The following is a 56,933-nucleotide window of genomic DNA, read 5'->3' as shown; positions in this document are numbered from 1 at the left end:
CGATCGGCGCCGACCCTCGAACGCACCCCTACGGCACGTCGGTCAACGACGGCGGCCCGACCCGGGGCGGCCGAAGCAATAACTGCCTCGACTGTTCCCTATCAGCGTTGTCGTCGTTCTACGGCGTTCCTCAGGTCTCGGCGCCACGGTGGCCCGACCCTCTGCCGAACGGCTCCCGCGACAACCGCAGTGGCGAACGATTCGGCACCGCACGAGCGGAAAATTGGCTCGGCCGGAGTTTGAGCCATTTCCCTGGACTACCGATCCAGGATCAGTTCCGCGAACTGCACAATCATGTCGCCGGCCTCGGTCCAGGCTCGGCTGCGCTGGTCATCAACTGCTGGCATGCACGCGACAGCAATGGAAACCCTCGATTCAACGCCGACGGTTCCCCTCTGATCCTTGCCTCGCACGCAACAGTCATTGTCTATCCGCCCGGCGCAGCAGGGCCCGTATGGTGGGATCCGCAGTCGGGCGCCACCTCCGATGTCCCACCCCCAGACATGGTCGCCCGGTCGGCCGCGCTGGACTTCATTCCCATCGACGCACACGGAGGTATCCAGAATGCCGGAGCCAATTCACACGGCGGAACAGGCCAACCAGCTGCTGACCAAAGTGTTCGGGCCGAACCGGAAGTTCCAAACGATGGAGACCAGACACGGCTGGGTAGCCCAAGCGATTCTCTCCCAGGAGGAATTGGATCAGGGCATGGGATTGGGACTGGGGAACTACGTCCTGAACAAGCAAACGGGAGTCGTGACAGCTCACCGGAGCCTGCCACCGGACATGATCGGGGAGGAATTCGACCAGGCGATCGAAACGGGCCAGCCGATCCAGGGCGGCCAGGTGTATCCCCCACTCCATCGAATCCACCTGCTGAAAACCTTCGAGGACCCACAGACAGTCCAGTACCAAGTCCACGTGACCGACCTGGATCAATCGAACAACCCGGGAACCACCGAACTGATCACGATCAACAAGGAAACCCTGTACTTCCATCCGAGCGGGGGCCCGCTCTCGGAAGCGACAGCATGGGCCGAGATGCTCAGCCGGACAACGGGATCGTGGCCGATGGAGGAAACGATCGAACGGTAGCGAGCGACGCAGACACCACCCCGTCGCCCAGAGCGTCACAGTCAGCGCTGCTACAGCAACAGGTCGACAACGCCGAGCGGGCAAGGAGCGCCCGCGAGCAGCTGCGTGCGGACGTCACAGCGACCGGCGAAGCTACGCGAGTTGGAAATCGGAACAGCGGCAGGTCATTTCAAGCCCGTCGCGTTGACTTCAACGGACAACCACTCACTGTTCTCCAAATCGCTGTGCACATCAACGCCAGTGCGTCCGTAAACCCAGACGCTGTCGGCGAACTGAGTGAACGAGCCCAGCTTGCAACTGACCTTGCTTTCAACGGCGGGAATCAGTTCGCCAATGGCGAATGGGTAATGGTCGACCTCGTCCCGGTGGACAATCCGGCCGACGCCGACATGCAGGTCCAGGTGGACGACACAGGGCAACCCGGCACCACACACCCGAACTCGGACGTCAAGGCCCTGACATCACAGTTGCGCGATCAGCTCGGGTTAGCCCCGAGTACCGCCGATGCACTCTCGCCGAGCGACCTTCAACAGCTCAGCAGCGAGATCGACCGTGCCACACTCGCACCGCGCTCACTCCCGCCATGGCTTACCTCAGATTCCTCACAGTCGTCCTCGACCCACGACGCCCCGGCCACCGACTACCGGTCGAGCCCCGACTCCGACAGTGCGTCGGTCGCAGGCCACGACAGCAGCGATCATTCCTTGCCGGCCACCGACTACTTCCGACCCGACGGGCGACCAGTACCTACCGACGAGCTCGTCCATCCGGAAATGGACGAGACCGAACTTCAACGACTACAGGCCCTCGACAGCCAGCTGTCGGCGATCGCGCGGGATCACCGCAGCAGGACCGGCGCATTTCCCGATCCACCGCCGGGCGTCGGCCGCGGCAATCCAGCTGTGGACGCGCTGCTGCCCAACGGCTGGGACCCGTTTCACGGAGTCGGCCGCGACGCCTGGATGCGGTCAATCGCTGGACCGAACGGCGATCCCGCATGGGCAGACGGCAATCTGTATCCGCAAGGTTTCTCCAGCTCGACCGACCGTCATCCAGCCATGCTCCAACCGGGCGAGGTCATCGACCGGTTCGGTGGACCCTCTGGCAGGTTTACATCGCCCGCTGGCGTTCCGTATCCGCAGCGAGCGCTGCCACCAACCAATCTCGATGGCGAGTCGTATCACCAATACGAAGTCCTACGGCCATTGCCTATGTGGCGGGGCGGCATTGCTCCCCAGATGGGAGAACCCGGCCTCGGTTCCCAGCACTATCTTCCGGTCAGTGTGCAGGCACTCATCGATGCTGGGTACCTCAGAGAAGTAGATCCTCTTCCTCATGCACCTGCTTCCGGCGCCGACGTCGATGCGCCGACGGCTGATGGCCTGGAAGAACGTGGCAACCCCGCAGCGTCTCCCACAACGTATCCGTTCACGGATGCCCGCCCGGGGTTCTCGATCATGTCCGCGACGGATCGCTTCTACCAGGATGTACAAAGCGTTTCGCCACTTGCGGGGCACTACGATGTCGTTGCGCATGGACAGCCGAACAGCGTGAACATGGACTCGACCGGAGGAGGAGCGATGTCGGCGCGCGAGCTGGCCAATTTGATCCGCCATCGACCGGACTATGTACCCGGCACCCCCATCCGGTTGTTGTCCTGCAACACCGGACGGCTCGACGGCAACTTCGCACGAAGTCTTGCCCAAGCGCTCGGCACGCCGGTAGTAGCGCCGGATGGATACCTCTACACGTCCAGAGGCAGACTCGGCGTTGATGCCAGACTGCGGAGCATCAGTCCATGGCAAGTACCGCGACTGCCTGACACCTGCCACCGATTCCACCCCGATGGAAGAGTCGAGGAATTGGACCGTTCCGAGTGGGAAGGCTGAACAGTGAAACTACTGCCCAATTTTTCGGAGGACCCCCGCGAGGGAATCGAAGGCTGGCCAGAAGTCAGCTTGGCGGACCTTGTCGGGCGCCTCGACGAGGAACTCCGCGAACCCCTTTCGCACTACCTGCTGGAGTGTCAGTCGCTTGTCTCGACCCAGTCGATGGCCGACCCACTCGACCCGGCACGAGACCACGGCGTACCAACTGGGATGTCGAGCGACGGCACCTGGGTGTGGTCAACATATTGGGGATACTTCGTGCGGGAGTACGCGATCGAGGTTCCCGCCGAGTTCATCGACCATGCCCGGTCGCGCGATTTTCAGCCGGTGACACTCGACAACGCCGAGCAGGAACGAATCGACAGCGAACTCGAAGCAACGTTCTCCGACTGAGCTAGAAGAGGTTTCATCGTGAACATCGACGAACTCACCAAGATCTTGCGGGGTCTTGGTGTTCCCGACTCAGTTGCCTCGGTCGGCAGACTCCGCGACGACCATTACTGTTTGGTGCCGGGCCGAGATGGCTCGTTCGAAGCATTCTGGTACGAACGCGGCGGCCCACATGACCTCTGCGAATACGACAACGAAGCCGCTGCCTGTTTCGGGTTCCTCGGGTTGATCGGCGGAGCGCTCGATGGATCGCAGCCGCTGGAACCGGGTCGTGGTACCGCCGGGTCGGTCGGCGGCGTGCCGATCAGCAGTCCGGCGGTTCAGTCGATTCTCGATGACGGTGATCTGTTCGGCGGCATGCGTGAAGCGCAGTGGGCGCGGGAGTTCGTGGTACCCGAAGACGTCGGAGCTTCAGCCGGCCGGAGGTTGCTCCGCTGGCCCGATCCGATACTCCATCCAGACGGCTTCGCGACCCCCACCGGCCGGAAACCGGCACGGCTCGAACCTGGTCGGATCATGGACTCGTTCGGCACCACATTCACCCGACTGCTCTACGACATCGGGACGCCGTTCGGCGCACGTTCACTGCCGATCGACTACGCCGAATCCGGATACCGACGATGGAAGGTCCTGACGCCGACACCGGTGTGGTCCGGCCCCGTCGCACCGTGGTTCGCCAGACCAGGTGGCGGAAACCAGTACTTCACCGTGATGCCGGTCGTCGATCTGGTCGGCTCCGGATTCATCGAGGAGATGGCGATATGACCCCGAACGACGGCGTGTTCTCCCAGAATCCGATCAGCCAGCTCGCCTGGTTCTCCCACGTCGGCGCGCCCGCAGCCCTTGTCTCGGAAGGTGAACTGCGCGAACAGGCTTGGTGCCTGATTCAAGCCGAAGACGGCTGGTGGGATGTCTTCTACTACGAGCGAGGTTCCCGAACCACCAACATCGGCCGCGCCAAAACCCGTCTCGCCGCCCTCCGGCTACTCGGCGGGCGCCTTCTCTACACCGACATCCTCAATCGAGCTACTTCCTGAGAACCGCTATGCCACTTGCCCCGACCCTCACCAAGCAGACGCGCAGGAATTGCTGGCGGACGCATTTCCGTCACAGACGTTCTCACTTACCTGCTGGCGGCACGTGACCGACCGCCTCGGGATATTCGGTGGCAAGGAGTTGGGAAACCGCGGCTTCGACTGTCGGTAGGTCGACTTCGGCGACCTCACGCACGATCTCCCAGTCGAGACTGAAATAGGCGTGTACCGCGTGGTTGCGGAATCCCCGCATCTGTCGCCAGGGCAGGTCGGGAAGCTTGTTCCGCGTCTCATCCGTGAGATGCGATGCGGCCTCACCGATGACAAGTAGCTGTCGAAGCACCGCGTTCTGCAGAATTTCGTCGGTGCTCCAGCCGTCGCCGCGCTGGTCGAGCCACCGGATCACGGTGCGGGCCGCGATGACGATGTCTGCGAGGTAGAGCGAGTTGGTGCGTTCCTCACGCGGCGGCATACAGGACCTCGGCGTCGGCGAGTACTTCGTCACGGATCAGTCGGTTGAGGCCACTCTTGGGGACCAGATCGACGTGGATGCCCAATAGCTTCTCGAGCTCCTCCTCCAGTCCGAAGAAGGCCAGGCCGCGCACTGCGTGTGGTCCGCGCACGTAGAGGAGATCGACGTCGCTGTCCTCACGGTCATCGCCGCGGGCGACCGAGCCGAAGAGCGCTAGCTCCGTGACGCCGTATTCGGCACAGAGCTGGGTAATCGCGGGAAGGAACTCGATGAGCTCGTCTCGTCTCACTCCACCATCATGGCAGCTCAGATGGGTGGGAAACAGGGGCCGCGGGGTTCGAGGTTCGAGGTTCGGAGCTCGCTTCGGTTGTTGGGGACCGGTAGTTCCCGGCGACGGTCCGGGTTGAGTAGGGTCGGGGGCGCAGGTTGGAGGGCTGTCGACAGGTCGGTGGAACCGAATGGGGTCGGGGTGCGTCTAATCGAGTAGTGGCGGGTTGCTGCCGTGTCCGACCAGGTAGGAGTGCTGTGCGAAGCGTTGTGGTGATGCGGGCTGTGGTCTGTGGTGTGGTCGGGGCGGCTGTGCTGGCGGGGTGTGGGGGGACTGAGGAGGGGTCGGCTGGGCCTACGACTACGGTGCGGGATCCGGACACTATCGAGGTGTTCAATCCGTGTCGGGGGGCGTTGTCGGATGAGGTGCTAACGAGCGTCGGCCTCGACCCGGCGACTCTGCACGTGACCGTCGATCCCCCGACCGGCGTCTCGGCATGGCGCGTGTGCAGTTGGCGGCCGCTCGACGACCGCTACGGGTCCGGCAAGCGCGACATCGGAATCTTCTCGACCAGCCATACGCTCGCGGATGCCCGGAAGAAGGAGGGGGTGACCGTCATCCGCGACACCACGATCAACGCCCGTCCAGGGCTGGTTTCGAAGGAAAACAGCACACCTGACATCTGCTACGTTTCCTTCGAGGCAGAGCAAGGAATGTTCGAAATCACTGCCGCTTGGCTGAGCACCGAAGGACCGCGGGGCGGGGACTTGTGCGGAATAGCCGAGCAATACGCGACAGCGTTCGAGCCGCACCTGCCGAAGTAGACGGGGGAGCAAGATGACACAGGATCACGCCACATACTGGCGAAACATGAAACAGCAAGCCATCAACGGGGAGTTCAAGCTCGACGAGGACCTCGGGCAAGCCCTCGCCGGGGTTGTCGAGCAGTACATCACGGACCTCGAAGTGCAGAAGCTCGACGCTGGCAAACTCAATCGCCTGACAGGCTGGGGCGGACTCCCCTCAGCTGACACGATCCGTGCCAAGTACGAGGCAAAAGCAGTCGCCGGAGGCGCCGGAGGCCCCGACGACTCCGCAGTGAAACGCCTGGAACAGCACATCACCATCGCCCGCGACCAGCGCGACACCTTCCTCGCCGCCATCGGCAAACTACAAGCCGTCGACCAGCAGACCGCAGGTGCCCTCGGCGCTACGGGGGCGAGTATCTGATGGGGTTCTGGGATATCCCCGAAACGATCGGCATGACCGTCTTCCACGTGGGCACTCTCGGTGGCTTCAAGATCTGGGACAACCACGACCAGTCCGGCAACGCTGACGACGAGCGCAGCAAGCTCGACAACGACGGTAAGCAGGCGTGGGAGGGCGATCGCAGCATCATCGGCGACGAATGGTCGAGGCTGCGGGCCGGCAGTGATGTGACGATGGAGGGGGCGAAGGTAACCCCCGAGCCGTTCAGTACGTGGACACATCAGCAGATCTGGGATGCGTTGCGTGGCAAGGACGGTCAGCCCGGCGTCGACGCCGGCCAGATCAATGCGACTGCGGACGGTTGGCGGCGCCTGACAACGGGAACCGAGACCGCGGTCAACAACTACCGAACGAGCTTCGAGCGGGTGCTTTCCGAGAAGTGGTCGGGCGCGTCCGGAACATCGGCGATCGACGGGGTGAAGAGCTACACCACCGAAGCCGCGAAGCTGCCCACCACATTCCAGATGGTCGCCAACGGCATCGACTACATGGAAGGTGTTCTCGGACAGGCGAAGATCGCCATTCCGAAGCCGGAGGAAGTATCCACGTTCGACGAGTTCATCGGCCACATCCCCGGCAACGGCGTGGTCAAAGCGGCCAAACATCGTGCCAATGAGGCCGAGGAAGATGCCCGGCTCTTCATGATCGGCACCTACCAGCCAGGCTCGATCACCGTCGACAAACAGACACCTATCCTGCCCGTCCCCCACAACAACGTCGGCGACCCAGGCGACGTCCCCGTCACCGGGCGCAACGGCGACGACGGGAACTCGAACGACAACACCAACGGCAACAACGGCAACAACCCGTCTACGGAACCCGCTGGCACACAAGAGGATCCGGCAACGACTGAGCCGCAGTCGACTAATTCTGACGACGATCAGAACGACGACGGAACCGACGACGATTCCACCACCCCCAGCGCGACCGACCCGTCCGCCACCACACCCGCCTCAACGACGCCTGCCGGAACCGGCACCCCGACCACACCGGGCGGAGGGTCGCCTGGTTCCGGTTCGCCCGGTTCGGGTTCACCCGGATCCGGTGTGCCGAGCGGAGGCACACCAGGTGCCGCCGTGCCAGGCACTCCCGGCGGCGCCGGCGCGGCTGCAGGGGCGTCAGGTAACCGCGCGGGAACTACCAGCGGCGCAGGCGGTCGAGGCATGAGCGGCATGCCCGGCATGATGGGCGGCGGACGTGGCGGCGGCAAAGGCGAGGACGACAGCGAGCACGCCATTCCCGACTACCTCATCCAGGATCGGGAAGACGAACTCATCGGGCTGCTTCCGCCGACCCTTCCGCCAGGTGGAGTGATCGGCGCGTGAGCTGGAACAATGACACCCACACTGAACCGCGCGTAACAGGTCGCTGGCAACTCGACCCACACGCGTTCGCGGTCGGACTCGAAGGCCATGGTCGTGACCGCCTGCCCTACCCGCTGACCTTCCGGCCCGAGTTCGCCGAAACCCACGAGATCCACCAGGAGCGGCGCGAGGCCGCCTTCGCCAGGCTGCAACAGGTCTATGACGACGGCCTGCACAAGGTGTTCCGCGCTCTGCTCGAACCAGAGGTCCGCGTCGAGATCGAGGGTTTGCATGGGCAAGGTCAGTCGGAGGTCGCCCGCGTGTATGCCGGAATCATCGAGGACCACGCGGCGTTGGCGGTCCAAGAATCAGGACCCACCCGCGAACAAGGCGGGGATATCGCCTTGAGCATTGTGCCGCTGGCCGACTTGGCCGCCGCGATCGTCGCGAAACTGCCTCACGCACAAGGTGGTTCGACACCCCGCTTGGAGGGACGCCGCAGCGACCTCGACACCGCCACCTACGCCCGCCACCCCACGCGCCTATCCCCCGTCGAACAAACGCAACGATTCTTCCGCCGCCCCCGAACCAGTACCGGCGAAATCACCGTCTACCCCGGCTACCAGGTGGACTCACGCCCCACCACCGACGGCAAAGCCTTTCTCTGGCTGGACTATCCGAACGACGGCCGCTACCTCATCCAGCACCACGACGCCGACAACTTCACCGTCATCCCCGGCCCACCCACCGAACTCCAGCACCGCCTGTCCAAGCACATCGCGATGTTCACCGAACGAAGGCGCGTGTAGCATCGGCCAGAACAGGTATCAGCGGTGTTACTAACATCAGTGATACCGAGTTCTGAGCAGCATCGGCGCGGCACCGAGGGCGACGTCGGCACTCGCGCTACTTGCGCAGGCCAACGTCGCGATGCCGCTATACGTCGACGATCAGTACGCGATCTCCGCAGAGTCGCTCCCAATCATCACGATCGGATGCGAGAACGACTGGCGGTCCAGGACTGCGCAGCGCCATCGCCGCCACCAACGAGTCGATCGCGTACTTGTGTCCGTGTAACCCGCCTGCCTCACGCAGCAGACCCACCGCATCGAGCGAATCGGCTTGGGTTACTTCCTCGACTCGCAGCCGCGAAAGCAACCAGCTCAGCCTGCCCATATCGGTCTTTCCAAGAACGGCTTCGACAATAGTCAGCACCGATACCCGTACAGGAATGCTGTTCCGCCTGGCTGCTTCGATGCGGGCGGTGAGCGCTCTGTCATGTCGCAGCAGCAGTGACAGAGCCTCGGAATCAAGGACTACCGACCGAACATTCCGTTCCGTCACGCGACTCCCCGGTCGGAGCCCTGCGCGCCGTGGCCGAAAAGCTCCTCAGCTGCGGCTTGCACCTCCGCGTCGGTGAGCGGCTCGTGGCTCGACTCGAAGTCCGAGACGATCTCCCCGAGACCGTCCATCTCGAGTTGGTGCCGCACCGCTTCGGCAACGTACGCCGAGAGGCCGCGCTTACCCGTCCGGTCGCGGACCGCTGACAGGAGATCCGACGGCATCGACACCGAGACGTTGGTGGTGGCGCCGGGACGAGCGGTAGTCATAGCCAAATTGTACTACATGGACTATTACACCCCTGCCGTCGCGTCGACGGTGAACGAAGGCGCGGATAACGCCCGCAAGAGAACGTATCATCGATGTTACTATCATCAATGATACTAAGAGGTGCGATGGACTTCGTCGGGCGATGGCATGAACTGCACACCCTGGACGCCGCCTTGTCCGGCGTCGGGGCCGCGATCGATACGGCGAAGCCGGGGCGTTGCCTCATTCTTCGTGGCCGCCGCCGCATCGGTAAGTCTGCACTGATCGAGGAGTTCACCCAGCGCAGCGGTGTGCCAAATGTCTTCTACACCAGCGAGATCGGGCTCGGAAACGACCCGCTGCGCGAGTTCTCCGATACGGTCGCGCATTCCTCGCTGCCCGATGCCGAGATCTTCGAAGAGGCGCTTCCAGCCAACTGGACCGCAGCCCTGCGACAGCTCGCCGGCATTCTGCCCGACAATGAGCCGAGCATCGTCGTTCTCGACGAGTTGCCATACCTGATGGATGAGTCAGGCGCTTTCGAGAGTGTCTTGCAACGCGCGTGGGACCGCGAACTGTGCCGCAAACCGGTTCTGTTGATCCTGATCGGTTCCGATCTCGCCATGATGGCTGCGCTCACGTCGTATGGTCGCCCGTTTCATCAGCGCGGCACCGAGATGCGACTGGGCCCACTCAATCCCGCCGATGTCGCCGCCATGACCGGCTCCGACCCCGCGGCGGCCTTCGATGCCACCCTCATCACCGGTGGATTGCCCATGATCTGCGCACGATGGCGCGCAGGCGAGGACGTGTGGGAGTTCTTGACGAGAGAACTCGCCGACCCGGTCAGCCCGCTGATCGTCTCCGCGCAATTGTCCCTGGCGGCCGAGTTTCCCGATCAGACCTTGGCGCGCCAGGTCTTGTCCGCGATCGGCAGCGGCGAACGAACGTTCACCAATATCGCCCGTGCCGCCGGTGGTCTAGCCAGCACGAGTCTTTCGCGCGCACTGAACCTGTTGGTGGACAAGGGAATCGTGGCCGCGGAACTACCGATCAGCCTGGCCCCATCGAAAGAACGCCGTTACCGGATCACCGACTCATACCTACGGTTCTGGCTCACCTTCCTCGGCCCCTACTTGCCTGAGCTGGATCGCCTGCGCGGTGACCTGACTCTGGATCGGATCCGCCGTGGCTGGACGAGTTGGCGCGGCCGCGCGGTGGAACCCCTGATCCGTGACTCGCTCGCCCGGCTTCTCCCAGCCCAAGGCATCCCCGCGGTCCCCGCCATCGGCGGGTTCTGGACACGCACCAATGACGTAGAGATCGACATCGTGGGCGCCGACCGGGAACCCGTCGCCAAGGAGCTGGCCTTTCTCGGGTCGATCAAGTGGCTGGAGAACTCACCCTTCGACACCCACGACCTCGTCGCCCTGCAAAACCACCGCTTCCGGCTGACCGATGACCCCGTCCCCTTGATCGCTGTCAGCCGCTCCGGCGTCTCAACCGACCACCTCGCCGCCACCTTCACTCCCACCGACCTGATCGCGGCGTGGCGACCGCCAACCATCTGACCTGCACCGATGCCGGTGACAGATTGTGCCGCTCAACACAAAGGCCGGCCCAGCTACATCGGTGTCACCTGCATCCGGTCGGCGTCGAAGGTCGTGGTTGTGGGTTCTGTGTCGCCGTTCTTGCGTATGGCGATAGTGGTGTCGTTGGAGAAGAACACTTGCGTCGGGCAATTGCCTTCATGCAGATGCCACACCAGCGCCCGTCGACTGAAAAGCCCCCCGCGCTCCAGCAGCCACACGCGGCAGGCAGGGTCGATTAAATTCATGTACTTCTCGGTGGCCAGTTCAACGCGACCGTCGGGACTCACCGCGACCGTGCGGACAACGCTGCGATCGTCGAACGCCTCGAGAAACGTCGTGATCGCCCACAGGAACATTGTCGCCAGCACCAGCATCACCGCGAACACGATCCGCAACCAGCGGCGAGGCCTGCTGCGACTGAACCAGACGTAGCAGAGATAGACGGCGGTTGCGGCCGTCCAGCACAGCGGCATCGCGAAGAGCGGGGGGTCGCCGAAGCGATAGAAGCGGTCCGCCGCCGCCGCTACCATCCATACGGCCACTCCCGCCGCGAGTAACGCGACAACAGCGAGCACCCACACGATCTGCTGCCGGCGCGACATCGGACCGGCCCCTCCTCGGTCCAAATCGGATGTCCCATATCGCCGGCGGATACGTTCCGACGTAGCGTTGTTGTCTGTCATCCCAACTCCTCGGGTCGCAATAGTTGCTCAGGCGGGCACTGGTTCGGTTCCGTCGAAGGGTGGGTAGGTGTCGCTGGTTGTGCGTTCGGCGGCGGCGATGTAGACGGCGAGGGCGTCTCGGGATCGGGCGAGGCGGTCGATTTGGTCGTCGAGGCGGTGGAGTCGAGTTCGCATGTTGGACACGAGTTCTGGGCATGCGGGCAAGGTGGGGGTTTCGCCTTCCGCGCAGGGTAGGAGGTAGGCGATGTCGTCGGAGGACAGGCCTGCGCCGAGTAGGTGGCGGATCTGTTGCACGCGCAGCAAGGCGGTTTCGTCGTATTCGCGGTAGCCGTTCGGGCTGCGGTCCGCGGTCATCAGCCCCTGGGCCTCGTAGTAGCGCAGTTGGTGGGCGTTGACGCCCGTGCGGGTACTCAGTTCGCCGATTCGCATCGCAACCTCACTTGACCTTCATACCGGTATCAACGTTGATGATGCTGCCATGAACAACGCAACCGAAACATCTGTGACCGTCATCGGACTCGGGCTCATGGGCCAGTCGCTCGCCGGCGCGTTCCTCGCCGCCGGACATCCCACCACCGTATGGAATCGGACGCCCGCCAAGGCCGACAGGCTGATTGCCGAGGGTGCGCGGCTCGCGCCGACCATCGGCGACGCGCTGCGGGCGGGCTCGATCACGATCATCTGCGTCACCGACTACCCGGCCGTGCGTGAACTGTTGGGCACGAACGATATCGACGGTACGACCTTCCTCAACCTGACCTCGGGCGACTCGGCCCAGGCCCGCGAAACCGCCCGCTGGTTCGAGCAGCGCGGCGCCCACTACCTGGACGGCGCGATCATGGCCATCCCGCAGGCGATCGGAACCTCCGACGCCGTGATTCTGCACAGCGGTCCACAGGCGGACTTCGACGCGCACGAGAAGACACTCGAGGCACTGGGCACCGTCACCTACCTCGGCGCCGACCACGGCCTCGCCTCCCTGTACGACGTGGCCGGCCTGACCATGATGTGGAGCGTCCTCAACGCCTGGCTCCAGGGCACCGCGATGCTCAGAACCGCCGGTGTCGACGCCGCGACGTTCGCACCGTTCGCGCAGATGATGGCTACCGGGGTGGCCACCTGGCTGCCCGGTTATGCCGAGCAGATCGACAGCGGATCCTTTCCCGCCGAGGTGGCGGCCCTGGAGACCGATGCGCGAACGATGGCCCACCTGATCGAGGAGTGTGAGGCGCTCGGCGTCAACGCCGAGCTCCCGAAGCTGATCAAGGCAATGGCAGACCGCTCGATCGCCGCAGGTCACGGCGGGGAGCAGTATCCCGTGCTGATCGAAGAGTTCGCCAAGCCCCACAGCGACTGACATCACCGCGTGCCCAACGAGCAGGCAAACTAGCGGTCCAGCACCTCGGCGAGGGTGGTGAGCGCCAGCTCCCAGAGTTCGGCGAAGCGGGCTGCCTCGGCTTCCGTGAATAGAGCGGTGCTCCAGCGGAAGTTCGTGGTGAGGGCGGCGCCTTCGGGGGTGGTTCCGATGCCTGCGATGACGTCTACCGCGTAGCGCAGGGGTAGGTCTGGTTCCGGGTCGAGTGGGAGTGCGGTGTCGTGTTCACCGACGAGCAGCGACCAGGGGTCGGTGTCGTTGCCGCTCAGGTCGATTCGGCCGAGATAGTTGAATTCGACCTGCGGTTCGGCGGCGGTGCGAAGTTCGGCGGCGCGGTTGACGTAGCGGAGCAAGCCGTAATCGAGGCCCTGGTTCGGGATTTCGCGCAGGTGAGTCGCGACCGAGTCGAGCAGGGTTCGGGCGGCGGACGGATCTGCTTGTGCGCGTAGGACATCCACCGCGTTGTCGCCGACGCCGAGGCGGACGGGGAAGACGCTGGTGAACCAGCCGAGGGTGTTGGCTGTGTCGGTGCCGAGGGTGGTGTCGGCGCGGCCATGGCCTTCCATGGCGATCAACGCGCCTGCGGCCGGATCGTTTCCGTTCTCGGCGTGGAGCGAGGCCATGGTCATGGTGAGGGCGGTGAGCAGGAATTCGCGGACGCCCTCGTCCTTGCCGACGCGGTTGAGCAGGCGCTCGGTGACCGCGACCGGAGTCGCTACCGTGCTGACGCGCAGGCTGGACCAGGTGTCGGTGGCCGGTGCGGGGTGCCGGGAGCCGAGCGCTGCGTCGGGCTCGCGGACCTGCGCGGTCCAGTAGTCGCGCTGGGCGAGGACTTCCGGTTCGGACGCGCGCTGCCACATGGCCTCGGACCACTGCCGGTACGAGGTGAACTCGGGCAACATCTTCGGCGTCACGCCTGCTTGGATCTGCTGCCAGGCGGCAGCCAGCGCGTCGAGCATGATGTGCCAGGACACGACGTCGACCGCGAGGTGGTGCACGGCGAGCAGCAGAATGTCGCCGGTTCCGCGACCGGCAGCCTCGCTCGCCACCGCACCGGCGGAATCCGAGCCGAGGTACACATCGGCATCCGTGGCCGGGAACCACACCGCGCGCACCATGTCGCCGGTGCGGGGGTCGATCGCATCGTTGGCGATCCGCGCGAATTCGGTGATGGCCGAGTCGAGTTCGTCACCGGCGAGATTCCGGGGTGCTTCGATCACCAGGTCGGTGGCGTTCACCGCGCCGGGTGCCCGGGTGACCATGCGCGGGCCGTCCGTCGTGTCGGTGAGCACCGCGCGCAGGGTGTCGTGCGCATCGAGCAGCGATTGCAGCGTGGATTCCAGTGCCGCCCGGTCGATTCCGGCGGGCAGGCGCAGCAGCGCGGTCTGGGTGAAGCGGCGGTAGTTGCCGTATTCGTACATCCAGGAGACCACCGGCAGCGGCGGAACCACACCGTAGGCGTCGGCGCCGGACTGCGCGGCGGCGGCCGGAGCGTCATCGACGGCCGCGGCGAGTTCACGAATGGTCGGGCAGGCCAGCACCATTCGCGGATTGAGGGCCAGGCCGCGGCGGCGGGCCTTGTTGACGAGGGAAATCGCGACGATGCTGTCGACGCCGAGTTCGTAGAAGTCGGCGTCGATGCCGGGGGCGCGGCCGTCGAAGAGTTCGGCGAACAGCTCGCTGAGCGCGATCTCCGTGGGCGTCTCGGCAGCGGCGTTGCTATCGGCGACCGAAAGCGACTGCTCGGCGAGCTCGTTCAGCGCGTGGCTGTCGAGCTTGCCGTTGACGTTCACCGGCAGTTGCTCCATCACCACGATGCGCGCGGGAATCATGTACGCGGGCAGGCGTTGTGCCAGGTCAGCACGCACCCGGCTGACGATCACGGCGCGACCGGCCTTGCCGACGACGAAGCCGACCAGCGACGCGCCACCGGCGCGGCGCACCACAGTCACCGCGGCGGTGTCGATATCGGCGGAGCGCCGCAGCGCGGTCTCGATCTCGCCGACCTCGATGCGATAGCCGCGCACCTTCACCTGGGCGTCGGCGCGGCCGAGGTAGCCGAATCGACCACCGGGCAGCCTGCGGACGAGGTCACCGGTGCGGTACATGCGCTCGCCGGGGCGCGTCGGGTCGGCGACGAAACGGTCCGCGGTGATGGCGGGTTTGCCGAGGTAGCCGCGGGCCAGCTGCACGCCGGACAGGTAGAGCTCGCCGACGATGCCGCGCGGAACCGGTCGCAGCCGGGAGTCGAGCACGTAGCCGACCATGCCGCCGTTGGCGGTGCCGATCGTCGGGATTTCCGAGGTGGCGACGGGTGCGACCACGGCTTCGACGGTCGTTTCGGTGGGCCCGTAGCAGTTGTACACAGCCGTACCGGGCAGGGCGCGCAGTCGCGCCCACAGCGCGGTGTCGATGGCCTCGCCGCCGAGGGCGAGCACCGACAGTTCGCGGTCGAGCAGGCCCGCCGCCGCCAGCTGCGCCAGCATCGACGGGGTCGTGTCGATCATGTCGATGTCGAATTCGGCCATCCCCGAGACGATTCGGTGCGCGTCACGCATTTCCTCGGCGTCGAAAAGGTGCAGGGCCTGGCCGGCGAAGAAGCCGACCATCGGCTGCCAGGAGGCATCGAAGCCGAGCGACCAGGCGTGGGCGATCCGCAGGGGGCGCCCGAGCTTGCCCATGGCCGGGCGGTAGAAACGCTCCAGGTGATCGGCGAAGTAACCCGCCAGTGCCGCGTTGGTGCCGACCACGCCCTTGGGCTCGCCGGTGGAGCCGGAAGTGAAGATGATGTAGGCACTGTGCTCGAGTTCGCGACGCACGGTGGGGGCCTTGGCGGGCCGGGCCGCGATCCGCGCTACGACGGCGGGCTCGTCCAGCGCCAACACGGCCGACGGCGCATCAGACACGAATCCGTCGAGCAGCATCCGATCCTCGGCCAGGACAACGGCGAGAGTTGGGTTCGACTGGCGCAGAATCGATTCGATCCGGGCGGCTGGGAGCGTGATGTCGACCGGGACGTAAGCGGCGCCCGCGGCGAACGTCGCCAGAATGGCGATGATCGAGCGAGGACTACGCGGGAGCATCAGGGCGACAACGGTTTCCGGAGCGACGCCGTTGGCGGCGAACTCCCCCGCCAACCGGCAGGCCTCGTCGTGCAGCGCGCGGTAGGTGAAGACCTCGCCGGAAGTGGTGGTGAGGGCGATCGCGTCCGGGGTGGCGGTGGTCTGCTGCTCGAACAGTTCCCACGGGGTGGCGGTGGGTGCTGCGGGGATATCCGTTGCGGCGCTGAGGAGTTCGGCGTGCTCGGTCTCGGTGAGCAGGTCGATCGCCTCGGTGGTCGCGGTGGCGTCGAGGGTCGGCAGGGTGCGCAGGATGGTCAGCATGCGCGCGCCGAGGTCGGCGGGGTCGAGGTGACCGAGAAGGGCGGGGATCGCTTCGACGAGGACGAGGAGTTCGCCGTCGCTCAGGTGGGAGACAACCGTGAGCGGGTAGTGGGCGAGGCTTTCCATCTCGATCGGACGGAACTGGGCGCCGTCGGGGGCGGTGACCGTCTGGATGGCGTCGTCGATGGGGGCGTTCTCGAATACGAACAGGGTGTCGAACAGGGCGCCGTGGCCCGCCGCGCGCTGCAAGGTCGACAGGCTGAGGTAGCCGATGTCGCGCATGGTGGCCGAATCACGTTGCAGGCGCGCGCATTGCGCGACGACCGGCTCGGCGGAATCGAGGCGGTGCACCACCGGGACGGTATTGATGAACAGCCCGACCATGCCTTCGACGCCCGCCAGCTTCTCGGGGCGGCCGGAGATGGTGGTGCCGTAGACGACATCGCGGCGGTCGGTGATGCGGCCGAGCAGCAGCGTCCAGGCGAACTGGACTGCGGTGTTGAGCGTCATCCCGTTGGTGCGCGCCCACTGCTGCAATTGCTCGGTTTCGGTGGTGGACAAGCTGAGTCGCGTGGTCTGGGGAACACCAGCGCCACCGGTGCCGTCGGCCAGCACCAGCGGCGCGCTCACCTGCCGCAGGTACTCGGCCCAGCGGCGGGCCGCGGCGTCGTGGTCCTGGGCACCGAGCCAGCCGATGTAGTCACGGTAGGGACGGGGCGCGGGCAGCCCGTCGAGGGTGCCGCCCGCCCGGTAGACGGCGAGCAGCTCGGTGAAGAACACCGCGACCGCCCAGCCGTCCATGAGGATGTGGTGGGCGGTCAGGATCATCCGCCTGCGCGGCTCGGGTGCGTCGGTGACGTCGAGCAGCAGCACCCGCAGCGCGGGACCGCGACTCAGCACGAATGGCACGCGCCGCTCGGATTCGGCGATCGAGTCGAATTCCGTTGAGTGAGCGGCACGTTCAGCCCACGGCAGCTCCGCGCGCGAGGGGATGATCTGCACCGGTTTGGGCACATCGGTGTCCCAGAACGCGGCACGCAGGTTCGGATGACGGTCCAGCATGGCCTGCGCGCTGCGGTGGAGCAGGTCGGTGTCGAGCGGGCCGTCGATATCGACCACGAATTGCATTGTGTACAGGTCGATCTCGGTGCCCGTCAGCCGGGAGAGCGAGAACAGCCCCTCCTGCAGCGGGCTCAGCGCGAGTACGTCTTCGATCTGCGGCGCACTCATGCTGCGTCCTCTCCTAGCTGTCGGGTATTGCTGTGATCGGCGTGCCGCGCCACCCCCGATGCCGTGGTCACCCACGACATCGGGCCCTGATGCGAGCTCACCGAGTTGTTCATCCTTGGGCAGACCAGGCGGCTGACAGTGCGGACAAGGCGTCGGCCTCCAGGCCGGACGCGCTCATCGGCGCGTGCGAAACCTGTGCGGGCTCTTCCGCTTTTGCCGCACCGGCGGCCGCGTCGACAGCGGCTGCCAGTTCGGTGATCGAGGCGCACTCGAACACCAACTGCGGGGTCAGTGCCAATCCCAGATCGGCGGCGCGGGCCGACCACTGGATGGAGATGACGCTGTCGCCGCCGATGGCGAAGAAGTTGTCCTCGCCGGTGACGTCCTCGGTCTCGAGCAGCTCCTCGATCAGCGCGATCAGGGCGCGCTCGGTGTCGGAGTCGGTCGCCGCACCGGTGGCGACGGCGCTCGCGGCCACCGGGGTCGGCGCGGCCAGCAGGCGGTCGAGATCTGCGGCGGGTAGCACGCGCAGGTCGGCGACCGGCAGGTCAGGCGTTTCGGCGAAGGCGCGCAGCGTGGCGGCGAGCGCGTCGGCGATCAGCGCGGCCGTGGCCGGGTCGTACAGATCGGCGTTGACGACGACGCGGACGTCCATGCCGCCGTCGGCGGTCACATTCAAGCTCAGGTTCAGATCTAAGAAGGAGACGTCGAACTCGGCGGGCAGCACGGTGACGGTGCTCTCCCCCGAGGTCGCGAACGGGAGCGTGGTGGGTGCCCAGTCGGCGCCACGGAAGTGGATCATGCTCTGGAACAACGGGTTCCGGGAGCGCGAGCGACGCGGGTTGAGCGCTTCGACCAGGCGCTCGATCGGGAGCTCCTGGTTGGCGTTGGCGTCGAGCACCACATTGCGGGCCCGAATCACGGTGTCGCGCAGGGTCGGTGCGTTCGACAGGTCGTTACGTAGCACGACCATGTTGGCGAACAAACCGATCAGGGTGGTCGTCGCCGGATCGGTGCGCGCCGCGACGGGAGTGCCGAGGGTGATGTCGGTACCACCACCGAGGGCGTGCAGCAGCGTGGCGACCGCGGCCTGGCACACCATGAATTCAGTGGCGCCACTTCGGATCGCGAGCGATTCGAGCCCCGAGCGTACGGCGGCGGGCACCGAGAAACTCACCACTTCACCGCGCTTGCCGAGCACCGGCGGACGCTGCCGATCGTGGGCGACCGCGATCTCCTCGGGGACATCCGCGAGCGCGGCACGCCAGTAGTCGATCTGGCCCGTAGCGAACGCGCTCGGCGCGGCCTGGTCGAACAGTTCACGCTGCCACAGCGCGTAGTCGGCGAACTGGACCGGCAGCGGCGCCCAGCTCGGCGCACCGCCCAGCTCGCTGCGCGCACGGTAGGCGGCGGTGAGGTCGTCGAGCAGCACACCGAAGGACGCGTGGTCGGCGACGATGTGGTGCACCAGCAGCGAGAGCACGTGGGTGCCCGCGTCGAGCACGAGCAGTTCGGCGCGGATCAGCGACTCACCGTCGAGGGTGAAGTGGTAGCCGGCGATCTCGGCGAGTGCCTCGGTGAGCTGGTCGGCGGCGATCTCGCGCACCGGCAGCGGGACCGGAGCGGCGGGGTGCACCACCTGGTAGGGCACGCCGTCGTGTTCGGGGAACGTAGTGCGCAGCGACTCGTGCCGGGCCACCACGTCATCGAGGGCGGCGCGCAGGGCCACGATGTCGAGTGCGCCATCGAAGCGCAGGGCCAGCGGCAGGTTGCCGACCGAGCCCGCGCCCTCCATCCGGTACTGGAACCACATCGCCAGCTGCGAGTACGACAGCGGAATGCGCTCGCCACGTGGGCGCCCGCCGATCGCGGGACGATTGGACCGCCCCGGTCCGGCGGCTGCCGCTACGTGTGATGCAGCGGAGGTAGCGGTGGCGACGCCGCGATCCGCAGCGGAACCGGTCGAGCCGATCTCCGATGCCGAACCAGCGAGCGAGCCGTCCGAGGCAGCCGCGGCCGAAGTATCCGTGTTCGCGGGTGCGCTCTCGCTCGCGGCGGGCGCGTCATCGACATCGCTGTCGACGGCGTCGAGGTCGATGTCGAATTCGGCCAGGAAGCGGGCGACCAGGTTGGCGGCCAGCGCGGCGGGGGTCGGGCTGTCGAAGACCACGCGCACGTCGAGCTCGATGCCGAACTCCGCGCGGACCTGGGCGACCAGGCGGGCCGCGAGCAGCGAATGGCCGCCGAGTTCGAAGAAGGAGTCTTCGGCGCCGACGTCATCGAGGTCGAACAGGGCGCCGAACAGGGCGCAGACCTTGCGTTCGGTGGCGGTGGCCGGAGCGCGGTGGGTGCGCACGGCGGCGGAGGTGGCGGCGGGCAGCGCGCGCTTGTCGAGCTTGCCATTGAGGGTGAGCGGGATCTCGCCGATCACCGCGAAACCGCTGGGCACCATGTATTCCGGCAGCGCGTTCGCCGCGAAGGCGTGCACCTGCTCGAGGTCGACGGCATCGCCCACGGGCACGACATAGGCGGCCAGCATCGCGCCGATGGCCGGATCCTCGGTTACGACTACGACGCAGTGCGCCACGTCGGGGTGCGCGGCGATCGCGGCCTCGACCTCGCCGAGTTCGATGCGGAAACCACGCACCTTCACCTGCTCGTCGGCGCGACCGACGAACTCCAGTTCACCGAAGCTGTTGCGGCGCACCAGGTCACCGGAGCGGTACATGCGCGCGCCCGCCGCGGGGCCACCCTCGGCCGCCGCGAACGGGTCGGCGACGAAACGCTGCGCGCTCAGGGCCGGACGGTCGAGATAGCCGCGAGCGAGCTGATCGCCACCGAGGTAGAGCTCACCGACGACACCGTCGGGCACCAGCTGCAGTGCCTCGTCGAGGACGTAGGTGTAGACGTTGCGGTTGGGGATGCCGATCGGCACCACACCGGTGCCCTGTGGACCCGCGACCGGCATATGGGTCGAGCAGACCACCGCCTCGGTGGGTCCGTAGTGATTGCGGAGTTCGGCCTCGAGCGTGTTGAAGAACCGGTCGGCGACCTCACCGGGCAGCGCCTCGCCGCCGACGGGAATCTGGCGCAGCGACTGCCATTCACTGATCTCGGGCAGCAGCAGGAACGTGCTCAGCATCGACGGCACCATGTGCAGCACGGTCACCTGACGGCGGCTGATCAGGTCGGCGACATAGCGGATATCGCGGAAAGCGTTGGGCTTGGGCACGATCAGCTGCGCGCCGACAGTGAGGGTGATCGCGATGTCGACCAGCGAGGCGTCGAAGCTCACCGACGACGACTGCATCAGGCGGTCGGCGGCGGTCATGTTCCAGTCGGCGGTGAAGCAGACGATGTGTTCGGCGATCGCGTTGTGCGGCACCGGAACACCCTTGGGCTTGCCGGTGGAGCCGGAAGTGTAGATGACGTAGGCGAGGTTCGCGGGCAGCAGCGGACGCAGCCGCTCGGCATCGGTGGGCGCGGTCGCCGGGAGCTGCGCCGCCATCTCCTCCGCGGCGGCCAATTCGACCGCACCGAGCAACAATCGAGGGTTCGCGTCCTCGACCAGGTACTCGATCCGATCGTCCGGGTAGGCCGGATCGATCGGCAGGTAGGCCCCACCGGCCTTCAACACCGCGAGCACGGCGACGATGAATTCCACCGAGGTGCCCAAGCGGAGGCCGATGAGATCCTCGGTGCCGATGCCCTGCCCGATCAGCCAGTGCGCCAGGCGATTCGCGCGGGCGTGCAGCGCGGCGTAGGTCAGCTCGATGTCATCGGAGAGCAGCGCGAGCGCGTCGGGAGTGGCGGCTGCGGCCGATTCCAGCAGGGTGACAAGGGTATTCGCCGGTTCATCGACGAGAACGCCGTGCGAGCGGTCGAGCAGCGCCGCGCGGTCGGCCGCACCGAGCATGTCGAGGTTGGCGAGCCTGCGCCGCGGCTCGCGCAACGCGCTGTCGAGGAGCTGACCGAAGTGCGCGAGCAGCCCGTCGATGAGGGCTTCGGAGAGCACATCGGTCTGATACTCGGCTTCCACCACCGCCGTGCCGTCGGCCTCGAGCACGATGGCCAGTGCCAACGGCACCTGGGCGCTCGCCGCACCGAGTTCGAGCTGAGTGGAGGTGACGCCGTCGATGGCGAAACCGTCGGCGCTCTTGCGCACCGAGAAACCGAGGCGCACCAGCTGATCCAAGCCGTCGCGACCGGCCACCCGATCCGGGTTCGCTTCGCGGACAACACGATCGATGCCGACACCGCGGTGGGCGAAGGCGCCGGTGCAGGTATCGCGCACCGAGCCGACGAGCTGGGCGAAATCGGCCTGGGCGCCCATGGTCGCGCGCAGCAGCAGGGTGTTGCCGAAATAGCCGATGAGCTGTTCGGTGCCCGCGGGGCGGTCGGTCACCGGGATGGAGACGAGGAAGTCGTCGGCGGCGGTGTAGCGGTGGATCAGGGCGTCGAACCCGGCGAGCAGCACCATGAACGGGGTCGCGGCCTGCTCACGCGCGAACTGTTCGGTGCGGGTGACGAGCTCGGCCGGGAGACGGTGGGTGCGGCGCTGGGCGTTGCGGCCGGGGGTGGCCGCGGCGGAGCCGGGCAGTTCGAGGGGTTCGGGCAGCGGGCGCAGTGCATCGCGCCAGTAGGCGACGTCGGCTTCGGCGGGCTCGGCGGTGGGGGCGATCGCGGCGAACTGAACCGTTTCGGGCTGGAATCCGGAAGTGCCGGCGGCGGCGTTCGTCTCGTCAGGGGATGGTGCCGCGATCGAGGTCGAATCGACAACGCTCACACCATCGGCGGCCTTCGTCGCATCGGAGGACTGCGGCCCCGCATCGGATGCCGTGACCGCGTGGCCGTCCGCCACGAAGACGTTCGGTCCAGCGGCGGGTGTGCCCAGCCGGTAGGCGGTGTTGAGCTCGGCGAAGAACACCGCCCAGGAGTCGTCGTCCCAGGCGATGTGGTGGATGGCCAGGAGCACGATGTGCTCATCGGTCCCGGTGCGGATCAGCGTCGCGCGCAGCGGGAGTTCGGTGCCGAGCGCGAAGGGGCGGCTGAACTCACGCTGGGCCAGCACCTCCACCCGCAGGTCGCGACCCGACTCCGCGAGCTCGGTGACGTCGTGGGTGGACCATTCGACCCGTGCGTCGGCGGCGAACACCTGGAACGGTGTGCCGTCGGCGTCCGCGCCGTAGGTGGTGCGCAGGATGTCGTGCCGAGCCACCACCGTGTCGAACGCGGCGTGCAGGCGGTCGGCGTCGAGCGGGCCGGTGAGGCGGTAGGCGACGCAGATATTGAGGGCGGTGTCGTCGGCGTCGCGGGTCTGCAGGAACCACATGCGGCGCTGGCCGGGGGTGAGTGCGCGCCGCTCCCCCGCCGGGATCCGCGGTACCGCGACGGGTTCGGCGTGCACCACCGACATGCCGCGTTCGCGCAGCTTCTGCTGGAGCAGCAGTTTGCGGCGTTCCGCGACGGACAGGGTGGCTTCGGTGTCAGACATGTTCTTCGGCCCCTCAGCCCTGGTTGGTGTTGCGTGCCATAAGCAGCACGACATCGTCGAGCGATGCGCCGCCGAGAATCGCCGCGACCGGCAGATCGCGATCCAGCTCCGCTTTCACGCGCTTGCGGAAGTCCAAGGCCTGCAAGGAATCGAGACCGAGCGCGACCAATGGCATGGTGGCGTCGATGGATTCGGCGCTGTCGCCGCCGATCACCTTGAGCAGCTCGGTGCGCATGCGCAGGTCGAGTGCGATGCCGCCGTGCGCGGCACCGGTGGACACCGGCGCGCTCGATCGTGTGCCGGGCAGGTCGGCGTCCGACTGTGTGCCCGGGTCTGCCGATTCGAACGCGACGGTGGCCGCCGTACTCGAGTTTCGTGCGGGCGCGGCGGATTCGAGGCCGGTGAGCACGCTGGCCTGACCGAACGCCCCGAGTACCTCGCGCAGGAAGTCCCAGTCGGCGGCGATGATCATGCCGTCACGCACCGGTACGGCGAGTCCGGCCTCGATCGCGTCGGCGGGCACCATCGGGTACACGCCCGCTTCCTCGACCCGGGCGAACCCAGCATCGTCGAGCGGACCGGCGACGCTCCACAGACCCCACTGCAGGCTCGCGGCGGCGATGCCACGGGCGCGGAGCCGACGGGCCGCTACATCGAGCATCCGGTTGGTCACCGCGTACAGGACCTGCCCGCGTCCGCCCAGCGTCGCCGCCATCGACGAGCACAGCAGGACCCGGCCGTCCACGGTCAACGGGATCGCGTCGATCAGGTTGTCCAGGCCGCGCAGCTTCGCGGCGGCGGCGGTGCGCACGGCATCGTCGGTGATCTGCGCGAGTTCGGCGTCCACGTAGTTGACCGCAGCGTGAAGCACCAGGTCCACGGGGCGATCGGCGATCTCGGTACCAAAAGCCCCCGCGGCGGCGGCATCGCTCACATCGCAGGACCGCACCACGATCTCGGTCGCGCCGATACCGCGCAGCCGAACCAGTTCCGGTGCCAGCGCATCGGTTTCGCCGCTGCGACTCAGCAACGTGACCCGGCCCGCACCCGTGCGTGCCAGATGATCGGCGAAGCGCAGACCCAGCTGACCGGTACCACCGACGATCACGACATGATCGAGATCTGTTCCCAGCGAACCGGTTTCACTGGTCGTATCGACGACCAGGCGCTTGACGAACAGTTTGCCTGCCCGCAGGGCCAGCTCGGCCTCGCCGCTGGAGTGCACCGCACCGACGATCTTGGCGGCCTGGGCGGGAGCGGATTCCTGCGCGGCGAGATCGAGGTGCCGGAAGAGGATTCCCGGGTGTTCGATACCGACACTGCGGAATCCGGCGCTGACGCCCGACTGGAACAGCCCGGGAATCGGGTCGCCGTCGTGCACGGTCTCGCCGCCGACAGTGAGCAGCCAGCACTCGCCACCGGGACGGAGCGCGGACAACGCCGGAGCCCAGCGACGTTCGGCATAGAACTCGGCCAGCGCATCGATCGCGCCGGCACTGTCGTCATCGCGGCCCGGAGGAAGCAACACGACCACGGAATCGAAGCTCGCGCTCGAGCCCTGGTCAGCCGAGCCGAAGGCCACCGCGACACTCGGGTCACCGGTGAGTTCCGGTCGGCCGACGACGCGCGCATCGGCACCGTGCCGATCAGCGGCGGCGACAAGGGCGGCGGCCAGCTCGGCACATTCGCCGGTGTGGTCGACGATGAGCAGGCTGCGCGGCGCGGTCAAGGACCGGCGTTGCAGCGGCGTCCACTGTTCCACCAGCCGTTGGGGTTTCGGGGTGGTGACGGCGAGTTCGGCGGGGGTTTCGTTGGCGCCGAGGGGGGCCCAGAGGCGCTTGGCGTTGGTGACGGTGTGCGGGAAGTCGCGCAGCGGGAGGCTGACGGTGTTGTCGACCCGCAGCGCGTCCCAGCGGTAGCCGATGTCGAGGACGGCGACCTGGGCGAGATTGCGGGTGAACTCGGACAGCCCGTCCGCGGTGCGCAGCGAGGTGCCGAGGACACGGAAATCGCGCGCGGGCAGGCCGGGGCGGTTCGGGACCAGGCCCAGGTTTTCCTGGATGGCCAGTTGCAGCACGGGATGCTCGGCGACCTCGATCAGCAAGTCGACGCCGTCACTGCCGGCGCTGACCACGGCCCGGTCGAACCGCACGCGGTTGCGCAGGTTCCAGAACCAGTACTGCTCCTGCTCGAGGTCGGGCGTGATCTGCTCGCCGAGAGTCGCGCCGTAGCAGGCGATCTCGGACGCGGTGAAGTTCGGCGTGCTCATCTCGTCGCCGAGGAAGCCTTCGAAATCAGCCCGCACCTCGGCGACGATGGAGGTGTGTGCCGGGAAGGCGACCCGGATCTCCCTGGCGAACTGGCCGCGCGCGGTGGCGGCGGCCACCAGATCGACGACGCAGCCGCGTTCACCGGAGATGGCGATGATGTGCGGCGAGTTGACGACCGCGAGTTCGGCCCAGCCCGAGTGCCGCGCCATCAGCGCTTCCACACTCTCGCGGTCCATCCCGAAGACCGCCATCGAATAGCCGCGCGGGGACAGCCGGTCCGCGAGCAGGGCACGATGGGTCACCGCGAGCACCGAATCACGCAGCGTCATCACACCGGAGACCGCGCCCGCGGCGAGCTCGCCCTGGCTGTGGCCGATGGTCGCGTGCGGGTCGACACCCGCCGCTCGCCACAGCGCGGCCAGGCCCGTCATGTGGAACATCAACGCGGGCTGTACTTCCCACACCGTGTCCTCGTACTGCCCTTCGTCGCCGAGCAGATAGTGCAGCGGCTGGGAATGCCCGAAGCGTTCGGCATGGATGGCGGCGCACTCGTCGACGACGGCGCGGTAGGCGGCCGACAGCTCGTAGAACGCCGCGCCCATACCGGGCCGCTGACTGCCCTGACCGGGGAACACGAATCCGATCCGACGCGCGCTCGCCGGCACGTCGCCGTGCACGACGAGTGCGTGCTCGGAGCCGGTCGCGATCGCGTCGAGCGCGGAAAGCAGGTCATCGGTTGCCCGTGCAGGGGAACCTTCGGCCGCCTCCACAGCGGGCCTGTCCCCGGTGGCACGGGTTGATGAGGCCAGAATCAGCGCCCGGCGACGCCGGGGCACGCGGGTGCGGAACAGCATGTCCGACAACCGTTCCGCGGTGACCTCGGGGTGCGCGGCAACGTAATCGCGCAGCGCGGCCGCCTCGGCGCGCAGTCCATCGACACTGTCGGAGGACAGCAGCACGGGAACGCTGCCGTCCGGCAAGCGGTACTCAGCCATGGTTGGTTTCCTCCAGCACCGGCAGGCCGACGATGGCGTGCGCGTTGGTTCCCGCGACACCGAACGAGGACACCGCGGCGTAGCGCAGGCCGTCCGCGCGTGGCGCCCAGTCGGTGAGTTCGGCCGCCAGGCGCAAACTGGTTGCGTCCCAGTCGATATCGGTGGTCGGCGCGTCGGCCCACAGGCTCGGTGCGATGGCGCCGTGCGCACCGCACAGCAGCACCTTGATCAGCCCGAGCATCCCCGAAGCCGCTTGGGCGTGGCCGGTGTTGGACTTCACCGAGCCGAGCAGCGGGCCGTCGGTGCGGTCAGGATTGCCGTAAGTCGCTGCGAGCGCGGTCAATTCGAGTGGATCACCGACAGCGGTGCCGGTGCCGTGACCTTCGATCAGGCCGATGTCGTCGGCGCTGATCCCGGCCGCGGCGACAGTGTCGGTGATCAGCCGCTGCTGAGCGCTCGCGCTGGGCACCGCGATCGGGGCACCCGCGCCATTGTGGTTGACGCGCGAACCGAGCAGCTGCCCGTAGATCCGGTGGCCGAGTGCCTTTGCCCGCGATTCCCGTTCCAGCACGATGACTCCCGCGCCTTCGGCCCACAGGGTGCCGGTCGGGTCGGCAGCGTAGGAACGGCAGTGGCCGTCGGTGGCGAGGGCGTTGTTCTTGGAGAACTCGTAGAACGCGCCGGGCGAACCCATCACGCACACCCCGCCCGCGAGCGCCCAGTCGCACTCGCCCGCGCGGATGGCTGAGGCCGCCTGATGCACGGCGGTCAGCGACGACGCGCACGCGGTATCCACGCTGATCGACGGACCGACCAGGCCGAGCCCGTGCGAGATCCGCCCGGCCACCGCACCGAGCGCGGTGCCGGTCGCGCGATAGCCGCTGTACTCGTTCACCGACCCCACCCGCGGCCCGTACTCGACCGTCGAGACACCCATCCATACACCGGCCGAATCACCGTCCAGCGCACCGGGATTGATGCCCGCGTGCTCGAGTGCGCGCCAGGCCACCCGCATGGCCACCCGCTGCTGCGGATCCATCGCCACCGCTTCGCGCGGGGTGATGCCGAAGAACTGCGCGTCGAACTCGGTCGCGCCGTCGAGGAACCCGCCCGCGTCGCGGACCGGCGCCCAGCCCTCGAGCCTGCCGAGGGCGAACAGCTCGTCGAGCGGCCAGTCACGGTCGCGTGGGAAGGGGCCGATCAGTTCGCGTCCGGACGCGAGGGCCGACCAGAAATCGGGCAGGTTGTCGATGCCGCCGGGGGCTTCGACACCCATCCCGACGATCACGATGGGATCAGAGTTCATCGCGCGAGCGCCTGGCCGACGAGCGCCTCGGCGATGCCGTCGATGTTCTCGTCGAGGTAGAAGTGGCCGCCCGCGAACAGGTTGACCTCGATCTCGGCGGTGGTGCTCTGTTCCCAGCCGTAGAGATCGCGTGGGCCGACGAACGGGTCGTCGTCGCCGCCGAGGACCAGCACGGGCGTCGCGACAGCCACTTCGGGGCCGCACGCGTAGGCGTCGAAGGCGCGGTAGTCGGCCTTCAGCACCGGCAGCGCCATCCGGATCACTTCGCGGCTGGCCATCACGTCGGCGCCGGTGCCGTTGAGCGCGGCCATGTGGTCGAGCAATTCGTCATCCTCGGTGGGATGGCCGGGGAGCTCGGCGATTCGGTGCGGTGCGGCGGCCGCGGAGACCACCAGCAAACGCACGGACAACCCCGCGGCCTCGGCCAACCGGACGAACTCGAACGCGACAATGGAGCCCATGCTGTGGCCGAAGACGGTCAGCGGCGCGCCGGTGTTGTGGACCGAGTCACGGAAGGCATCGAAGGCACCCGCGGCCAGCTCAGGCAGGGTCTGCGCGGCGGCTTCCCGCACACGGTCCTGACGGCCGGGGTATTGCACGATCACGGTGTCGAAGTCGGCGGCCATACGCTTGGCGAACACCCGATAGGCCGAGGCGCCCGCCCCCGCGTGCGGGAAGACGATCAGCGGCGGTAGGGAATCGGTCCTGGGGGCCTGAAATTGCCTGATCCAGCCGAGTTCTCTTGCCATGTCGCTCTCCCTCACCGGCCACGCAAAGCTGCGCGGCCGTTTCGCACTATCCAAACGCCGCACTCACGCACGGGCCCGCCCGGCGCAGTCGTCCGGGACCGGGGCGAATCCTGTTGCACCCGAATCCGACCCGGATCGGGGACCGCCCGGCTATCACCGGGCGATCGGTCGGGCAACAATAACACCCAGCCATTAGTATAGGCTAGCCTTACCAATCGAGGTGACCAAGGTAACGATTGAACGGAGCACCGAGCAGATGAACCCCGCCGGGACCCCCACCGCGCTGCCCCGCGAGCAGACCGACCTGCCCGCCGAGGTGGCCGCCGCCCCCGCGCCCGTGCTGCCCGTCTTCGCGGCGCCGTTCAGCCTGCGCCTGGCCGATCCCGACGGTACCGACCCCGAGCTGCTCGCCGAATGGATGGCCCGCCCGCACCTGCTCGAGTCGTGGGAACAGGACTGGGACGCCGAGCGCCGTCGCGAGAACTTCCGCGCCCAGCTGGCCGGAACCTATTCCCGCCCTTGCATTCTCAGCCTGGATTTCGCCGTGCTCGGCGAGCCCGAACACGGCGTGCGCGATATCGCCTACCTGGAGTTCTATCGCGCCGCCAAGGATGAGGTCGGCCGTTTCTACGATAGCGATCCCAGCGATATCGGCTTCCACATCGCCACCGCCGACACCGCGGTGATCGGCAAGGGCATCATGTCGGCGTGGATCTCCACCATGACCACCGCCGTCTTCGCGGCCGACCCCGATTGCCGTCGCGTCCTGGGCGATCCCGACCACCGCAACGTGGCGATCGGGCGCAGTCTGGCCAAGGCCGGGTTCCAGCTGATCGGTGAGATCGATGTCCGCCCCGATCGGCGGATCGCCTTGCAGTACGTTCCTCGCACGCCGGACGACATGGTCGCGCCGCGCTGAGCGCGAGCAAAGAGCCCCTTCTGATCGAGTGTTCGACCGGAAGGGGCTCTTTTGTGTGTGCTCAGCGAGCGATGGCGGCGGCCCGTGCCCGAGCGGGCACCGTCTGCAGCACCCGGTCCGAAAGTTCGCCGAGGCAACTGAGATTCGGGAACCCCGGCCCCTGCGCCATCGCGGCCATGTTCGGGAGGTAGAGCTTCCCGCCGAGCCCGGTGACGGCCAGGTCGTAGCCGATCGATGACTCGATTCGCGACTGCGTCAACGCTCCGCCGACGGCGAGTTCGAGCAGATCCGCGGTCCGCTGATCGAACATCTCGAGGAACCACAGCGGCTGACCACCGGTGGCATCGACCACCAGATCGAACTTGTGCACCTGATCGGCCCGCAACTCGTTGCTCAGCGTCAAAGCCAGCGATTCCCCCTGCGGCGCGATCTTGGTTACCCGGCCCTGCAGGTGGTGAACGCGGTTGTCGCCCAACAGGCTTTCCTGCACGCGCACCGAGAACACCCCGCGGTCGGTGCGCCGGATCACGTCGCGGCGTTCCTGAAGGCTCAGCGCCGCCCATTTCACGGGATCGCTGAACAGCGAGTTCTCGAAGAAGCTCTCGCCGCGGGTGTAGAGGGTGGCCAGCGGGGAGATCACCGAGATGGTGAGCATCTCGTGGCGAACCAGCTCGTCCAGCGCCGAGCCACCGGTCTCGCCGCCACCGATCACCGCGGCGCGCGAGGCGGCCGGCAGCGTGCGTTTGCCTGCGCGGTCCCAGAATTCGGCGATGCTGAGCACGCGCGGATGATCGACAAGGGCGCGGCTGCTGCGGCCGGGGCCGGTGATCATCAGGCCGTCGGCGGTCAGCTCGCTGCGGGTGCCGTCGGCGTCGACCACGTCGACCTGCCACTGCTCGCCATCACCGTGACTGATTCGCTCCACCCGCCCGAGTACCAGCTCGAGGTCGATGGACTTCGCCACCCACTGCAAGTACTTGGCCCACACATGGTGCTGCGGACTCGGCCTGCCGCGGTCGATCCACTCGGCGTAGGTGCCGTGTTCGATCAGGAAGGTGGTCCAGCTGAAAGCGGCCATCGCATGGTCGATGTCGCGATTGCGGCCGCGCGCCCAGGTGGAGTGGTACGGGAAGCCGATGTCCTTCTCAGGGCTGGTGCCGAGACGGTGCTGTCCGTCGGTCCAGCCGCCGGTGGGCAGCCAGTTGCCGCCCACGGCATGCGCCTCGACCACGACAACGCGCGGAGCGGGCATCCCGAGCGAGCGCAGAACGTGCGATTTAGTCGCCACCGCAAGGGCTTTCGGCCCCGCGCCGACTACCAGGAGGGTTTCCACCGGTTCGTTCTCCGCTCTCTCACGCACAGCCAACATTGCATAGGCTTACCTTATTAAACCACCGGAGCGGACAAACAAGTGTCGTTAGGCTAACCTAACGACATGGGTAAGGGATTGAATGGTCTGATAACCAAGGCCTGGGGCGGCGCCGACTACCGGCTGACGGTGACGTCCAACGAGCAGATCACCGACAAGTTCATCCGCATCGGCTTCACCGCGGGCGGCCTGCTCGCCGACCACCCGGTGCATCCGACCCAGTGGATCCGCCTGTGGATTCCCGACGCGACCAGCGACAAGCTGCACCACCGCGGCTACACCCTGGTCGACCAGAACCCCGCCGAAGACACGATGAGCATCGACTTCGCCCTGCACACCGGTCCCGCGGCCGACTGGGCCCGCCGCGCGAAGCCGGGCGATCCGCTCGACGCCACCGTGCTCGGTTCGGACTTCCAGCTCCCCGAGCAGGCACCCAGCGAGTACGTGATCTTCGGCGACACTGCCTCGCTGCCCGCCATCAACTCGCTGCTCGACGCCATCGGCGACACCCCCGCGCGAGTCTGGCTGGAATGGCAGTACGAGTCCGACCAGACCATCCCGGTCAGCAACAAGCCCCACCACACCCTCACCTGGCTCCAGCGCGTCGACGACGGCCGCCTGCTGCGCGAGGCCGCACAGGAAATCACATGTGTCCCAGGGACTTATGGATGGGTCACCTGCGACGGGCACACCACCCGCTCGATCGTGAAGACCCTCAAGACCCAGCACGCCCTGCCCAAGACCTCGATCAAGGCGCAGGCCTACTGGAAGTAAGCGCCCCCGGACCGCTTCCGAACTGCCGCGGTGGGGGCGCCGGATCCCGGCGAGTACTGTGGCGAGCTCCGTCCGTATCACGGTGGGGAGCCGACATGCAGTTCAAACAGTCGAGCAAGCTCGCGAACGTTTCCTATGAAATCCGCGGCCCGATAGCCGAGCACGCCGCCCGGCTCGAGGTCGAGGGACACCGGGTGGTGAAGCTCAATACCGGTAACCCGATGCAATTCGGGTTCGACGCACCGTCGGAGCTGCTGCGCGACATCATCGCCAACCTGCCGATGTCGGCGGGCTACGCGACCTCGAAGGGATTGCTGCCCGCCCGGCGCGCGGTGGTGCAGTACTACGAGGGCCGCGGGGTGGACGACCTCGATATCGAGAACGTCTTCCTCGGCAACGGCGCCTCCGAGCTCATCATGATGGCGATGACCGCGCTCATCGAGAACGGCGACGAAGTCCTGGTCCCCGCACCGGACTTCCCGCTGTGGACCGCCGCGGTGCATCTCAACGGCGGCAAAGCGGTGCACTACCTGTGCGATGAGGGCGCCGACTGGTATCCCGACATCGCCGACATCGCGGCCAAGATCACCGACCGCACGCGGGCCATCGTGATCATCAACCCGAACAACCCGACCGGTGCGGTGTATCCGACCGAGGTGCTCGAGCAGATGCTCGAGCTCGCCCGCCAGCACAATCTGATCGTCTGCTCCGACGAGATCTACGACAAGATCCTCTACGACGACGTCACCCACACCGTCACCGCCTCGCTGGCACCCGACCTGCTGTGTCTGACGTTCAACGGTTTGTCCAAGGCCTACCGCCTCGCCGGCTTCCGATCCGGCTGGCTCACCGTCTCCGGGCCGACCCGTCACGCCGAGAGCTACCTCGAAGGCCTGACGATGCTGTCCGGGTTGCGACTATGCGCGAATGTGCCTGCGCAGCAAGCTGTTCAGGCGGCGCTCGGCGGGCATCAGAGTATCCACGAACTCACCCTGCCCGGCGGGCGACTACTCGAACAGCGCGATCGCGCGTGGACTGCCCTCAATGCGATTCCGGGTGTGTCGTGCGTGAAGCCCAAGGGCGCGCTGTACGCCTTCCCCAAGCTCGACCGTGCGACCTATCGGATCGACAACGACGAGAAGTTCGTGCTGGATCTCTTGCTGGCCACCAAGATTCACGTTGTGCAAGGCACCGGCTTCAACTGGCCCGCACCCGACCACTTCCGCATCGTCACCCTGCCGCACGCCGATGAACTCGACCAGATCATCGGCCGGATCGGCGAATTCCTCTCGACCTACCACCAGTAATACGCCGCTGCGCGGTACGACCTCCATCGCCAGGGCTGCCGTGTGCGGACCGATCGGAGTCTTGCATCCGATGAAATTGCAATCAGATGTACGGAAGGAGACGCCGCGGGCGGCGAACCTGGCGATCATCGACTGCCACCAGCGTCTCCATCAGCTGCTTCATCGCATTTCCCTTTCGCAGAGGGCTCGGAAGGCCCGCGCGGGCCGACCGGTGAGGCGCTGGACATCGTCGGTGACGCGGTCCTCCGCCCCTTCGGCAATGGCACGGTCCATGCCGGCCAGCATCACGGCGAACTCCGCCGGCACCAGCGCCGTGAGGCGATCGCGCAGCTGCTTGTTGGACAGATGACGGTGAGCCACGGGCCGACCGGTGACCTCGGTGATGATCGTGGCGACGTCGTCATAGCTGAGGGCCTCGGGCCCAGTGAGGACTAAGTCGGTGTTGGGGGCTTGCTGGTCTGTCAGGGCGTGCACGGCGACGGCTGCGATGTCGTCGGCGTCGACGAAGCCGACCCGGCCGCTGTCAGTCGCGGTCCAGATGATGCCGTCTTCACGGATGCTGTGCGCGTGCGCGTGTGTGCCGGTGAAGTTCTGCATGAACCACGAGGGCCGCAGTACCGCCCACTGTTCGAACAGATCGGGCAGGGCCTGGTGCACTGTTCCCGCCGCAGGGCCGCCCTCGGGTATGGCCGAGGAGCTCAGTAGCACCGCGCGATCCACGCCGCCGGTGCGGGCCCGCTGCAGGAAAGGCAGCATGACCTCCGCCGGGTCGGACTCGCCCACGGGCGGTATGAGGTAGACGCGGTCGACGCCATCGAGGGCGGCAGTGTGGGTAGCGGGGTCGTACCAGTCGAAGCGGACCGGCTCAGCGCCGGCGACCGCGGTGGCTTGACGGCTGGCCGCTTTGACACGATGACCGGCGGCTGTCAGCTGCGCTGTGGTGCGGCTGCCGGTGGTGCCGGTGGCGCCGATGATCAAAGTGGTGCCGGTGGTGGTCATCGACTGCTTCCGGTGAAGTCGGCGCTGGGTTCGACGGCGAGGGGGTTCCAGTAGTCACGGTAGGAGGTGATGCGCCCGTCCTGAACTGTGACGACGGCGATGTAGGTCATGTCGAAGGGAGCGTCGGTCTGCACCAGACGGCCGATACCGCGCATCTCGACCACGATGGTCTCCGGATCGGTGGTCTGGTGGATCCGCAGGTCAGGGAAGTCGTGCACATCGATGTGATCGGGGTAGTTGCGCATGTAGGCCGCGATGGCCTCCTTGCCCTCCAGCCGCTCGGGCCAGCCCGGTGCGGCGAAGGGGAACTCCATGATGCCGCCCTCGGCCCACAGGCTTACCCACCCGGCGATGTTCTTGTCCAGTAGCAGCCTCAAGCTGTGGCGGTAGAGATCCGCCGGAGAAGTCGGTGCGGACATTTGGCCTCCTTCCATCGCATAGAATTCGGACCCAAGGTCCGCTTTTGACAATACGGACCTGGGGTCCGTTTTGTAAAGGGAGGAACCGCATGCCCGAGCACAAGATCCGCAAGGACGCCGCCCGTAACCGGAATGCCGTCCTCGCGGCCGCCGACACCCTCTTCGCCCGCGGCGAGAGCCCCGACGACATCACCATGGCCGACATCGCAGCAGCGGCCGGCGTCGGCAAGGGCACGCTCTTCCGAGCCTTCGGCGACCGCGCCGGGCTGCTCCGCGCGCTGTACGAGGCACGACTCGAACCGATCAGGAAAGCCATCGAAGCCGGACCACCACCCTTGGGGCCCGCCACCCCACCACACCAGCGCGTGCCCGCCCTGCTCGACGCCGTCCTGTGCTTCAAACTCGACAACCGGCGCCTCGCGCTCGCCCTGGAGGAAAGCGGGAGCGGCAGCCCGTATCAGGCCGAGCATTACGTACGGTGGCACGGCTTGGTCCAAGCCGTACTGGAGCAGATCCCCGGCCTCACCGACAGCGACTTCACCGCCCACGCCCTGCTCGCCGCCACCCGAGCGGACCTCGTCGAGCAACTGGCCGGACAAGAGCGCATGCCGCGCGAAAGGATGCGGACGCAGTTGGCGAACTTCGCCAACAGGGTCCTGGTCTCCGACTCACAACAGGGGTTGGTCGCCGAGCCCTGATCGAGAATCGGGCGGCCTTGGCGGTGTCGCAACACCGCCAAGGCGCTCGTCGTCAGGCGGGGACGGGTTCCAGGCGCCAGCCCGTGGCCCGGTCGCGTTCGTTCCAGAAGGCGGCGTAGCGGCCGTTCAGGGCGAGAAGCTCGGTGTGCGTACCGCGTTCGGCGATGCGGCCCTTGTCCAGGAACAGGATCTGGTCGGCGTGGGCGATCGTCGAGAGACGGTGCGCGACGACGAGAACCGTTTTGTCCCTGGTGAGTTCGTGGATGCCACGCACCACGACAGCTTCGCTGTGTGGGTCCAGCGCGCTGGTCGCCTCGTCGAGCAGCACGATCGGGGCGTCCTTGAGCAGGGCACGGGCGATCGAGACCCGTTGACGCTCACCGCCGGACAGCGCGGTGCCACCTTCGCCGACGGCGGTATCGAAACCGTCGGGCAGCCGCTCGACGATCTCGTCGACCCTGGCGGCCTCGGCCGCGCGCCGCAGGTCCTCGTCGGTCGCGTCGGGTTTGCCGATGCGGATGTTGTCGGCGACCGAGCGGTTGAACAGGTAGACATTCTGGAAAACCAGGGCGAGCTGGTCGAGCAGGGTGTCCGAAGGCTGCTGACGCACATCGTGTTCGCCGACCGACACCACGCCGGAGTCCACGTCGTAGAAGCGGGCGGCGAGGCGGAGCAGGGTGGTCTTGCCGGAGCCGCTCGGTCCGACGATGGCGGTGGTGGTGCCTGCCGGGACGGTGAAGGTCAGGTCGGACAGGACCGGTTCGTCGGCGCGGTAACCGAAGTTCACCCCGTCGAAGACCACCGCGGGGGCACCGGGCGTGACCGGCTCGGTGGGACTCGGCAGGGGCGATTCGGCCAGCAGGTCGGTGATGCGATCCGCGGCCGCGGCGGCCGAGCGCAGGGCGGCGCCGAGCTGGGCGGCCTGGTTCACCGGTTCGATGAAGCGCGCGCTCACCGCGATCAGCGCGATCGCCGCGGCGGCCGAGACCGAACCGTCGGTCACCTGCACGACCGCGATGTAGGCCAGCACCAGGAACACGGCCTGGACGAACAGTGCGAAGACGATCAGGCCGGGCACTGTCGCGACCATCATCTTCCGCACGGCCGAACGTTGCTGCACCAGTGCCGAATCCAGCTTCTTGTTCCCGGCGCCGACGGCACCGAAGGCCCGCAGCACCGGCTGTGCCTGCGCGAATTCGACCACCCGCGAATCGGCTTCGGCCGCGGCGGTGTGCAGGCGGGCGTCGGCGCCGGTGTAGGCGCGGTTCGCGAGATTATTGACCAGGTAGAGCACCGGCGCGGCGAGCAGCATCGCCACCCCGATTCGCCAGTCGATGAACAGCATGCCGATCGCGACGACCAGCGGCACGATGATGCCGGTGAGCACCTTGGTGAGCAGGTAGGCGATCAGCCCCTGCATCTCGCGGACCTGCTCGACCATCACGCGCGAGAGCGGGCCCGCGTCGCGGTCTTCGAACCAGCCCAGCGGCAACGCGTTCAGCTGATCGCCTAGGCGGGTCTGCAGACCGCGCTGCATGCCGAGACCGATGCGCAGACCGATCACGGCCTGCGCGAAACCGAACACCACCACGCCCGCCACGGCGGCGGTCATCCCCAGCGCCCACAGCCAGGCACCGCTCAGGTTGTCACCGAACAGCGCCTCCAGCACGGGGACCAGCAGCAGGTAGGCGATCGCCTGGAAGAACGCCTGGAGCACGATCACCGTGAGCAGGCGCGGGATCAGCGGGGCGAACTCGTCGGGGACGAGGCGGAAAACCTTGCGAATCATCGTGTTTCCTCCACCAGGGCGAGCGTGCCGAGCGCGGCTTCGTTGATCTCCCACAGCTGCTGGTACAGCCCGCCCGCGGCGCGCAACTCGGGGTGTGTGCCCTGTTCGACGATGGCGCCGTTGTCCAGCACCAGGATTCGGTTCACCCCGGTGATGGTGTGCAGGCGGTGCGCGATCACCAGCACCGTACGTCCGGCGACCAGGGCGGCCAGCGCGTCCTGGACCGCGGCTTCGGATTCGGGATCGGCGAAGGCGGTGGCCTCGTCGAGGACGAGCACCGGGGTGTCGGCCAGCAGTGCCCTGGCGATCGAAAGACGCTGTGCCTCACCGCCGGACAGGGTGGCGTCGACACCGATCTCGGAGTCGTAGCCGCGGGGCAGCGCCAGGATCCGATCGTGGATCTGGGCGGCCCTGGTCGCGCGCTCGATGGCTTCGTCATCGGCGTCGGGACTGGCCAGCAGGAGGTTCTCGCGGATCGAGCCGCGGATCAGGCGGACATCCTGGAAGACGAATCCGACGGTGCGGTACAGCTCTTCGCTGGTGAACTCGCGAATATCGCGGCCATCGATGGTGATTCGGCCGGTGCCGACGTCGTAGAAGCGGGGTAGCAGTTTCGCCAGTGTCGACTTGCCGGAACCGCTCGGGCCGACCAGGGCGGTGATCGTGCCCGGAGTCAGCTCGAGGTCGATGCCGCGCAGCACGTCATGTCCGGTGCGGTAGGCGAATTCGACGCCTTCGAAGCGGACGATCCCGGTCTTGGCGGTGGCTTCGGTCGCGACGGTTTCCAATTCCGGTGTCTGCATCAGTTCGTGCAGACGCAGCGCCGCGGCACCACCGGCGCGCAGCGCCTGCGAACCGTAGCCGAGGCCGAGCAGCGAACTGCCGATACCCAGCCCCACCAGCAGGAACGGCAACATGTCCAGGGGATCCACCCAGCCGAGGCCGACGCCGGCCAGCCCGCCGAGGACCACCACCAGCATGACGAACACCGGCATCACCACGATGTCGGAGGCCGACTGCACGCGGATGATCGGCATCTTCATCCGATGCGCCGCCTGAACCTGGCCGTCGACCGCGTCCTGGAATTCCTTGTGCGCCTTGCCCGCCTGACCGAACGCGCGCACCACCTGGATGCCGTCGACGAACTCGATGGTCGCCTCGGCGGTGCGGCGCTCCCAGCGGGTGTAGACCGCGAGCCGGTCGCGGCCGTCGCGGTCCATGATCTTGCCGAACAGGACGAAGTAGGCGATCAGCGGAATCAGCAGCACCAGGGTGAGCCGCCAGTCGACGGTGAACAGGTAGCCGAGGGTCACCAGCGGCACCACCAGTGCGCCCACGAACTCGAGCCGGGCGTGCGCGACCAGGTAGTGCAGGGCCTCGACATCGTCGCGCAGGTAGTTCTTCACCTCGCCGGAGCTGCGCTCGCCGAACCAGCCGAGCGGTACCCGGGTGAGCTTGCTCGCGAGTAGTCGGCGCAGGGTGAGCTGGTAGCCGGCGTCGACCGCGTGCGACCACGTCAGCGCGACGGCCTGCAGCAGTGCCCGCGCCACGAGCACGATCACGGCCGCGCCGAACAGCCACCACACGCGGTCGGTGTCGACCGGGGAGTTCAGCAGTTCACGGCAGGCCGCCACGATCAGCAGGAACGGGACCACCGAGCAGACCGACGCGACGGCCACGAGCAGGCTCGCCACCGTGAGCATGCCCGATACCGGTGCCAGAATCTCTTTGCGCGCCTGCGCTTCCCGCTGCTTCTGCGCTTTCGCTGCCGCCTTGGGCAGCCGGTTCCCCGACTCCGCCCCCGGCGGCGGCGCTACCTGCACCGTCATATCGTTCTCGCCTCTCGACCTGTCCGCGGCAACTCCGCCAAAGGTAGGTTAGCCTAAGTTGAGCGGTTGTGGCCGACCGGGGAAGGTTGCGTGAACTGCCAGTCAACCCGTCTGCAATTCGCATTTTCGGGCGTAATTTCCTCCGTACCTCTTGATCTCGTATAGCGGTGGGAGAACGAAAATGTTTGTCACGTCAATCATTTCAGCGATTGCCGACTGCCATTCCGATCCTGGAAAGCTGTCGCCCGAACAAGCGCATCGGGCGATGCAGATACATCTGGAATGCAGCGTCGACCTGTGCCGGGTACGACGGCGTGCGCGCCATGTCCTCGTCGAAGCGAAACTGATGGTGCTCGATCAGCGAGCGGGCTAGCGATTGGTCAGCGGAATCGGGGGAATGCGTTTCTCATGTTCACTCCCCTGCCATCTTCGGCCGCCTGGTTACATCGCGACGCGCGCACCGGATTCGAGGTGACGTATTTCCACGACGATGCGCGCGGACATCTCGTCGAAGGGTGCGCGACGGCGGTCGAGGACGGGATCGTCTGGGCGATCGACTATCGGCTGCGGCTCGACGGGAGCTGGCACACCCGCTCGGCACAGATCGTCGGGCGATATCCCGCGGGCAGGCGATCGGTGAACGTGCAGTCCGACGGGTTGGGACGCTGGCAGCTCGACGGCGCGCCCGCGCCCGAACTCGACGGGTGTCTCGATATCGATCTCGAGGCGTCGGCGTTCACCAACGCCTTGCCGGTGCATCGCCTCGGACTCGCCGTCGGTGATGCCGCCGACGCGCCCGCGGTCTATCTGCGGGCCGCGGATCTCACGGCGGCCCGATTACCGCAGCGCTATCGCCGAATCACCGATGGGGTCGGTCAGCGCTACGACTACAGCGCGCCCGACTTCGACTTCCAGGCCACCCTGGACTACGACGCGTCGGGTCTGATCGTCGACTATCCGGGACTCGCGACGCGCGCCGCCTGAACCCCACGGCGGATCACGATCACCGGACAGACCACACTTGCTCTATGCGACGTAGGCAGCAGCCGCCGCTGCCGAAACGGCACGGCCTAGATCCCGCTCGACTCCGGCTCCCCGAGGACGGGCAGTGGGTGACCGTGCGCGACCACCTCGTCGAGCGGTTACCTCGGGTGGATCCGGCCAGGATCGACGCGATGCTGGTGGCGGGCGAGATCGTGGATCTGGCAGGTCCGCTGGCACCGGACGCGCCGTTCGTGCCGGGCAGTGCCGTGTGGTTCCACCGCGATCTGCCCACCGAGACCGAGGTGCCCTTCGAGATCGGCATCGTGCACCGCGACGACGACATCCTCGTGATCGACAAGCCGCACTTCCTGGCGACGATCCCGCGTGGCCAGCACATCTTGCAGACCGCGCTGGTGCGGTTGCGCAACGAGCTCGAACTGCCCGACCTGATCCCGGCGCACCGACTGGACCGGGTCACCGCGGGCCTGCTGCTGTTCGTGGTGAATCCGGCGCGACGCGGGGCCTATCAGACGATGTTCCACCGCAAGACCGTGCGCAAGGAGTACGAGGCCATCGCGCCCTACGATCCCGCGCTCGAGCTGCCGCGGATCGTGCGCAGCCGGATTATCAAGGAGAAGCAGGTGCTCGCCGCTTTCGAGGTGGACGGCGAGCCCAATGCCGAGACCGAGGTGGCGCTGGTCGAACACCGCGACGGCCTCGGGCGCTACCGCCTTCGCCCGCACACCGGCCGAACCCATCAGCTGCGGCTGCATATGAACGGGCTCGGCGTGCCGATTCTCGGCGACGATTTCTATCCGGTGATCACCGATAAACCGGTCGACGAATACACCCGTCCGCTGCAATTGCTGGCGGCTTCGCTCGAATTCACCGATCCGATCAGCGGAGTGCCACGGCGATTCGAGACCCGGCGCACACTGCAGGCGTGGACCGATATGGCTGGATGGTCCGGATCGGCTGTCGCGTAGCTCACAGCGCGGCGAATCCTGCTCGATCTTGGTAAACGCACTCCGGGCCGCTCAACGCTGGGGTCGGCGGGTTGTCCCGCATTCACCGGACCGTTTTCATTTCGTGATATTTCCGTACACTCGATCGGGTGCCCGTACCCGCCGTCGCCGATTCCCGGCCGAAACTGCATGCCTACATCGATATCGCGGTGGTTGTCGTCGTGCTGGCAGGCACCAATCTGATCGCGCACTTCACGACGGCCTGGGCCAATATCGTCATCGTCCCCATCGCGGCGGTCGCGCTCTTGGCGCTGATGCGCAAACGCGGACTCGGCTGGTCCGAACTCGGACTCTCACCCAGGCACTGGAAGCGCGGGACCGTGTACGCGCTCGGCGCGGTCGCGATCGTGCTGACCGCGGTCGCGATCGGCGCCCTTCTACCGCTCACCAGGCCGTTCTTCCTCGCCGATCGCTACGCGACGATTTCCGGCGCGCTGATCGCGTCGATGATCGTCATCCCGTTGCAGACGGTGATCCCCGAAGAGCTCGCGTTCCGCGGCGTACTGCACGGCACCCTCGATCGAGTCCTCGGCGTCCGCGGGCTCTTCGCGGCCGGATCGCTGATGTTCGGCCTCTGGCATATCGCCTCGTCGTTCGGCCTGACCTCCGGTAACAAGGGCCTGGCAGGCATCGTCGGCGGCGGCCTCCTCGGCCAGCTCGCCGGGATCGCCCTCGCCGTCGCCGCAACCGCCGCCGCGGGCGTCGTGTTCACCTGGTTGCGCCGCCGCAGCGGCAGTCTGCTCGCACCGATCGCCCTGCACTGGTCGCTCAACGGGGCGGGCGCGCTCGCAGCGGCTGTCGTCTGGCACACCGCGCTGAGCTGAGCGACCGCCGAAAAAACGGCCGCTCCACGGTGATCGGCGATTTCTGAATTCCGGCGTGTCGCTGCCGGGGATTCGGCGGAATCGACCCGTTGTCGTTGACCGGGGCACGGTGGGCGTTTACGCTCTCTGGCAATCACACATATGTTCGATAGTCCATATGTTCGAGTGGCGGAAGGCGCGATATGTCCGACGATCGGTTGAGCGAGAACGCCGCCATCGCGCCGAACACCGAGATCACCGCGCTCGCCAAGCAGGTTGCGACGGCTCGCGACAAGCTCCCCCTGCAACACGACACCGCCCTCTACGACGCGCTCTCCGACGACGAGATCCGGGCGGAACGCGAGCTGGCCGAATGGATTAGAGCCCAGCGCCGTAAACAGCGGCGCCGCGCCATCGTCGACGAACTCGCCGCCGACCAGCGCGACCGGCGCACCGGCACGCTCATCCGCCGCACCGACGAAGCCGACGCGCGCTGGCACCGCAAGGCATTGGCCGCCCGACGCCGGGTCTCCAGTGCCGATGCCCGGCTCGCGCAGCTGTATCGGCGGTCGGAGTGGTCGTCGCGCGCGCTGATCGGCGTCGTCATCCTCGGGATGGTGTGGGCGGGCGTCAATGTGCAACGGAACCTCGTGCCGAGCGGTGACATGAGCGACCCGCTCTACTGGCTCAGCTTCGGCATCGAGGCGATGATCTCGATCCCGATCATCGTCATCATGATCGCCGCCACCACCGCCGCCCGCTGGGGCCGCGAACTCGAACGCGGCAAGGTACTCGTCTTCGAACTAGCCCTGCTCGGCACCACCGTGGCCCTCAACGCGGGCCCACACCTGGCCTCCGGATCCTTCGGTCGCGCGGCCGAATTCGCTATCGCCCCGGTGATGGTGGGTGTGGTGATCTGGCTGCACGCCTGGGTGTCGGCGCGGTACGCGATGTTGATCGAGAGTGCCTCGGTGGAATTACCTGGGGACACCAGCTATGCCCCCGCCGAGCGAATGATGTCAGCGGCTCTGACTCCAACACCAGAAGCCACCCTCGGCGGCGTGGAGCCCTCCCCCGCAGCTGAATTGGTTCGCGAGACCGTCGCCCCTCTCGCGAAAGCAACCACCGCCGATCACGACATCATCGAACCGGCCCAGCCGGTAGCCCCGGAGCCCGCACCGCGCGATACTTCGGCACCGAGCGTGGATCCGCTGGTCGCGGAGGCCGAACGAATCGCGGCATCGGCGGCCGAGCGCGCCTACCCGCACGGGCTGCGGCGCCCATCGTCGGACACACCGAACGCCCCCGGCACCCTCGAACTGATCCACAAGGCGGCGGCCGACCACCGCCGCAACGGCATCGAGCACGCCACCCGAACCAATGGCGCCGCGTCGACGTTGCGGCGAATACCGGTCACCACCGCCGCACAGTCCGCCCTGGGCGACGCGACCGGTACCGACCCGGTTCCCGAGGCGACGATGCACGCCGGCACCGTCGCCCGTGACCCTGATGGCGACACCTCGGCACCCACCGATCCGGTTGCGGTGCACAACGATCCACAACCTCCCGCCACCGATCCGGAACAGTTGACCCTCACCGCCGAACCCGCGGAGCAACTAACCCTGCGAACGGAACTCGAGCCCTCGCAGGGCGAACAGGTCGCGTCCAGGAGCAAGCCCACCCCGGTCGCCGAAGTCGAGCCGACCCCCCGGCAGCCGGTGGCCGACCCCACCGCGCCCGCCTCAGCCGAGTCTGCCCCAGTTGCCGCTGTCGACCAGCTCACAGAGACAATTCCCGAGCCGGTCGACCTTGACCTCACCCTCGACGAATCCGATGAAGACCTCCCAACCGCCGACGATATCGACTTCGACGAAGACACCGAGGTCCGCGCCCTGGCACGCCAGATCGCGCACCGCAATCCCCTGCGCCTGACCCTCGACCAGATCGAAGAGATCCTCGAACTCACCGACCAATCCTGGTCGGCCCGCAGCATCGGCAGCGAAGTCGGCGTCCCCAGCAGCACAGTCACCAACATCGTCGAATTCGCCCACAAGATCCGCCAGCCTTACGCCTTCACCGGCTGACACAGCACACAGCAAAGGCCCGCTCCGGAATATAGGAGCGGGCCTTTGTGATGCGCTCGGCGTGATCGAATGACGAAGGCCCGCCTCCCAAAGGAAGCGGGCCTTCGTACTACAACGATCTCGATGGATCGAGGAGGGACCTTACTTGGCCTTCTCCAGGACCTCGACCAGACGCCAGCGCTTGGTGGCCGACAGCGGACGGGTCTCCATCAGCTGAACGTGGTCGCCGACGTGGGCGATCTCGTTCTCGTCATGCGCCTTCACCTTGGAGGTGGTGCGAATGATCTTGCCGTAGAGCTTGTGCCGGTGACGGTCTTCCAGCTCGACGACGATCGTCTTGTTCATCTTGTCCGAGACGACGTAGCCGCTACGAACCTTGCGGCTGTTGCGCTCTTCGGTGTTCTCGCTCATGCCGCATCTCCCTTGCCAGCCGGTGCCGTGGCCAGCCCGAGCTCGCGCTCACGCATGACCGTGTAGATGCGCGCGATCTCGTGACGAACGACGCGCAGTCGACGGTTGTTGTCGAGCTGACCCGTCGCCATCTGGAAACGCAGGTTGAAGAGCTCTTCCTTGCTTTCGCGCAGTTTGGCCACGAGCTCTTCTTCGTTGAGCTCACGGAGCTCTGCGGCCGGTGTTTCGGTAGCCATCAGAACTGCTCCTCCCTGGTCACGATCCTGCATTTCATCGGGAGCTTGTGCATCGCGCGGCGCAGGGCCTCACGAGCGGTCTCCTCGTTGGGGTAAGACATCTCGAACATGACCCGACCGGGCTTCACGTTCGCGATCCACCACTCCGGCGAACCCTTACCGGAACCCATGCGGGTTTCGGCCGGCTTCTTGGTGAGCGGGCGATCGGGGTAGATGTTGATCCAGATCTTGCCGCCACGCTTGATGTGGCGGGTCATTGCGATACGCGCCGACTCGATCTGACGGTTGGTGACGTAGGCGGGCTCGAGAGCCTGGATGCCGTACTCACCGAAGGCCACCGCGGTGCCGCCCTTGGACATGCCCGAGCGACCGGGGTGGTGCTGCTTGCGGTGCTTGACCCTACGGGGCATCAGCATGCGTCAGCCCTCCTTGTTCTCTGCCGGAGCCTCCGCCACTGCAGTGGCGGCGCGACCGACCTCGGTGCTGGTCGCGGTGGTGCCAGTGGCGCCGGACCGACGAGGGCGGCTCGGACGCTCGCGACGCGGGCGCTCCGGAGCAGCGGCGGCGGCGGTCAGTTCACGACGACCACCGACGATGTCACCCTTGTAGATCCAGACCTTCACACCGATGCGACCGAAGGTGGTCTTGGCCTCGTAGAGGCCGTAGTCGATGTCCGCACGCAGCGTGTGCAGCGGAACACGACCCTCACGGTAGAACTCCGAGCGCGACATTTCGGCGCCACCGAGGCGGCCCGAGCACTGCACGCGGATGCCCTTGACGTTCGGCGAACGCATGGCCGACTGAATGGCCTTACGCATCGCACGACGGAACGCCACACGGTTGGACAGCTGCTCGGCAACACCCTGAGCAACCAGCTGCGCATCCGACTCGGGGTTCTTGACCTCGAGGATGTTCAGCTGAACCTGCTTCTTGGTGAGCTTCTCCAGCTCGGCGCGGATGCGGTCGGCTTCCGCGCCACGACGACCGATCACGATGCCGGGACGCGCGGTGTGGATATCCACACGGACGCGATCACGGGTGCGCTCGATCTCGACCTTCGAGATGCCGGCCCGCTCCATGCCAGTGGCGAGGAGCTTGCGGATCTGAACGTCTTCCTTCACGTATTCCGCGTACTGCTTGTCCGCGTACCAACGCGACTTCCAGTCGGTGGTGATACCGAGGCGGAAGCCATGGGGGTTAATTTTCTGTCCCATTTACTTTGCCCCTCCCTTCCGGCGGCTACGAGTGGCAGCGCCGGTGGTGGGCACGCTCTCGACCTCGATGGTGATGTGGCTGGTGCGCTTGCGAATCCGGAACGCACGGCCCTGGGCCCGCGGCTGGAAACGCTTCATGGTGGCGCCCTCGTCGACAAAAGCAGTCGAGATGACCAGGGTGGCCGGGTTGAGGCCGAGGTTGTTCTCGGCGTTCGCCGCGGCCGAAGCCACGACCTTGGCCACGGGCTCGCTGGCAGCCTGCGGTGCGAACCGCAGGATGGCCAGCGCGTCCTCGACGCTCTTGCCGCGGACCATGTCCACGACGCGACGGGCCTTCATCGGGGTGCACCGAACGTGCTTGGCGGTGGCGCGTGCAGTCGGGTTCTGAATGGTCTCAGTCATCGCCGCTTGCTCTTCCGGTCGTCCTTGATGTGGCTGCGGAACGTCCTGGTCGGCGCGAATTCACCGAGCTTGTGACCGACCATGTTGTCCGAGATGAACACCGGGACGTGCTTGCGACCGTCGTGGACGGCGAAAGTGTGTCCGATGAAATCGGGGATGATGGTCGAGCGACGCGACCAGGTCTTGATGACCTGCTTCGTGCCCTTTTCGTTCTGCACGTCCACCTTCGCGAGGAGGTGGTCGTCGACGAACGGGCCCTTCTTGAGGCTGCGTGGCATTTCTTACCTCCTCCTTAGCGCTTCTTGCCGGTCTTGCGACGGCGAACGATGAGCTTGTCACTCGGGCGGTTGGGCTTGCGGGTGCGGCCCTCAGGCTGACCCCACGGGGAGACCGGGTGGCGACCACCGGAGGTCTTACCCTCACCACCACCGTGCGGGTGGTCGACCGGGTTCATGACGACACCACGGACGGTAGGACGACGGCCCTTCCAGCGCATACGGCCGGCCTTGCCCCAGTTGATGTTCGACTGCTCGGCGTTACCGACCTCGCCGACGGATGCGCGGCAGCGCACGTCGACACGGCGGATTTCACCCGAAGGCATACGAAGGGTCGCGTACGGCCCTTCCTTGCCGAGCAGCTGAATGCTCATTCCAGCGGAACGAGCCAGCTTGGCGCCGCCGCCCGGACGGAGCTCCACGTTGTGAATCGTGGTACCGGTCGGGATGTTGCGCAGCGGCAGGTTGTTACCCGGCTTGATGTCGGCCGTGGGGCCGGACTCGATCGGGCTGCCCTGCTTGATGCCCTTCGGCGCGATGATGTAGCGCTTCTCGCCGTCGGCAAAGTGCAGCAGTGCAATGTTGGCGGTGCGGTTGGGGTCGTACTCGATGTGAGCGACCTTGGCCGGGATGCCGTCCTTGTCCAGTCGACGGAAGTCGATGACGCGGTAGGCACGCTTGTGACCGCCACCGCGGTGACGCGTGGTGATGCGACCGTGCGCGTTACGACCACCGGACTTGGTGAGCGGGCGCAGCAGCGACTTCTCCGGCGTCGACCGGGTGATCTCGGCGAAGTCCGAGACGCTGGAGCCACGACGGCCCGGCGTTGTCGGCTTGTACTTACGGATTGCCATGAGTTCTTCTCGCTTTCTGGAGTCCCAGGCGCTTACGCGACCGGTCCTCCGAAGATCTCGATGGGCTTGCTATCGGCCGAGAGGGTCACGAGTGCGCGCTTGGTGTCCTTGCGCTTTCCGTAACCGAATTTGGTCCGCTTGCGCTTGCCCTGACGGTTGGCGGTATTGACGCTGGTGACCTTGACGCCGAAAACCTTCTCAACGGCGATCTTGATCTGCGTCTTGTTCGAGTCCGGGTGCACCAGGAAGGTGTAGGTGCCTTCCTCGATCAGCCCGTAGGACTTCTCCGAGATGACCGGCGCGAGCAGGATGTCGCGGGGGTCGGCGATGGTGGTCACTTGCTCTCCTCCTGGGCCGCCTCGGCGGGACCGTGAACGAACGCGTTCAGGGCCTCGACGCTGAACACCACGTCGTCGCTGTTGAGGACGTCGTAGGTGTTGAGCTGATCCGGGGCGATCGGCAGCACGTTCTCCAGGTTCGCCACGCTCTTCCACGCGGCGACGTCCTCGCGGCCGACGACGACCAGGAACTTCTTGCGGCCCGAGAGCTCGGCCAGGAAGTTCTTGGCAATCTTGGTCGACGGGTTCTGACCCGAGACCAGTTCGGTGATCACGTGGATGCGCTCGTTGCGGGCCCGGTCGGAGAGGGCACCGCGCAGGGCGGCCGCCTTCATCTTCTTGGGGGTCCGCTGGCTGTAGTCACGCGGCTGCGGGCCGTGGACAACGCCACCGCCGGCGAACTGCGGCGCACGGGTCGAGCCCTGACGGGCGCGGCCGGTGCCCTTCTGGCGGTACGGCTTCTTGCCACCACCACGGACCTCGCCACGAGTCTTCGTGGAGTGGGTACCCTGGCGAGCGGCGGCCAGCTGCGCGATGACGACCTGGTGCATCAGCGCGACGTTGGCGGTCACGTCGAAGATCTCCGAGGGGAGTTCGACGGTGCCTTCGGTCTTGCCGCCTGCGGCCTTAACGGTCAGCGTCAGGTTGGCCTTCTTGTCGAGGCTGGTCATGCGTGCGCACCACCCTTCACGGCGCTCTTGACGATCACGATGTTGCCCTTGCGGCCGGGGATAGCACCCTTGACCAGGAGCAAACCGTTCTCGGCATCGACCTTGTGAACCGAGAGGTTCTGCGTGGTGACGCGGTCGGAACCCATACGACCCGACATGCGCATGCCCTTGAACACGCGGCCGGGAGTGGCACAGCCACCGATGGAACCCGGGCGACGGTGCACAGCCTGCGCACCGTGCGAGGCGCCCTGGCCCTTGAAGCCGTGACGCTTCATGGTGCCGGCGAAGCCCTTGCCCTTGCTGATTCCGGTCACGTCGACGTAGGTGCCCTCTTCGAAGACATCAGCCGAGAGTTCCTGGCCGATCTCGAAGGTGGAGGCATCCGCGACGCGGATCTCGGTGACGTGGCGACGCGGGGTGACACCGGCCTTGGCGAACTGGCCGGAAGTCGGCTTGTTCACCTTGCGCGGGTCGATGGCGCCGAAAGCGATCTGCACGGCCGAATAGCCGTCGCGCTCCACGGTACGAATCTGGGTGACCACGTTCGGTCCCGCCTTGATGACGGTGACCGGGACGACGCGGTTCTTCTCGTCGAAGACCTGGGTCATGCCGAGCTTGGTGCCCAGGATGCCGGCTGCGGGCCGGTTCTTGTTGTCAGTCATTGTGTCTCGAGTCCCCGTCACTGAATGTTGACGTCGACGCTGGCCGGCAGGTCGATGCGCATGAGCGCGTCAACCGTCTTCGGCGTCGGGTCGAGGATGTCGATGAGGCGTTTGTGCGTGCGCATCTCGAAGTGTTCGCGCGAGTCCTTGTACTTGTGCGGCGAACGGATGACGCAGTAGATGTTCTTCTCGGTCGGCAACGGCACAGGCCCGACCACACGGGCGCCGGTGCGGGTCACCGTTTCCACGATCTTGCGCGCTGACGCGTCGATCGCCTCGTGGTCATAGGCCTTGAGCCTGATGCGGATCTTTTGTCCCGCCACGCTAAGTGTCCTTTTCTCCGCTTTCCTTCGTGGTCACAGGAGCTGGCTCCCGCACCACCCTCAATTTGCACAGCCCGAACACAGAAAGACGCCTCAGCGTGGTTTCCCACTAAAGACCCGCAACCAGGGCGCACCAAAAGGCACTACCTAGTCCTCGCCGCTGTTCATCTGTCATGGTTCTCCGGCCCACGCGGTCGGGCGTGTCGCCCTAACGCTTATTCTCCGACCCTGGTCAGTTGCTCACCATCGGCCGGAAGTGCGTGGTACCGAACGTATCCACACCGGCGAACCGGCGAGATACAAACTACTGCTCCCCTCGCCCAGGCCATCCGCTCCGAAGAGCGGGGATCCTGCGCAAGGCAACCCGAACAGTATGCACCATGCCGACGACGTCCTTCAAATCGGGGGCCATGAGGTATCGATCACGCCACCAAAGGGGCTACTACCTGGACCGCACCGCCGGCTGGGCTGTACCGAGCAATGGTAGCTGGCTCGTCGCCATGCCTGGTCACCGGAGGGTTCCCCGCTACCTTACTTTTGAGTAAGATAGCGGACATGACACAGGAAACCGCGACCTACCGCGGCTGGAAGAAGCTGCCCGACAACCGCATCGGACACGCGCTGTTCTCACTCGGCATGGTCGCCAAGGTCCCCTACTTCGGCACCGTGCTCCCCCAGGTGATTCGCCTCGAACCCGGCGTCTGCGAGGTGACCTCGCCGAAGTGGTTCGGCATCCACAATCACCTCGGCACCTTCCACGCGATCGCGGCCTGCAATCTCGCCGAGGTGGCGATGGGCATGCTCAGCGAGGCCACCGTTCCCACCACCCATCGCTGGATCCCCAAGTCGATGAACGTCCAGTACCTGGCCAAGGCGGAATCGAGCCTGCGCGCGGTCGCGAAACTCGACGAGATCCCCGACTTCGGCGCGATCACCACGGGCCAGGAACTGACCGTCCCCGTCTCGATCTACGACAAGGACGGCATCGAGGTCGTCCACGCCGACATCACCACCTGGGTGACGCCGCGCTGATTCCGCCGGGTAAACCGTTGCCTCGGTACGGCTCCCGAGCAGCCGGTGTTCGACACGCCCGGATACCAGCCCGCCACCGCGGGCTGCCTGTTCGATGGCGGAGACGCTGCGCGAGTTCCTGAGTGACTACCCGATCACAGGGTGCTTGCGTGGCGCGGACGCTGCCGATTGAATGCGGACGTGAGCGTTGCGCGGGAATTCGATATCTGTGTGGTCGGGCTCGGACCGGCCGGGCGCGGGTTGGCGCATCGGGCCGCGGTGGCCGGGCTGCGGGTCGCGGCGGTGGATCCTCGGCCTGAGCGACTGTTTCCCCCGACCTTTTCCTGCTGGGTGGACGAACTGCCGGAGTGGTTGCCCGCGAGTGCGATCGCGCAGCTGATCGCGGCGCCGACGGTGTGGACCAAGGGTGAGCATCGGATCGAGCGGCCCTATTGCGTGTTGTCGAAGGCTGGGTTGCACGCCGCGCTGGCGCTGGATGACGCGACCGTTTTCGCGGACCGGGCGCGGCGGGTGGATGCGCACGAGGTGGAGCTCGCGGACGGCACGGTGATCGCCGCGGGGGCGGTATTCGATACGCGGGGACTGCCGACGTTGGGCAAGCGCAGGGCCGCGTCGGCGCACGGGATCTTCGTGGACGCGCAGACCGCGGCACCGATGGTCGCCGAAGGCGAAGGGCTGCTGCTGGATTGGCGGCCGGAGAACGGAGCGGGTCCTGATGAGCCGCCGTCGTTCCTCTACGCGGTGCCGCTCGGGGACGGGACGGTGATCTTCGAGGAAACCAGCCTCGGGTTACGTGGCGGGATGCCGCAGCACGAGTTACGCAAGCGCACCTTGAACAGGCTCGCGGCCCACGGTATCCAGCTCACCGGCGGCGAACCGCACGAAGCCGCCCACTATCCCCTGGATCAGCCGCCCCCGAAGAAGGGGACCGCTGTGGCGGTGCCTTTCGGCTCACTCGGCGGGATGATGCACCCGTGCACGGGCTACAGCGTGGCCGACTCACTCGCGCTGGCCGACACCGCCGTCGCCGCGGTGCAGCGCGGCGAGAACCCGATCGAAGCCCTCTGGCCGTGGCGGGCCAGGGCCGTGTACTGGATGCGCATGCGTGGCCTGTGGGGTCTGGGCCGGCTCACCACCGACCAGTCCATCGCCATGTTCGACGCCTTCTTCACCGAATCCGCGCGCGGCCAGCGCGCGTTGCTCTCGGCCCATGACGACTACACCGCGCTCGGCGCGGCCCTGTTCAACACCGTCGCCCACACCTGGCCGTTCCGCTGGCGCTACGACCTCGTCGGTTGGACCAACCGCGACCGCTGGCTCGACTACCCCTTCGACCGCGCCGCAGCACTCGACGGGGAACCGGCGTAATCGTGCAATCGGCCTCGCATCAATCAGAAAACTGATTCTCGGAAGCCCGATTGCACGATTACGACAGTCGCTACGAGGACTCGGCGGCCTTCTTGTAGCCGACGATCGCCGGATAGGCGAAGACCGCGACCATCCCCACCGTCCACGCGACGGTCTTGAGCAGCGGTTCAGCGACCGGCCCACCGTAGGACAGCCCCTTCATCGCATCGATCGCGCAGCTCATCGGCTGATTCGCGACCACATCCTGCAACCAGGTCGGGTAGGCGAAGACCGGAACGAAGCCGGTGTTGAAGAACATCAGCAGCGTGTTGAGGATGCCGATCAGGCTGATCAGCATCACGCCCTCGGTGATCGTGGCCAGCGCCGTCACCATCACCGCGAACCCGATGCCGAACAGCACCGGAACCAGGACCAGCGCGATATTGGCGAACGGGTCCTCCATGAACAGGAACCCCAGCGGGACCGCGACCAGCAGCACGATCAATGTGGTGATCAGGATGCGCAGCATCTCGGCCAGCAGCCGACCGGTGAGCAGCGAAGCCTTGTTCAGCGGCATCGTATAGAACCGGCTGAGCAGTCCCGATGCCTTCTCCCGCTTGAATCCGAGCGCACTCACCACCGCGCCGGTCATGGCGGCGACCAGGGTGAGCAGCGCGGCCTGGCCGTAGATGCTGGGGGCACCGGTGGCCGCGGTGATCGAGTCACCGAGCACGATGCGGAACATCAGCAGGGTCACCGCCGGGTAGGCGATGGTCTGGATGGTCGTCGACGGGTCACGCAACCACACCATCAACAGCCGTTTGGTCTGGATGAGGCTGTGGGTGAACCACACCGACAGCGATCCCTCCGGCTTGGTACGCACCACCGGCAGATCGGCCGCGGCCTCCTCCACGGAGGCCTTCTCGATTGTTGTCATGATCGCCTCACACTCGCCCACACCGCCAGTGGGAGGAAGAAAACAGCCAGTCCGCCCAGCCACGCCAGCGACACCCACGTGCCGGCCCAGCTCAGGTGGCCCGCGGCCATATCGCTGAGCGTCTGGGCGAACTGGGAGATCGGCTGATTGCGCGCGAACGGGCGCACCCACGACGGGAAGCTGGCCTCTGGCACGAACCCGGTCGACATCATGCCGAAGATCAGAATCGGCAGGGTGAGGGCCTGGCTGAGCGCCTCGGGGTTCTTGGTCATGCTGCCGAGCGCGTCGGCGCCGAGCGTGAGCACCACGCCGACGGCCAGCGCGAATCCGCAGAACGCGAGCGCCTGCACCCAGCCGCCGGTGAACCGGAAACCGATCACATAGCCGTAGCCGACGGTCGCGATCAGCGAGACGATCGACCGCACCAGACCCGCGCAAATGCGCGACATCAGCGGAACCAGCGAACCGATCGGCATCGTCTGGAGCCGGGTACTCAACCCGGTGAGCGCTTCGAACGCCGCGAGCTGCGCGTTCGACATCATCGTCATGGCCATCGTCTGCAGCACGACGATCGGCATCACGTACTGCGCGTAGTCGATGCCCTGGACCTTCATCACGTACCGCAGGGGCAGGTAGAAGGCCACGGTGACCACGAGTGGGGTGAGCACCGCGACGATCAGCTCACCCTTGGTGGCCATGGTGCGCACGATGCGCCCGGTCAGCGCGCGCCACTGCGCGAAACTGCTCGGGTGCACAGCGGGAAGCTCGGCGAACAACGTGTTCGCCGCGGGGGTGGAGACGCTCACTAGTGGCCGCCCGAATGACCGGTGATCGAGAGGAACACGTCGTCGAGCGAGGGCCTGCGCAGGGCGATGTCGGCCAGGTCGATGCCCGCGTTGTCGAGCCTGCGCAGCGCCTCGGCGAGGGTGGCCGCGCCGTCGGGGGCGGGGATGGACAGCTTGTCGGCGCCGTCGATATCGGCGGCGACGGCGGCCGGGACCAGGTCGCCGAGGGCCTGCACGGTCGCCGGGAGGCGGCTCAGGTCCAGCGGGACGATCTCGCAGTAGCTGCCGCCGGTCTTCGCCTTGAGCTGGTCGGCGGTGCCTTCCGCGATGACGGTGCCCTTGTCGATGACGATGATGTTGTCGCTGAGCACGTCGGCCTCTTCGAGGTACTGCGTGGTGAGCAACACCGTGATGCCCTGATTCTTGAGCGCGGTCACCAGATCCCACACGCCCTGACGGCTGCGCGGGTCGAGACCGGTGGTCGGCTCGTCGAGGAACACCACCTCGGGCCGTACCACCAGCCCGCAGGCGATGTCGACGCGACGGCGCATGCCGCCGGAGTAGTTGCGCACGGCCCGTTTGCCCGCGCTCACCAGGTCGAACTCCTCGAGCAGCACCTCGGCGCGCTTGCGAGCGGCCGACTTGGTCAGGCCCATCAGCCGACCGAACAGCTCGAGGTTCTCCCGGCCGGTCAGGTTCTCGTCGAGCGCGGCGTACTGGCCGGTCATCATGATCGACCGGCGCACGGCCGCGGCGTCGGTGAGCACGTCGTGCCCGGCGACCACGGCGGTGCCGGAGTCGGGGCGCAGCAGCGTCGACAGGACTTTGACCATCGTGGTCTTGCCCGCACCATTGGGTCCGAGGATGCCCAGCACACTGGCCTTCTCGGCCTGGAAACTGATGCCCTGCAGGGCGTGCACGTCACCGAACGACTTGCGCACGTCGGACACCAGCACCGCGGGTTCACTGTCGCGCGACGCGACGCCACCTGCGGGCGAATCCACTGAGATCGAACTCGGCATCAACTCTCCACCATCGGCCGGGTGCGCACGGCCTGAACGAGACGAGCGCACGCGGAAAAAATCTTCCCGGTAAGTGATCCATACCGTTCGGCGCGATGTTACCGGTCCGGCGGTTTTCCCGGCCCGGGTCTGCGTTGATGCGCCCGGTTTGCCGGGCGTTCTTCGCCGAAGGCAGTGGGGTTGCTCACGTGGGCAGTGCAAGGGCAGTGCGCCGACCTTGTCGGCCGGGCTGTGCACCCATACGCTGACAGCGGGGAAACACTCGTCTCACCGGCCCGCGTGCGGGCGTGTTCGATCTGGGGAGGTGACCATGGTCGAGTCGGCTTCTACCGCCGCCGCGCCTACCGGTCGATCCGATGTGCTGACGGCATTCGATCCGCGCACCGGTGAACAGCTCGCGCAGTATCCCGTGCAGGGCACGGCCGAGGTCACCCGTGCGGTGCGCACCGCACGCGCCACCCAGAACTGGTGGGGGGAACTGACTTTCGGTGACCGCAAGCGCTTGCTGCTCGAATGGCGTCGCCAGATCGCCCGCAACGCAGGCGAGTTGGTGGAAATTCTGCGCAGCGAGACCGGCAAGCCGGAGGCCGACGCCACCCTGGAGGTGATGCTGGCGGTGGAGAATCTGGATTGGGCCGCCCGCAATGCCGAGCGCACCCTGGGCAGGCAACGCCTGTCCAGCGGCTGGTTGACCCGCAATCAGCATGCCTCCGTCGGCTATCTGCCGCTGGGCGTGATCGGGGTGCTCGGTGCGTGGAACAACCCGGTGTTCACGCCGATGGGTTCGATCGCCTACGCCATGGCCGCCGGTAATACGGTGGTGTTCAATCCGCACGAACTCAGCACCGGTGTCGGCACCTGGCTGGCCGACAGCTGGGCCGCGGTATCGCCCGAGCAGCCTGTGCTGCAAGCGGTTACCGGAAATTCGCGGACCGCTACCGCCCTGTGCAAGGCCGGGGTGAACAAGATCGCCTATGCCGGGCCGCAGGCGCGCGGACGCGAGGTGATCGCGCTGTGCGCCCAGACGCTGACGCCGGTGGTCGTGGAGAACAGCGGCAAGGGCAGCATGATCGTGCACGTCGACGCGGTGCTCGACGCGGCCGCGGAGGCGGCGGTGTTCGGCGCGATGGCCAACGCCGGGCAGAACTCCTCGGGCATCCAGCGCTGTTATGTCGCCGATTCGGTGTTCGACGACTTCCTGGCCACAGTGGCCGAGCGGGCGGCGAAGCTGCGTCCCGGCGCCGACAACCGCTCCTCCTACGGGCCGATGATCAATGCCACCCAGGTCGACGTGGTGCGCAAACAGGTCCGCGACGCGCTCGCCCGCGGCGGGCACGCGGTGCTCGGCGGGCTCGATTCGTTCCGCGACCCGTATGTGGAACCGATCGTGCTGGCCGAGGTTCCCGAGGACAGCATCGCGATCACCGGCGAAGGGATCGGCCCGGTGCTCGTGGTGAACCGGGTCGCCGACCTCGCCGACGCGGTCACCCGGGTGAACGCGGCGGGCAACGGCATCGCCGTCACCATCTTCACTCTCGATATCCCCAGCGCGGAGCTCATCGCCGAACAGATCGAAGTCGGTGTGGTGACGGTGAATTCGTCGACCGCGTTCACCGGCATCCCGGCCCTGCCGTTCGGCGGTGTCGGCGAATACGGCCAGGGACACAGCCACGGTCAGCAGGGTCTGCACGAATACAGCCGCACCATGTCGATCGCCCGCAGGCGCTACCGGGCGCCGATCCGGCTGTCCACCTTCGACCGTCGCCCGGGGCATTTACAGCTGGCGAAAGCGCTGTTCCGCCTACGCCACGGCCGCGGTTAGTTCCCGTCCGCCGAGCCGCTGCCGAGCAGCACCGCGTCGGTGAGGGCGGCCAGGCGCGCCAGTTGTTCGGGACGCGAGTCGAAGCGCAGCAACCGACCGACATCGATGATCTGGCCGACGGCGGCGTGCACGCGGAAGCGGGCTTCGATCGAGTCGCCGTCGAGCAGGTTCGCCCATTCGAGGATGTTCTGGCGCTGGATGGCGCGCAGGCGGTGCTGCTCGGCCTGCGGGAGGTTGCTGAACTCCGCGTAGTAGACCGGCATGATCTCGGGCGTCGCGAAGGTGAGGCGGGCGTGCTGGTCGGCGATGCGGCGGGCGGCGTCGGCGCGGTCCTCGCCCTCGGCCAGCGCTTCGCCGATCGCGACCGCGAGCCGGTCGGCGGTGCGGTGGAAGGCTGCCGCGAGCAGATCGGCCTTGCTGTCGAAGTGGCGGTACACGCTCGAGGCATTGATGCCGACGGCGGCGCCGATCTCCTCGATGCCCGATTCGTGATACCCGTTGCGGCCGAAGATCCGGATCGCCTCGGTGAGTAGCTGTTCACGTTTCGAGGTGACCGGCAGGCCGCGGGTCTGCTTGTCGGGCTCGGCCTCGGCGGGGGTCGGCGGCAGCTCGGCGCGCACGATCGCCCAGGCCATCTCGAGCTGCACCGCGAGCATGCGTCCGTGCGAGAGGGTGGTGCGGTGCGCGGCGATACTGGCCAGCGAACTCAACGCGCCGACCGCGAGCAGGATGACATCGTCGGCGCTCGCCGCCGGCCGCACCTCGGCGATGCGCGCGGCGACGTTCGCCTCGAGTTCGCGATAGAACGCGCGAATGCGCACCCGGTCCTCGCGCTCGAGGTAGCGGCGTTCCCAGCGGTAGAGCCCGGCCTCGCGGCGGATGTCGATATTGCGTTCGGCGACGGCGGTGAGCAGCGCGTCGAGCCGGGCTTCTGGACTCAGCGACGGATCGTCGGCCGCTGCGGCGACATCGCGCAAACCCCGAGCACCCTCTTCGGCGGCGGCGACGAGCAGTGCGTATTTATTGGCGAAATGGCGGTACAGCGCCGGCCCGGAGATGCCGACCTCGGCGGCGATCTCGTCCACGCCGACCGGGTAGTAACCGCGCGCGCTGAACGCGCGGGCGGCGGCCCGCATGATCTGTATCTTGCGGTCCTTCGGCCTGCGGCGTACGACGCGGGCAGGTGCGGTCGTCGGCTCGCCGGCCTGTTCGGCC

Annotated in this window: 53 protein-coding genes and 1 pseudogene (2 of these 54 cut by a window edge); 23 read left to right on the top strand and 31 right to left on the bottom strand. The window is 66.8% G+C overall.

What is annotated here, in order from left to right:
* The 6 genes and pseudogenes from ACFWO8_RS21575 to ACFWO8_RS21550 form a co-directional block, all read left to right on the top strand.
* Positions 1-416 (top strand): annotated as a pseudogene (locus ACFWO8_RS21575) (toxin glutamine deamidase domain-containing protein) (its annotated part extends 421 nt beyond the left edge of the window); the annotation flags it as partial.
* Between the two features lie 148 nt (positions 417-564).
* A complete protein-coding gene (locus ACFWO8_RS21570) occupies positions 565-1,095 on the top strand; it encodes a hypothetical protein (RefSeq protein WP_378954288.1) in 531 nt (176 codons plus the stop codon).
* 224 nt (positions 1,096-1,319) lie between these two features.
* On the top strand, positions 1,320-2,984 hold the full coding sequence (locus ACFWO8_RS21565; RefSeq protein WP_378954257.1) for a glycohydrolase toxin TNT-related protein: 1,665 nt from the start codon (positions 1,320-1,322) through the stop codon (positions 2,982-2,984).
* Positions 2,985-3,053: 69 nt separating this feature from the next.
* Positions 3,054-3,377: a hypothetical protein gene (locus ACFWO8_RS21560; RefSeq protein ID WP_378953741.1), complete on the top strand. Its 324-nt coding sequence runs from the start codon at positions 3,054-3,056 to the stop codon at positions 3,375-3,377.
* A gap of 18 nt (positions 3,378-3,395) precedes the next feature.
* Positions 3,396-4,139: a TNT domain-containing protein gene (locus tag ACFWO8_RS21555; protein ID WP_378953738.1), complete on the top strand. Its 744-nt coding sequence runs from the start codon at positions 3,396-3,398 to the stop codon at positions 4,137-4,139.
* The gene (locus tag ACFWO8_RS21550) at positions 4,136-4,411 is read left to right on the top strand and encodes a hypothetical protein (RefSeq protein WP_378953735.1); all 276 of its coding nucleotides are present in this window, start codon (positions 4,136-4,138) and stop codon (positions 4,409-4,411) included. The genes ACFWO8_RS21555 and ACFWO8_RS21550 overlap by 4 nt, the downstream gene beginning before the upstream one ends.
* An 82-nt stretch (positions 4,412-4,493) precedes the next feature.
* On the opposite strand, the gene ACFWO8_RS21545 is transcribed toward ACFWO8_RS21550, so the two are convergent.
* Both ACFWO8_RS21545 and ACFWO8_RS21540 read right to left on the bottom strand, forming a co-directional pair.
* Positions 4,494-4,880: a DUF86 domain-containing protein gene (locus ACFWO8_RS21545; RefSeq protein WP_378953732.1), complete on the bottom strand. Its 387-nt coding sequence runs from the start codon at positions 4,878-4,880 to the stop codon at positions 4,494-4,496.
* Positions 4,867-5,169 carry a nucleotidyltransferase family protein gene (locus tag ACFWO8_RS21540; RefSeq protein ID WP_378953730.1) on the bottom strand — a complete coding sequence of 101 codons (303 nt, stop codon included), beginning with the start codon at positions 5,167-5,169 and terminating at the stop codon, positions 4,867-4,869. Before ACFWO8_RS21540 ends, ACFWO8_RS21545 begins: the two co-directional genes overlap by 14 nt.
* A 254-nt stretch (positions 5,170-5,423) precedes the next feature.
* Here ACFWO8_RS21540 and ACFWO8_RS21535 point away from each other — a divergent pair, with 254 nt between their 5' ends.
* Genes ACFWO8_RS21535 through ACFWO8_RS21520 form a run of 4 tightly spaced genes read left to right on the top strand, consistent with a single transcriptional unit; the run spans position 5,424 to position 8,530 of the window.
* Complete coding sequence (locus ACFWO8_RS21535; RefSeq protein ID WP_378954251.1) at positions 5,424-5,972, top strand: DUF3558 domain-containing protein; 549 nt, start codon at positions 5,424-5,426, stop codon at positions 5,970-5,972.
* A gap of 46 nt (positions 5,973-6,018) precedes the next feature.
* On the top strand, positions 6,019-6,378 hold the full coding sequence (locus ACFWO8_RS21530) for a hypothetical protein (protein ID WP_378953727.1): 360 nt from the start codon (positions 6,019-6,021) through the stop codon (positions 6,376-6,378).
* Positions 6,378-7,742, top strand: a complete 1,365-nt coding sequence (locus tag ACFWO8_RS21525) for a hypothetical protein (protein WP_378953724.1) — start codon at positions 6,378-6,380, stop codon at positions 7,740-7,742. Before ACFWO8_RS21530 ends, ACFWO8_RS21525 begins: the two co-directional genes overlap by 1 nt.
* A complete protein-coding gene (locus ACFWO8_RS21520; protein ID WP_378953721.1) occupies positions 7,739-8,530 on the top strand; it encodes an ESX secretion-associated protein EspG in 792 nt (263 codons plus the stop codon). The genes ACFWO8_RS21525 and ACFWO8_RS21520 overlap by 4 nt, the downstream gene beginning before the upstream one ends.
* Before the next feature lie 127 nt (positions 8,531-8,657).
* Here the strand turns inward: ACFWO8_RS21520 and ACFWO8_RS21515 are convergent, their stop codons facing one another.
* Positions 8,658-8,936: a DNA-binding protein gene (locus tag ACFWO8_RS21515; RefSeq protein WP_378953718.1), complete on the bottom strand. Its 279-nt coding sequence runs from the start codon at positions 8,934-8,936 to the stop codon at positions 8,658-8,660.
* A gap of 125 nt (positions 8,937-9,061) precedes the next feature.
* Positions 9,062-9,331, bottom strand: coding sequence for a hypothetical protein (locus ACFWO8_RS21510; RefSeq protein ID WP_378953715.1), 270 nt, complete (start codon positions 9,329-9,331; stop codon positions 9,062-9,064).
* A gap of 93 nt (positions 9,332-9,424) precedes the next feature.
* Here ACFWO8_RS21510 and ACFWO8_RS21505 point away from each other — a divergent pair, with 93 nt between their 5' ends.
* Complete coding sequence (locus tag ACFWO8_RS21505; RefSeq protein WP_378953712.1) at positions 9,425-10,882, top strand: ATP-binding protein; 1,458 nt, start codon at positions 9,425-9,427, stop codon at positions 10,880-10,882.
* A 53-nt stretch (positions 10,883-10,935) separates the two neighbouring features.
* Here ACFWO8_RS21505 and ACFWO8_RS21500 read toward each other — a convergent pair whose 3' ends face one another.
* Both ACFWO8_RS21500 and ACFWO8_RS21495 read right to left on the bottom strand, forming a co-directional pair.
* Positions 10,936-11,586: a hypothetical protein gene (locus tag ACFWO8_RS21500; protein WP_378953709.1), complete on the bottom strand. Its 651-nt coding sequence runs from the start codon at positions 11,584-11,586 to the stop codon at positions 10,936-10,938.
* Positions 11,587-11,613: 27 nt separating this feature from the next.
* On the bottom strand, positions 11,614-12,015 hold the full coding sequence (locus tag ACFWO8_RS21495; RefSeq protein ID WP_378953706.1) for a MerR family transcriptional regulator: 402 nt from the start codon (positions 12,013-12,015) through the stop codon (positions 11,614-11,616).
* 49 nt (positions 12,016-12,064) lie between these two features.
* On the opposite strand from ACFWO8_RS21495, the gene ACFWO8_RS21490 reads away from it, so the two are divergent.
* Positions 12,065-12,943, top strand: a complete 879-nt coding sequence (locus ACFWO8_RS21490; RefSeq protein ID WP_378953703.1) for an NAD(P)-dependent oxidoreductase — start codon at positions 12,065-12,067, stop codon at positions 12,941-12,943.
* Between the two features lie 29 nt (positions 12,944-12,972).
* On the opposite strand, the gene ACFWO8_RS21485 is transcribed toward ACFWO8_RS21490, so the two are convergent.
* The 5 genes from ACFWO8_RS21485 to ACFWO8_RS21465 all read right to left on the bottom strand — a co-directional run bounded on the left by ACFWO8_RS21485 (position 12,973) and on the right by ACFWO8_RS21465 (position 28,388).
* Positions 12,973-17,574 carry an amino acid adenylation domain-containing protein gene (locus tag ACFWO8_RS21485; protein WP_378953700.1) on the bottom strand — a complete coding sequence of 1,534 codons (4,602 nt, stop codon included), beginning with the start codon at positions 17,572-17,574 and terminating at the stop codon, positions 12,973-12,975.
* 109 nt (positions 17,575-17,683) lie between these two features.
* Positions 17,684-23,068, bottom strand: coding sequence for an amino acid adenylation domain-containing protein (locus ACFWO8_RS21480; protein ID WP_378953698.1), 5,385 nt, complete (start codon positions 23,066-23,068; stop codon positions 17,684-17,686).
* A gap of 13 nt (positions 23,069-23,081) precedes the next feature.
* Entirely contained in the window at positions 23,082-26,333 is a 3,252-nt protein-coding gene (gene nbtC / locus ACFWO8_RS21475) for a nocobactin polyketide synthase NbtC (RefSeq protein WP_378953695.1), read from the bottom strand.
* Positions 26,326-27,639: a polyketide synthase gene (locus tag ACFWO8_RS21470; RefSeq protein ID WP_378953692.1), complete on the bottom strand. Its 1,314-nt coding sequence runs from the start codon at positions 27,637-27,639 to the stop codon at positions 26,326-26,328. The genes nbtC and ACFWO8_RS21470 overlap by 8 nt, the downstream gene beginning before the upstream one ends.
* Positions 27,636-28,388: a thioesterase II family protein gene (locus tag ACFWO8_RS21465; protein ID WP_378953690.1), complete on the bottom strand. Its 753-nt coding sequence runs from the start codon at positions 28,386-28,388 to the stop codon at positions 27,636-27,638. The genes ACFWO8_RS21470 and ACFWO8_RS21465 overlap by 4 nt, the downstream gene beginning before the upstream one ends.
* 256 nt (positions 28,389-28,644) lie before the next feature.
* On the opposite strand from ACFWO8_RS21465, the gene ACFWO8_RS21460 reads away from it, so the two are divergent.
* On the top strand, positions 28,645-29,307 hold the full coding sequence (locus ACFWO8_RS21460; protein ID WP_378953688.1) for a GNAT family N-acetyltransferase: 663 nt from the start codon (positions 28,645-28,647) through the stop codon (positions 29,305-29,307).
* Positions 29,308-29,368: 61 nt separating this feature from the next.
* Here the strand turns inward: ACFWO8_RS21460 and ACFWO8_RS21455 are convergent, their stop codons facing one another.
* Positions 29,369-30,640, bottom strand: coding sequence for a SidA/IucD/PvdA family monooxygenase (locus ACFWO8_RS21455; RefSeq protein ID WP_378954247.1), 1,272 nt, complete (start codon positions 30,638-30,640; stop codon positions 29,369-29,371).
* Positions 30,641-30,742: 102 nt separating this feature from the next.
* Between ACFWO8_RS21455 and ACFWO8_RS21450 the strand changes: the two genes are divergently transcribed.
* Entirely contained in the window at positions 30,743-31,450 is a 708-nt protein-coding gene (locus ACFWO8_RS21450) for a siderophore-interacting protein (RefSeq protein WP_378953685.1), read from the top strand.
* 95 nt (positions 31,451-31,545) lie between these two features.
* Positions 31,546-32,757 carry a pyridoxal phosphate-dependent aminotransferase gene (locus tag ACFWO8_RS21445; RefSeq protein WP_378953683.1) on the top strand — a complete coding sequence of 404 codons (1,212 nt, stop codon included), beginning with the start codon at positions 31,546-31,548 and terminating at the stop codon, positions 32,755-32,757.
* 159 nt (positions 32,758-32,916) lie between these two features.
* Here ACFWO8_RS21445 and ACFWO8_RS21440 read toward each other — a convergent pair whose 3' ends face one another.
* Both ACFWO8_RS21440 and ACFWO8_RS21435 read right to left on the bottom strand, forming a co-directional pair.
* Entirely contained in the window at positions 32,917-33,756 is an 840-nt protein-coding gene (locus ACFWO8_RS21440) for an NmrA family NAD(P)-binding protein (protein WP_378953680.1), read from the bottom strand.
* Positions 33,753-34,175 carry a nuclear transport factor 2 family protein gene (locus tag ACFWO8_RS21435; protein WP_378953676.1) on the bottom strand — a complete coding sequence of 141 codons (423 nt, stop codon included), beginning with the start codon at positions 34,173-34,175 and terminating at the stop codon, positions 33,753-33,755. Before ACFWO8_RS21435 ends, ACFWO8_RS21440 begins: the two co-directional genes overlap by 4 nt.
* Positions 34,176-34,264: 89 nt before the next feature.
* Here ACFWO8_RS21435 and ACFWO8_RS21430 point away from each other — a divergent pair, with 89 nt between their 5' ends.
* Positions 34,265-34,873, top strand: coding sequence for a TetR/AcrR family transcriptional regulator (locus ACFWO8_RS21430; protein ID WP_378953673.1), 609 nt, complete (start codon positions 34,265-34,267; stop codon positions 34,871-34,873).
* Between the two features lie 52 nt (positions 34,874-34,925).
* Here the strand turns inward: ACFWO8_RS21430 and ACFWO8_RS21425 are convergent, their stop codons facing one another.
* Positions 34,926-36,662 (bottom strand): ABC transporter ATP-binding protein, encoded by a 1,737-nt coding sequence (locus ACFWO8_RS21425; protein WP_378953668.1) that lies wholly within the window; start codon positions 36,660-36,662, stop codon positions 34,926-34,928.
* On the bottom strand, positions 36,659-38,491 hold the full coding sequence (locus ACFWO8_RS21420; protein WP_378953665.1) for an ABC transporter ATP-binding protein: 1,833 nt from the start codon (positions 38,489-38,491) through the stop codon (positions 36,659-36,661). The genes ACFWO8_RS21425 and ACFWO8_RS21420 overlap by 4 nt, the downstream gene beginning before the upstream one ends.
* A 408-nt stretch (positions 38,492-38,899) precedes the next feature.
* On the opposite strand from ACFWO8_RS21420, the gene ACFWO8_RS21415 reads away from it, so the two are divergent.
* From ACFWO8_RS21415 to ACFWO8_RS21400, 4 genes are all read left to right on the top strand, one after another.
* On the top strand, positions 38,900-39,475 hold the full coding sequence (locus ACFWO8_RS21415) for a putative glycolipid-binding domain-containing protein (protein ID WP_378953662.1): 576 nt from the start codon (positions 38,900-38,902) through the stop codon (positions 39,473-39,475).
* A gap of 44 nt (positions 39,476-39,519) precedes the next feature.
* A complete protein-coding gene (locus tag ACFWO8_RS21410; RefSeq protein WP_378953659.1) occupies positions 39,520-40,461 on the top strand; it encodes an RluA family pseudouridine synthase in 942 nt (313 codons plus the stop codon).
* Between the two features lie 128 nt (positions 40,462-40,589).
* Positions 40,590-41,324, top strand: a complete 735-nt coding sequence (locus tag ACFWO8_RS21405; protein ID WP_378953656.1) for a type II CAAX prenyl endopeptidase Rce1 family protein — start codon at positions 40,590-40,592, stop codon at positions 41,322-41,324.
* 182 nt (positions 41,325-41,506) lie between these two features.
* Positions 41,507-43,387 (top strand): hypothetical protein, encoded by a 1,881-nt coding sequence (locus ACFWO8_RS21400; RefSeq protein WP_378953653.1) that lies wholly within the window; start codon positions 41,507-41,509, stop codon positions 43,385-43,387.
* Between the two features lie 141 nt (positions 43,388-43,528).
* Here the strand turns inward: ACFWO8_RS21400 and rpsQ are convergent, their stop codons facing one another.
* The 11 genes from rpsQ to rpsJ are packed head-to-tail and all read right to left on the bottom strand — an operon-like array spanning position 43,529 to position 48,773.
* Entirely contained in the window at positions 43,529-43,798 is a 270-nt protein-coding gene (gene rpsQ / locus ACFWO8_RS21395) for a 30S ribosomal protein S17 (protein WP_056818470.1), read from the bottom strand.
* Entirely contained in the window at positions 43,795-44,034 is a 240-nt protein-coding gene (rpmC, locus tag ACFWO8_RS21390; RefSeq protein WP_378598401.1) for a 50S ribosomal protein L29, read from the bottom strand. Before rpmC ends, rpsQ begins: the two co-directional genes overlap by 4 nt.
* Positions 44,034-44,450 (bottom strand): 50S ribosomal protein L16, encoded by a 417-nt coding sequence (gene rplP, locus ACFWO8_RS21385; RefSeq protein ID WP_378953649.1) that lies wholly within the window; start codon positions 44,448-44,450, stop codon positions 44,034-44,036. The genes rpmC and rplP overlap by 1 nt, the downstream gene beginning before the upstream one ends.
* Before the next feature lie 3 nt (positions 44,451-44,453).
* Positions 44,454-45,248 (bottom strand): 30S ribosomal protein S3, encoded by a 795-nt coding sequence (gene rpsC, locus ACFWO8_RS21380; RefSeq protein WP_266296840.1) that lies wholly within the window; start codon positions 45,246-45,248, stop codon positions 44,454-44,456.
* On the bottom strand, positions 45,249-45,650 hold the full coding sequence (gene rplV, locus ACFWO8_RS21375; RefSeq protein ID WP_378953646.1) for a 50S ribosomal protein L22: 402 nt from the start codon (positions 45,648-45,650) through the stop codon (positions 45,249-45,251).
* The gene (rpsS, locus tag ACFWO8_RS21370) at positions 45,647-45,928 is read right to left on the bottom strand and encodes a 30S ribosomal protein S19 (protein WP_378953644.1); all 282 of its coding nucleotides are present in this window, start codon (positions 45,926-45,928) and stop codon (positions 45,647-45,649) included. The genes rplV and rpsS overlap by 4 nt, the downstream gene beginning before the upstream one ends.
* A gap of 14 nt (positions 45,929-45,942) precedes the next feature.
* The gene (gene rplB, locus ACFWO8_RS21365) at positions 45,943-46,779 is read right to left on the bottom strand and encodes a 50S ribosomal protein L2 (protein WP_378953642.1); all 837 of its coding nucleotides are present in this window, start codon (positions 46,777-46,779) and stop codon (positions 45,943-45,945) included.
* Positions 46,780-46,811: 32 nt separating this feature from the next.
* Positions 46,812-47,117 carry a 50S ribosomal protein L23 gene (gene rplW, locus ACFWO8_RS21360; protein ID WP_378953639.1) on the bottom strand — a complete coding sequence of 102 codons (306 nt, stop codon included), beginning with the start codon at positions 47,115-47,117 and terminating at the stop codon, positions 46,812-46,814.
* Positions 47,114-47,788: a 50S ribosomal protein L4 gene (rplD, locus tag ACFWO8_RS21355; protein WP_378953637.1), complete on the bottom strand. Its 675-nt coding sequence runs from the start codon at positions 47,786-47,788 to the stop codon at positions 47,114-47,116. Before rplD ends, rplW begins: the two co-directional genes overlap by 4 nt.
* Complete coding sequence (gene rplC / locus ACFWO8_RS21350; protein ID WP_378953635.1) at positions 47,785-48,450, bottom strand: 50S ribosomal protein L3; 666 nt, start codon at positions 48,448-48,450, stop codon at positions 47,785-47,787. The genes rplD and rplC overlap by 4 nt, the downstream gene beginning before the upstream one ends.
* Before the next feature lie 17 nt (positions 48,451-48,467).
* Positions 48,468-48,773, bottom strand: coding sequence for a 30S ribosomal protein S10 (rpsJ, locus tag ACFWO8_RS21345; protein ID WP_040804197.1), 306 nt, complete (start codon positions 48,771-48,773; stop codon positions 48,468-48,470).
* A 555-nt stretch (positions 48,774-49,328) separates the two neighbouring features.
* Between rpsJ and ACFWO8_RS21340 the strand changes: the two genes are divergently transcribed.
* Together ACFWO8_RS21340 and ACFWO8_RS21335 are read left to right on the top strand one after the other, a co-directional pair.
* Entirely contained in the window at positions 49,329-49,805 is a 477-nt protein-coding gene (locus tag ACFWO8_RS21340; protein WP_378953633.1) for a hotdog fold domain-containing protein, read from the top strand.
* A gap of 180 nt (positions 49,806-49,985) precedes the next feature.
* A complete protein-coding gene (locus tag ACFWO8_RS21335) occupies positions 49,986-51,173 on the top strand; it encodes a lycopene cyclase family protein (protein ID WP_378953630.1) in 1,188 nt (395 codons plus the stop codon).
* A gap of 70 nt (positions 51,174-51,243) precedes the next feature.
* Here ACFWO8_RS21335 and ACFWO8_RS21330 read toward each other — a convergent pair whose 3' ends face one another.
* From ACFWO8_RS21330 to ACFWO8_RS21320, 3 genes are read right to left on the bottom strand one after another with little or no spacing between them, the layout of a single operon-like run.
* The gene (locus ACFWO8_RS21330) at positions 51,244-52,089 is read right to left on the bottom strand and encodes an ABC transporter permease (protein WP_378953628.1); all 846 of its coding nucleotides are present in this window, start codon (positions 52,087-52,089) and stop codon (positions 51,244-51,246) included.
* Positions 52,086-52,895 (bottom strand): ABC transporter permease, encoded by an 810-nt coding sequence (locus ACFWO8_RS21325; protein WP_378953626.1) that lies wholly within the window; start codon positions 52,893-52,895, stop codon positions 52,086-52,088. The genes ACFWO8_RS21330 and ACFWO8_RS21325 overlap by 4 nt, the downstream gene beginning before the upstream one ends.
* Positions 52,895-53,896: an ATP-binding cassette domain-containing protein gene (locus ACFWO8_RS21320; RefSeq protein WP_378953624.1), complete on the bottom strand. Its 1,002-nt coding sequence runs from the start codon at positions 53,894-53,896 to the stop codon at positions 52,895-52,897. The genes ACFWO8_RS21325 and ACFWO8_RS21320 overlap by 1 nt, the downstream gene beginning before the upstream one ends.
* A 310-nt stretch (positions 53,897-54,206) precedes the next feature.
* Here ACFWO8_RS21320 and ACFWO8_RS21315 point away from each other — a divergent pair, with 310 nt between their 5' ends.
* On the top strand, positions 54,207-55,718 hold the full coding sequence (locus ACFWO8_RS21315; protein ID WP_378953622.1) for an aldehyde dehydrogenase family protein: 1,512 nt from the start codon (positions 54,207-54,209) through the stop codon (positions 55,716-55,718).
* On the opposite strand, the gene ACFWO8_RS21310 is transcribed toward ACFWO8_RS21315, so the two are convergent.
* Positions 55,715-56,933, bottom strand: partial view of a TetR/AcrR family transcriptional regulator gene (locus ACFWO8_RS21310; RefSeq protein WP_378953620.1) — the 3' portion only. The gene runs 20 nt beyond the window's last position; only the last 1,219 of its 1,239 coding nucleotides appear in the window; the start codon falls outside the window, past its right edge; the stop codon is at positions 55,715-55,717. The genes ACFWO8_RS21315 and ACFWO8_RS21310 overlap by 4 nt on opposite strands.

Origin of the sequence: Nocardia sp. NPDC058480 (assembly GCF_042720495.1) — a bacterium.
Taxonomy (GTDB): Bacteria; Actinomycetota; Actinomycetes; order Mycobacteriales; family Mycobacteriaceae; genus Nocardia.
Note: the sequence above shows the minus strand (reverse complement) of the source record. Positions and strands in the feature narration are given on the sequence as shown.

Coding starts and splice junctions, on each gene's coding strand:
- ACFWO8_RS21435 (WP_378953676.1), bottom strand. CDS start 34,175: ATGTCCGCACCGACTTCTCCGGCGGATCTCTACCGCCACAGCTTGAGG.
- ACFWO8_RS21445 (WP_378953683.1), top strand. CDS start 31,546: ATGCAGTTCAAACAGTCGAGCAAGCTCGCGAACGTTTCCTATGAAATC.
- ACFWO8_RS21550 (WP_378953735.1), top strand. CDS start 4,136: ATGACCCCGAACGACGGCGTGTTCTCCCAGAATCCGATCAGCCAGCTC.
- ACFWO8_RS21505 (WP_378953712.1), top strand. CDS start 9,425: ATGTTACTATCATCAATGATACTAAGAGGTGCGATGGACTTCGTCGGG.
- ACFWO8_RS21320 (WP_378953624.1), bottom strand. CDS start 53,896: ATGCCGAGTTCGATCTCAGTGGATTCGCCCGCAGGTGGCGTCGCGTCG.
- ACFWO8_RS21485 (WP_378953700.1), bottom strand. CDS start 17,574: ATGAGTGCGCCGCAGATCGAAGACGTACTCGCGCTGAGCCCGCTGCAG.
- ACFWO8_RS21315 (WP_378953622.1), top strand. CDS start 54,207: ATGGTCGAGTCGGCTTCTACCGCCGCCGCGCCTACCGGTCGATCCGAT.
- rpsC (WP_266296840.1), bottom strand. CDS start 45,248: ATGGGACAGAAAATTAACCCCCATGGCTTCCGCCTCGGTATCACCACC.
- ACFWO8_RS21400 (WP_378953653.1), top strand. CDS start 41,507: ATGTCCGACGATCGGTTGAGCGAGAACGCCGCCATCGCGCCGAACACC.
- nbtC (WP_378953695.1), bottom strand. CDS start 26,333: ATGGCTGAGTACCGCTTGCCGGACGGCAGCGTTCCCGTGCTGCTGTCC.
- ACFWO8_RS21465 (WP_378953690.1), bottom strand. CDS start 28,388: ATGGCAAGAGAACTCGGCTGGATCAGGCAATTTCAGGCCCCCAGGACC.
- ACFWO8_RS21480 (WP_378953698.1), bottom strand. CDS start 23,068: ATGTCTGACACCGAAGCCACCCTGTCCGTCGCGGAACGCCGCAAACTG.
- rplD (WP_378953637.1), bottom strand. CDS start 47,788: ATGACCAGCCTCGACAAGAAGGCCAACCTGACGCTGACCGTTAAGGCC.
- rplC (WP_378953635.1), bottom strand. CDS start 48,450: ATGACTGACAACAAGAACCGGCCCGCAGCCGGCATCCTGGGCACCAAG.
- ACFWO8_RS21425 (WP_378953668.1), bottom strand. CDS start 36,662: ATGATTCGCAAGGTTTTCCGCCTCGTCCCCGACGAGTTCGCCCCGCTG.
- ACFWO8_RS21530 (WP_378953727.1), top strand. CDS start 6,019: ATGAAACAGCAAGCCATCAACGGGGAGTTCAAGCTCGACGAGGACCTC.
- ACFWO8_RS21510 (WP_378953715.1), bottom strand. CDS start 9,331: ATGACTACCGCTCGTCCCGGCGCCACCACCAACGTCTCGGTGTCGATG.
- ACFWO8_RS21340 (WP_378953633.1), top strand. CDS start 49,329: ATGACACAGGAAACCGCGACCTACCGCGGCTGGAAGAAGCTGCCCGAC.
- ACFWO8_RS21440 (WP_378953680.1), bottom strand. CDS start 33,756: ATGACCACCACCGGCACCACTTTGATCATCGGCGCCACCGGCACCACC.
- ACFWO8_RS21490 (WP_378953703.1), top strand. CDS start 12,065: ATGAACAACGCAACCGAAACATCTGTGACCGTCATCGGACTCGGGCTC.
- rplV (WP_378953646.1), bottom strand. CDS start 45,650: ATGACTGAGACCATTCAGAACCCGACTGCACGCGCCACCGCCAAGCAC.
- ACFWO8_RS21410 (WP_378953659.1), top strand. CDS start 39,520: ATGCGACGTAGGCAGCAGCCGCCGCTGCCGAAACGGCACGGCCTAGAT.
- ACFWO8_RS21500 (WP_378953709.1), bottom strand. CDS start 11,586: ATGACAGACAACAACGCTACGTCGGAACGTATCCGCCGGCGATATGGG.
- ACFWO8_RS21430 (WP_378953673.1), top strand. CDS start 34,265: ATGCCCGAGCACAAGATCCGCAAGGACGCCGCCCGTAACCGGAATGCC.
- rplP (WP_378953649.1), bottom strand. CDS start 44,450: ATGCTGATGCCCCGTAGGGTCAAGCACCGCAAGCAGCACCACCCCGGT.
- rpsQ (WP_056818470.1), bottom strand. CDS start 43,798: ATGAGCGAGAACACCGAAGAGCGCAACAGCCGCAAGGTTCGTAGCGGC.
- ACFWO8_RS21570 (WP_378954288.1), top strand. CDS start 565: ATGCCGGAGCCAATTCACACGGCGGAACAGGCCAACCAGCTGCTGACC.
- rplB (WP_378953642.1), bottom strand. CDS start 46,779: ATGGCAATCCGTAAGTACAAGCCGACAACGCCGGGCCGTCGTGGCTCC.
- ACFWO8_RS21470 (WP_378953692.1), bottom strand. CDS start 27,639: ATGAACTCTGATCCCATCGTGATCGTCGGGATGGGTGTCGAAGCCCCC.
- ACFWO8_RS21535 (WP_378954251.1), top strand. CDS start 5,424: ATGCGGGCTGTGGTCTGTGGTGTGGTCGGGGCGGCTGTGCTGGCGGGG.
- ACFWO8_RS21420 (WP_378953665.1), bottom strand. CDS start 38,491: ATGACGGTGCAGGTAGCGCCGCCGCCGGGGGCGGAGTCGGGGAACCGG.
- ACFWO8_RS21450 (WP_378953685.1), top strand. CDS start 30,743: ATGGGTAAGGGATTGAATGGTCTGATAACCAAGGCCTGGGGCGGCGCC.
- ACFWO8_RS21545 (WP_378953732.1), bottom strand. CDS start 4,880: ATGCCGCCGCGTGAGGAACGCACCAACTCGCTCTACCTCGCAGACATC.
- ACFWO8_RS21495 (WP_378953706.1), bottom strand. CDS start 12,015: ATGCGAATCGGCGAACTGAGTACCCGCACGGGCGTCAACGCCCACCAA.
- rpmC (WP_378598401.1), bottom strand. CDS start 44,034: ATGGCTACCGAAACACCGGCCGCAGAGCTCCGTGAGCTCAACGAAGAA.
- rpsS (WP_378953644.1), bottom strand. CDS start 45,928: ATGCCACGCAGCCTCAAGAAGGGCCCGTTCGTCGACGACCACCTCCTC.
- ACFWO8_RS21460 (WP_378953688.1), top strand. CDS start 28,645: ATGAACCCCGCCGGGACCCCCACCGCGCTGCCCCGCGAGCAGACCGAC.
- ACFWO8_RS21415 (WP_378953662.1), top strand. CDS start 38,900: ATGTTCACTCCCCTGCCATCTTCGGCCGCCTGGTTACATCGCGACGCG.
- ACFWO8_RS21525 (WP_378953724.1), top strand. CDS start 6,378: ATGGGGTTCTGGGATATCCCCGAAACGATCGGCATGACCGTCTTCCAC.
- ACFWO8_RS21330 (WP_378953628.1), bottom strand. CDS start 52,089: ATGACAACAATCGAGAAGGCCTCCGTGGAGGAGGCCGCGGCCGATCTG.